This window comes from Hyphomicrobium sp., assembly GCF_003987855.1.
In the GTDB taxonomy this organism is placed as follows: Bacteria; Pseudomonadota; Alphaproteobacteria; order Rhizobiales; family Hyphomicrobiaceae; genus Hyphomicrobium_B.
In genome coordinates this window covers 834-43,976 of sequence record NZ_RXIZ01000018.1, presented here as the reverse complement: position 1 = coordinate 43,976, position 43,143 = coordinate 834, and the positions used below count along the sequence as shown (strand labels likewise).

Here is a 43,143-nt window from a genome sequence, read left to right as displayed (position 1 = left end):
CCGTCTGCGCAGCGTTGTCAGCGTTCTGCTTGATGTTGGCTGCCATCTCTTCCATCGAGGCCGAGGCCTCTTCGGCCGCCGAAGCCTGCTCGGTCGCACCCTGCGACACCTGCTCCGATGCCGACGAAAGCTGCTGGCTGCCAGATGACACGTTCTCAGAGGCAGCGATTGCATCAGTGACGACGCTGCGCAGGCGTTCCACCATGCGCTGAAGGGCAAGCCCAAGGATGTCCTTATCAGACAGCGGTTTGGGTTCGACTGTCAGATCGCCATTGGAGACCTTATCGGCAAGAAGCGCAGTTTCGCGCAGGTTTGCCGTCATGCGGTTCATCGCATCGATGAGATCTTTGATCTCGTCGTTCGTCGTAACGTCGACGTTCTGATCCAAGTCGCCGATCGACACGGCCTGCGCCAGGGCTACGCCCTTGGAGAGACCGCGAGAAACAATGACCGAGATCCAAATTGCGGCCCCAACAGATGTCAGCAGCAGGATCAACGTCGCAGCAGTCAGCAAATTGCGCGAAGTGACGTACTGGTCGTTCGTGCGCTCGTCGGTGTCTCTCATATTTTGAGCAGCAGCTGCGTCGACCTTATCGACGATATCGAACATAGCTGTGAGCTTTTTGCGACCTTCGCCCATAGATATGTTGCCGGCTTGAGCATTGGCCTCTGCAGTATTGAGCGATGCCAATCGCAATACTTCCTGATCTAAAGCGAAATATTCATCCATCGACTTCTGAAGGCCATCGATGAGCGATTTGACTGTACCGTCAGATACAGCAAGTATCTGCGGTATAAGGCCACGAACCTTCGCCGACGCTTCTTCAGCGCGCTTCTTGAATTCAGCAGTCAATTGCGCATCGTTCGTCAATGCAGCGTTCTTTTCGCTGCGCGCTACGACGTTCAAGGTATTTTGAAGATCGCTCAACAACTGCTGTTGTTTGACCGGCCCCGAGATCATGTCCGTGATCTGGCTGTTGAGCGAGCTGAGGTTGTAGATGGCGATGCCAGCCATCACTGCGGACAGCACGGTGAGGATAGAAAACGTCGACGCAAGCTTGGTCTTGATCGTGAATCGCATAGCAATGCCCTTTGAATGGAAACCTCACGGCTTCCCTGCGAATGTCATGAACGGATTGCGATAGCTTCACCGTTGCTATCGAACGGAACTCGTCATGAGTCTCGCCGGCGCATGATGCGCAGGGCATTCCAAAAAAGTGTCTTAAGCGACGGCCTTGAGCGTACCTCCCGTCGTGTGAGATCCAACAGCGAAGATGCTATGCAGATCGGGCAGCACAACGAACTCGCCGCCCCTCTTCACAAGACACTTCACGTATTCAGGCCGCCAACGCATACCGATGCTCGGCGGCGGCTCTTTCTTAGTAAGATCGAGCGTGGTCACCTCATTGACCTTATCCGTTCGCAGTCCGATGAACGTAAAGGTTCCATCGAGCTCTAATTCGATGACGACGATGCGGCTGTCGATCGTGGTCGGACCCACTTCCATTCCGAAAGCGAGATGCAGATTTGCAAGAGGAATAACCTTGCCACGGAAGTTGATAACGCCACCGACCAGAGCCGATGCGCCGGGCACTACCGTTATTGCCGTCATATCCATGATTTCACGAACGATGCTCGCTTCAAGCGCCAGCGTCTCGCCATGAAGATCGAATGTCAGAACTTCAAGCTCGTCAGACATGTCTCTTGCACCTGCGTCAGAGTTCACTGCTTCGCTCATCCTGCCTTGCGCAGCTGCGCCTCCTGATTTTGGCCCGTCTCAACAAGATGCGGAATGTCGAGGATGAGCGCTACAGCGCCATCGCCGAGGATCGTGGCGCCTGAGAACATCGCGACGTCCTCATGCAGCTTCGACATCGCCTTAATGACGGTCTGGTGATCGCCGATGATCTGATCGACGACGAGGCCGACACGTTCGGAGCCCGTCGACACAACCACGACCTTCTGATAGCGGTCAGGCTCAGTGCCCGTCTGGAAGAGCTCACGCAATCTGAGGAAGGGTACGAGTGAGTCACGAAGCGAGATGAAACTCCGGCCTCGCGACCGCATATCCTGCTCGACCGGGAGTTCCAGACACTCTTCGACAGCAGATAGAGGAATGACGTACCGGCCCTTGCCGACGCGCACAAGCAGACCATCAATGATCGCCAAGGTGAGAGGTATACGCAGAGAAACCTCAGAGCCGACGCCTGGCTTGCTCGTCAGGTCGATCGAACCACGCAAGGCTTCGACCGTACGCTTGACGACATCCATTCCCACGCCGCGCCCCGACAGGTTCGTAATGGTCTGAGCCGTGGAAAAACCTGGCTGGAAGATCAGCTGCAGAAGCTCTTGGTCGCTGAGCTGAGCGTTCGGCACGATGAGCCCTTGCGCCTCGGCTTTTGCGCGAACGCGGCCACGATCGATGCCTCGGCCGTCGTCCGTGATCGTTATCACCACTTCGCCGCCAGCATGCTGAGCAGCAAGTCGGACTTGGCCGGTTTCTGGCTTGCCCGCGGTCTTACGCTGATCCGGAGTCTCCAACCCGTGGTCGATCGAGTTCCGCACCAGATGCACGAGCGGGTCGGCAAGCCGCTCAATCACGGTTTTATCGACCTCTGTGGCCTCGCCCTCTGTCGTCAGCTCAATGCTCTTGCCGGTATCCCTCGCAAGGTCATGCACCAACCTACGGAAACGGCTGAACAGGGTCCCGACTGGAACCATACGCAGAACCATCATGGTGTTGCGCAATTCGTTCGAAAGCCGCTCGATATCTTCCGACACCGCTCTCAAGTTGAGGTCTGGACTTGCAGCTGCGATCTGGCTGAGTCGCGATTGTGCGATGACCAATTCGCCGACTCGATCCATCAATTCGTCAAGGCGCTCTGCCGGCACGCGTACACTCTCGCCGCCTTTCGGCAACGATCGGCTCTCCGCCTGGCGGGAAGCCGGCACGGGTGACGACACCTCTGCCGGCACATCAACAGCTGTCGAAGCTGCTGGTTCAATCGCCTTCGAGCCGGCTTGTTGAATCTCAAGCTTCATGTCATCGATGATGAACATGAAGACGTCTTCGATCTCAGTGCGCGGCCGATCGGAATGGAGCGTCACTCTCCACGAGACATAACATTCATTCGCGACGAGAGCATCAAGTGGTGGGACGTCCGAGACATCCGCGATGACGGTGCAGTCCCCCAGTTCTCGCATTTCTGCGAGAAGCGCCAGCGGATTGCATCCGTTGACAAGCGCGTTCGGGGGTAACGTAAAGAGAATGGTCCACTCAGTCTTATCCGCAGGTTCTGGGCCAGCAGATCCCGAAGCAATTGCCACTTCACGCTCGAGTCGCCCAAGCAAATCTTTTCCGACCGCGTCGTCACCCGCACCCCCGCCAAGCAGGGTGCGCATGTGGTCCTGCGCTGCCAGCACGACGGAAACGAGGTTCGGAGTGGCCACAACCTCTCCTTTTCGAACCTTGTCGAAAGCGGTTTCGCAATGATGCGTAAACGATGCCAGCGCATCGAAACCGAACATCGCTCCAGACCCTTTGAGCGTATGAAGGCTGCGGAAAACCTCATCCACAAGAGCCCGATCGCCGGGCTTACGCGAGAGATCCAACAAGCCTTGCTCAATACGCTCCAAGAGTTCCGCAGCTTCCACGCGGAATGTCTCGATTGCTTCTGTATTTCCCGTCATTGGCCCAGAACCTTCTTGACTATCTTAAGCAGATTGTCGGCCTGGAAAGGCTTCGTGAGCCAACCCGTTGCGCCGGCGGCTTTAGCGCGTTGCTTGAGGGCGGCATCAGATTCCGTGGTGAGAAAGATGATCGGTACGCCACCGTGCGCCGGAATTTTTCGCAGTTCTTCGATCATGGTAAGCCCGTCCATTACGGGCATGTTGAGATCGGTAATAATGAGATCGAACTTACCGGCGTTGGCTTTGCGAATTCCCTCAGCGCCGTCGCCCGCCTCAGTGACGGTATATCCGGCGCCCGTCAGCGCGACTTTGATTGCAACACGTATACTCGACGAATCGTCTACCGTTAGAATTGACCCAGCCATTTAGCGGCCCTCCAGCAACCAAAAACGCCGACCCTCATCCGATAGCCCAGCGATAAATCCTCCACGCTCCATCACATTCAATCCCCGACCCGATATCGGCGCCGAGAGCGAAAGATCGATCGATTCGCTCGTTGCATAAGCTTTTGCAGAAAGGATCAGCTGGATCCCCGCAACGTCTACGTCGGCCTCGTCATCAATCAAAAGGCGCAGGGCCCTGTTGTCCTTCAGGGCACGCCAGAGAACTTCCTTAGCCTCATTGATCGTTCGTATGGTCAAAAGACCCGAAAGATCCAAAGTGGAATCAGCGCTCTCGTTTTTATTTTGGCGCACGATTAAATGACCTCTTGCTGCGATGACCCGGAATCTGTGTGCATTTATGATATCGGTCCGAGTAATTAATTTGAGGATAATTGCACCGCGGATTTGTCTACAAACGAGACAAGATAACCTGATAGAAATCAGACTCAGGTAAGTATTATCTGCAATTACCAAAGGTAATCAGACGTAAAAAAATCCGCCGAGCGCGCCTATTGCAAGCTAAAAAACAAAGATCCCCCACGGGGTATTTAATGAATTTTAAAACCGACTCGCCGGCCATGCGATATGCAACAAAAAATGGGGCGCGGATCGTCATTATAATAATCTGAATATGTATCGCTTAACGTCCCCATATCCGACGATCGGCGGCCTGCATAAATGCATCGGACGCGCCCCGATTTAGCCGCTGAATTCTACGCCCAGGAGGACCGGATGAATTTTGACCCGCTAATTGGCGCAGGCGTGCTCGTCGCAACCGCTGCAACGGACGCGGCATATGTGAAGTTCACGGCTTCAGTTGTGAGCAGGCGTCCGCTATCAGCTGCCAATTGGAGCGGCATTTGGTACATGCTCTCCTCTTTTGCGGTGATAAGCTACACGAATAACTGGGTATACGTGGCATTCGCCATCGTAGGCTCCTGGATCGGAGCTTATGTGACGCTCAAATACTTTCACAAAGAACCTAGCCATCCGCCAGCGCCGTTAAAGCCAGAAGCTTGAGGATGCTCTCAAGAATCTTGTTATCCCGCCGGCGGGCCTAATTTCACGAGCCGCGCAATTGCCTGATCGGCATAAATCTCCAAATCCGGCAGCAAGACGACACTTTCCTGTTCGTTGGGATCGGTCCGAGCGATTATCGCAGAAATAGGCTTGTCGCTTATGTTGATAGGCAGATGCGGCACACCTGCTGGGATGTAAAATAAATCGCCGGATTTTGTGACGACGTGATGCTGAAGCTTGTCGCCGTAAAGCGCAATCGCCTCACCATCTAAAACGTAAATTGCGGTCTCGTGATTTTCATGCATATGGGCTTTGGCCCGCCCGCCCGGTGGGATGGTTAGAAGATGCATACAGATGCTTTTGGATCCGACCGTCTCCGCGGCTATCCCGCAGAAGTACGTCAAGCCCTGCTTACCATCGTATGTTTCGTCAGGCCGGATGAGCCGGCAAGTAAGCTCCGTTCTGTCCATTTGGCTCGCCACTCCTACGCCATCATCGATCGTGCTAATGTAAGCGGCTTCACCGCCTTTCGCCACCGGCCCAGCGAAACGCCATCGCCCAATCGAGATGAAAAAAGCTGTCGCAGATTGCGAGACTTGTCGCTATGCAGACCCCATGGGTTCCTACACAAACGAATTGGAAATTTTTCTCGTCGTGCCTCCTGGCCTTGAGGCCGCGCTCCAGAATGAGATCAGGGAGAAGGGTTTTAAGTCCCCTTCGATTCGCAAAGGGGGCGTAACGATCAAAGGCGGCTGGCCAGATGTCTGGCGCGCCAATCTGGAACTTCGCGGTCCCACGCGCGTCGTCGCGCGCATTACATCGTTCAGGGCATCACATCTGTCTGAACTCGACAAGCGCGCGCGCAAAGTGGGTTGGAACGCATTCCTGCGACGCGACGTACCCTTCCGAGTGGAAGCATCCTGTTCACATTCGAAAATCTATCATTCAGGCGCCGCCGAACAACGCATTCAAAGAGCAATCCAAGAAGAGCTTGGCGCTCGGTTTTATTCAAATGCTGACGTTTGCATTAGGGCTCGCATCGAGAACGACGTCTGCACAATCGCTGTCGATACCTCCGGTGATCTTCTTCACAAGCGTGGCCATAAGCAGGCAGTCAATAGAGCGCCGATGCGTGAAACCATGGCTTCTCTATTCCTACGCATGTGCGGCTATAGCGGCCACGAGTCGGTGCTGGATCCGATGTGCGGTTCCGGCACGTTCGTCATAGAGGCTGCGGAAATAGCGGCAGGTTTGCTGCCCGGCCGATCAAGGCACTTTGCATTCGAGCAACTAGCCACATTCGATCCAGTCGCGTGGCAGGCAATGCTGGCAACGGAGCCTAGTCGGGCGAATGTCCCTCGCTTCTACGGGAGCGACCGCGATGCAGGGGCAATTACAATGAGCCGAGCAAACGCGGAGCGCGCAGGCGTCGAACATTTGACTGAATTTCACGAGCTTTCGATTAAAGAGCTCAAAGCGCCGGACGGTCCTGCCGGCCTCGTCATCGCAAACCCGCCCTATGGAGATCGAATCGGCGATAAGAAACGTCTTGTCGCGCTCTATCGAAACTTTGGCGAAATCCTCATCACCAGGTTTCCAGGATGGCGGGTTGGTCTCATAACGAACGAACCGTCGCTGGCCTCGGCGACTGGACTTCCATTCGGAAAGCCCCAGGGACCAGTGGCGCACGGAGGTCTCCGCGTGAACCTCTATCTCACAGCTTCTCTAGGTGCCGAACGAAAGCAAACTTGACGGAAGACTTCTGCCGGCTCGCTAAAGACTTTCAAGCGGAACTAGCATCCTGAGCCGGATCCGCACGAAGCTGGTTCTCCTTCAAGATAAATCTTGTCCAACTCTTGCGTCATATCATCAAATGTACGTTGGGGCTTAATATTCCGCTGCAGCTGACGGAGTCGGTCTGGGCAGGCCACGAGTGCTCGAATGATTTGCGCAAGTTCTCGCGCATTACCTGGCTGAAATAGCAGTCCATCGATGTTGTGACGGACGCGTTCGGCAATACCGCCAAGACAGCTTCCAACCACAGGCACTCCCGCCGCCATCGCTTCGTAGACAGCCAAGGGGCCAGTCTCTAGCCAAATTGAAGGAACGATGCAGACGTCGTGCCGGCCTAACTCTTCTAGAATATCATCATTGCAAATCACGCGCGGCCGTTGGAGCCGAATGTCCCGATCGAACTGACGAAGCAATTTCACGCCATACGCTGTTTCCCATCCACTACCTAGAAACGAGACTTCCACAGGGACTGCGGGCGGCAGAATTCGAAACGCAGCCAGAATCGTTTCAATGCCTTTGACATCGATGCAGCGCCCCGCGAATACCAGTCGAAGCGGACGATCCTTGCTGAAGCTCTCAGGTAAGTCAGATCTCCCGACGGCAGCGGCCTGTGCGACCCCCATTTCCACAAGCGCCAACTTCGATGCTGGAACTCCATTTGTCCGAAGAACGTCAGCGATCCAGCGAGACTGAATGTGAAAAACGTCGATTAGGCTGACGGCGTGATGAAAGGAACGAATGAACTCATCGGTCATTGCGCGCGATGATACCAATCGACCAAATAACGAAGAATCAGCATGTGACCCCATTCTACTTGGATGACGGGCGAGAAATTCGGCGACAGGCCTAGGGATCCCCCGGTTAGCAAAGCGACAGCGCGTACAGCGCTCGAGTGAAAGACGGCCGTCGCATGGCGCTCGCCCGTTTTCCAGAAGACCTGTCTGTGGGCAGGAGATACCACCGGTATGATAAGTCACGACCGTACGCGCATTCACAGCCTTCGCCGCTTCTAGGTGCAACCTCCCCGCGGCCGGATTGAGCGTATGAAAATGCACGACTCGCGGACACAGTTCGCTGAACAATTCCGCGACTCCGGGTGCCTCGACCGGACAGCGGTTATAATATGCGCGTCGGTCAACTCCTCGAACTTCAGGAAGCACGCGCACTTCGAAATTCTCGCTGGATTTATCGTCATTTCCGACAGTCTGGCCACGCCCTTGACTGAGCACCACGATCGGCGTCCATCCGAGATCAGCCTGCCGACGCGCTAATCCCCGAATAAAGGTATTCGAGCCCCCGCCTCCTGAGATCGTCGAAGCGCCTACGAGATGCAGGCAGACTCGTCTCCGAAGGTCTCCCAAGCGGGCCTCAGCTGCATTCATTCAGTTAAGGGCTGCGAAACAACGGAACACTTGGCGGGCGAGGTCGGACCCATACGTTCTGTCCGGTGCTTCTGAATCCGCTGCACCGTATCGAAAATTCGCCGCTGATGCTCATTCATGGCAATAGAGAGCCGTAAGGCAGCCAGAACTGGCAGAAATGAATCGTGACGCAACCGCCAATGCAGTGCGTGCTTTAGAATTCGAATAGACCCGAGCACTGCACACCAACACGGATACTTCAGGGCCTCTGCTGTAGTTCGGTAGTGACCGACCACTTCAAACCCTGCTCCGAAGCTTCCGAAAAGCTTTTTTGCATAATCCGCGGTGAGGCGTTCCGGCGCAATATCATGCTTGAAATGCAGAGTGCTGCTGAAAAGGAGGCTGTATCCCGCGCAGGCGATACAAGCGGATATTTCTAGATCTTCCCCGGACGCGACGGTTAAACCTTTTCTGCCTGTAAGCGCTGGAAAGCCTGGTAACGAGAAAAGAAAACGCAGCGCGTCGCGGCGGACAATCATGCCCGCTCCCCATAACGCAGTGACATGGTGCTCCGTTACGTCGCCTGACGGCAGTTTCTCGATGCAGTCGAACGGCACTCCGACGGCGTAACCCCAGGAGAAGGTATAGAACCACGCCGGCAACCGTTCTGGATTGGTCGGTGTAGAGCAGCCGCCAGCAGCGCCGACACCTCCGTCCGCCATGATCCTGACGGCATTCACAAGGTAATCTTCGCTCAGCCAATTATCGTCATCGCAGAAAATGACGATGTCGTACGATGCGACCGCAGCTCCCTTTCTTCGAGCGTAGATAAGGCCTGCCTGCGGCTCACTTACGACCGAGAAGGCGAAATGGGAATTTCCAACGGCCAGCCATATCTGTTCGGAAATCTCGGCAGTGGCGTCGCTCGAGTTGTTATCAACCAGTATGATCTCAACTGGGAAATGTGCACGACACCGCGCTAGAGCTTGGAGCGTAGGCCGAACTCGTGCGGCACTGTTATGCGCGCAGATAACAACTGACACGCCAATTACTGACGCACCATATATTGAAGCTCGGTCCATCCTAAGTGCTGGCTGCACCCTGGGTAATGCGGCGCCTGATCGATCGACCAAAAAGGCGCATGTAATGATATGGACTGTAAACGCCTTCCGAAAGATTGAACTGCTTCCTAGCCAGCGGAGAGTCCGCAAAATCCATGTGTCGCGTCATCTCAGGATGAATCAGCGCCCGGATTCGCGGTTCTGTCCCTGCAAGCTCTGGATCTGAGTGTGCCGAGAACAGGTTTTGCCTGTACCAAGGCTCGATTTCGGAATCATCCCAGATATATTCACGTAGATCATCGTTACAGACGTAGCCTGCTGCGTTGAACAACCCCTGCCAATATGAAGGCCAGCGGCAGTTGACGTGGTGTTCGCCGTGCTGGCCGGGAGCCGCAGCCGAGAAGAAAACGAGGTTGCCGTGCAAACAAAGCGTCTCGATCAATGCTTCTGCCGAGCTTGAATCAAGATGTTCGGCGACTTCGAGACACAGAACCAGATCGAAGCGTCTCCCCAGAAATACTGTTTTTCTGAGATCAAAAATTCGGATGACGCTTGGGTCGATGTGAAGCTCAGACGCATCTACCGCGACTCCGTCGATGCCGGCGATATCTTCTATTCCCAATTCCCTGGCGGCGGCGAGCCAGGTCCCTCTGCCAGAGCCGACGTCCAGAAGACTGGCAATTTGCCTTCCCCTCAGCAGCTTTTCTAGTCCACTGCGCGCGCCGCGGAGCGAATGAATGTTCCGCTCACAGTGATACACAATCTCGGCCATAATGACTCAGGTGCCTCTAATTCGAAGATAGGGAACGGCACTACGGCCGTATCTCTCAATCGACTCCGCACGCTTATGGACCGCCAGATAATCATGCACAGCGCGCGTGCACCCGTCCCATGTTCCATAATCATCAATGATCACAACACCGCCGATTGCGACGCGCGGAAGCAACCCTTCGAGGCACGTCATCGTGGAGTCGTACCAATCCCCGTCGACACGAAGCAGCGCGAGTGCTCCCGTCTCGGACTTGGGAACAGTATCGTTGAACAATCCTCGATGTATCGTGCATGCGTGGCTAGTCTTTCCGACGAAAGCTATCGTTTTTCGAAACTCGTCTTCAGACGCTGTGCAGTTCTCGAAATAGGTTGGCCCACTTTTGTTGGCTTGCCAAAGTAAGGCAGCCTCGCCGTCAATCACTCTCGCTTCCGGCAAACCACTGAAGCTGTCAAAGAAATGATAGCAGCGGTCGCTACCCAAAATTTCCATCAATCCTGCAGCCATGCCGCCCCGCCAAGTCCCGCATTCCACCACTCCGTGACCTGAGAGAGCAGCTTTGCCAGCGACCAAAGAAGCTATGGCGAGATTGTCGAGGTAAGCTTGTCGAGACAGCATCGTGGATTGACGATACCGATCGTAGATGGCTTGCCACCGCGTGGCCTCAGCTCTGGTTTGAAGCGCGCGCCGAAGCCTTATCGCTGCACGAACACCGATTTAGCGATCACTCATTGATTTAGGCCGCTGAAACGGCTTCGCTTGGCATCACGCGCCAACTTGCTGGCCAGTCCAAATGTCCAAGAGCTGAAACAGGTGGACGCAGATGATCGCTTGCATCTTCGCCGAAGGCGATGCTCAAGACATCCAATTTTGAATCAAGGTCCTCGTGCCAGTCAGCCAGCCAAGCCGAGATGTGGTAGGTCCCTGCTGAAAGCGGCAATCCCTTGGCTTCGCATCGCAGACTACCCACGGAAAAGCCCTTCATAGAATGGTTGCTTGGATGAAATCTGCTATTTGATCCCCAGACCGGTTCGCCGGTATCCGCCCGCAAGACCACGCCTCGGACCGCAGTCTGTAGGGGTCTTGGTGAAACGAAACCAATCTCTATCACCAAAGAGCGATCGCAAAGCCCGTCGCGGTCGACGCGGACAAACGAAATTGACGGTCGCGAGTCGTTTGGAGCAAACGACACGGAATATTCCCCGGCATTCGAACTGATGTAACGTCGGATGACAGCATCGACCGGGGCATCAATAACAATTTCGCCTCCGGACATTAGCAGCGCCCGGTTACAAAGGCTTCGCACGGCCGCGAGATTATGACTGACAAAAAGAACGGTCCGCCCCTCACCCGCGACGTTCTTCATCTTGCCCAAGCACTTCTGCTGAAACTCCTTGTCCCCCACAGCCAAAACTTCATCGACGACCAGAATCTCCGGCTCAAGATGCGCCGCGACCGCAAACGCTAGCCGCACATACATTCCGCTGGAGTACCGTTTAACCGGCGTATCGAGAAACCTCTCGACCTCGGCGAACGAAACGATTTCATCGAACTTTCGTCGGATCTCCGCGTGCCTCATGCCGAGAATGGCACCGTTCAAATATATATTCTCCCGGCCTGTGAGTTCGGGATGAAACCCCGTACCAACCTCGAGCAGGCTAGCAATTCGGCCGCGAACAGAAACGCGTCCTTGCGTCGGGTCGGTTATGCGCGAGAGAACTTTAAGCAATGTCGACTTGCCAGCGCCGTTTCGCCCCACGATACCAACCACGTCACCGCGGGAAACCCGGAACGAAACATCTCTAAGGGCCCAGAACTCCTCGAACTCGGCGGAAGGTGCGCGAGACTTCCGCATAAGCGCGTCGATGCTCATGCGCAGGCCGCTCTTTGCGGCACTTGAAATGACGTCTCGCAAAGCCTTGTAGCGGTCTCGCCTTTGGCGCGCGATGGAATACCTCTTCGAGAGGCCTTCGACTCGAATGACGCTTGTGTCCATCGTGTACTGCTTGTGTTGCCTATATGATGTCGGCAAACGAACGCTCCGTGCGACGAAAATATCGAACGCCAACCCAGAGCAAGAATAGGGACGCCCCAGCACTCGCGAGCAAACCCCATACATCGAGCTCCGCGGTGCCAAGCAGACACCACCGAAATCCGTCGATGACACCAACGATTGGATTGAGGCTGTACAAAACACGAAGTTGGTCAGGGACGACGTCGCTTGAGAAACCAACTGGCGAGACGTAAAGGCCAAACTGAATGACGAACGGAATGATATATCGAACGTCGCGATACTTGACATTCAACGCCGTAATCAGGAGCGCAGGTCCAAGACTGGCTATCACGGCGAATAAAATGAAGACCGGGAGAAGCGCGACGTGCCAGCTAGGCGCATACTCATACCATGCGACGAGACCAAAGAAGATCAGCAAGTTTGCGCCGAAATCAACAAGGGCGACGACGCTCGCAGACACCGGAACGATAATCCGAGGGAAGTAGACCTTGCTGATCAGATTGGAATTACTCACGAGGCTATTGGATGCTTCGCTGAGGATGCTTGAGAAAAGGAACCATGGCAGCAAACCTGCGAAGACCAGGATTGGATATGGCGCGTTGCCCTCACTCGGCAGTTTCGCAAGTTTGCCGAACACAACGGTGAATACGACCATCGTCAATAGCGGCCTGATGATGGCCCAGGCTATTCCGATAAGAGTTTGTTTGTATCTCACGGCAACGTCGCGCCAAGCGAGAACGGCAAACAACTCCCGGTAATGCCAAAGGTCGATCCAATATCTCTGCTCCGGACCTCCGGCCTCGATGACAAGCAGACGGGATGATTGATCAGACGACAATGGAGAGTGCTGAAGCCCAAAAGCCCGCAATTGACGAGCGGCATGTTTGGCGAAGCTGTGCGATATCCAATCTACCGAACGCCGGGTGAATTGCTTCACCCAGCCACAGCCATAGGTTGCAACCGATGCAGCCATTCGCCGACATCGTCAACCTTTTTCTTCCCCGCTCTAGCGGAAATTGTGAGTTTACCCACACGCCTGCGCAGAACCGCTCGCTCGAGCCTTAACCAACCGCGCACCGATAGCTCGCCCGCGCATAGATCGCGATACATACTGTCAGCCTACGATCTATACGGGCATCGAATTGGGGACGCGGAATAATCAATCCTCAACTCTGATAGCTGAAACGAATGCACACCTCGATTGGTCAAGCTATGGCTGCCTTAGCCATTCAAATTGCCCTAAACTTTTTTGCCAATTGAGCGTTTCAGGATATGGACCGACAGTGATCCTGAGTAAGGAAAATCAAGACGTCCAAAAAAGAGGCCCACAAACGTGGCGAAAAAGACGTCGCGTTCGGAAGTCCGCCGCAGATGATCTGAGGCCTCTAGACCTCCCGGTTTTTCTCATCAGTCCAAATCAAGATTCAAATCTGCCTCTCGAATACCTCGAGGCGGATGCGGATCCAGTCGAACTGCAAGCCTCTTCTCTTCCGTACGCCAGCGGGAAGGTGCAATCGACTTACACCGCAGCGAAGAACTACCTCTCATCTATCCAGCAGCACACTCGGTCGCGACTTGATAAATTGGCCGACAAAAAGCGGCGCGACGAAATTGCAAGACTTGGCTTGGCAGCTCTGCTCATCCCGATTTTGATCCTGCTAATGCCTGCTCGCCTGCAACCGATCAGCGAAAAGACACCGACGTCCCAGCCTGCTCAACCGCACCCTGACTTCAACCTGGAGAACCGCCTGTCATTCGCCGAGCCTCTCCGTAACAAGCTTCTTGCCCAGGCAATAACCTCAAGCCTCAAGGAAGAACCGCCACAGAAGAAAACCGACGCGGGTCCAATGCTCGAAGGCATGGCTGAGCCAAGAGAAACCGAGGCGTTAGCAGCGGCTGCCGCTGTTAAGCTCGATGACCAAGAAAGCTGGGATCAAGTCAATTGGCGCTATCCGTTCGACAGCACGAACTATGTGCCGATACGCCTTCCCGCGACGGCTGCCGAGTCGTTTCGGGCCGAAGCCCAACTAACGATACTCAACGATCAGAACAACAAGATTGCTGAGGTCGACGCAGCTCCCGCGAAACCAGCGCCCATAAAAAAGCACGCCATTCAGAAGTACAAGAGAGCAATTGCTCAAAAGCGACGTAGCCAGCCTGCCAGCCAAATGACCGCCTCTGCTTCGCCTCCGCCTGCGGTACCTCAACAGCCCAACCTGCCGCCACCGCCGATATTATTCTTCCTTGGTGCTCCCCCGCCGACGAATGCGAACTCGCCCTGATCGCAAGCGTGTCCGCACTCGATGGCGATGAACTCAGCCTACCACCACCTCGCTGATCTGCATGACCGGCGTCAGATCGGTATAGTTCTTGATGTCCGCGAGTATCTCTTTGGCGTGAGGCCCGAAGCCCGCTTGAAAGGCTTCAATTGAATCAGAAAATATGTGGCACATGCCGATATAGGTTGGCTGCGTTCCCGGCGCGCCGCCGGCGAGACCCTTGTCCACCGTGTAGTATTTGCACGCGTCGCCCATCTTCGCTTTCACCATAGGCATATGCTGATCGCGATAATACGCATGATCAAAGCGCGCGTTTGGCGCGAACGGATACATGACGCTGACTTTAATCATTTTGAATTCCTCATCTGTCGGGATTTGAGCTTCTGTTGAACTGATTAGCGGCGGGACATTTCCCTGATCATAGAGAGCGACGACCAATGCCTCGTGGGAGCGTCTCTCTTGGCGGAATAGCCGCGCATTGCCTACTTGCCTATTCCCTTACGTTGTACCGATTTGAAACGCAGGTAGGAACACAATCGCCTTAGAGAAACCAGTGTTCCGGTATTTGCGCTCTCGGATGGCCGAACACGCCAGAAAAGTGCTGGCACGATAGCTGCAAGATGAGCGCAACCAAAGCATAGATCGGATTAGTCGTTTAGGTTTCTCTCGGTGGCTCCGTCCTTTTCAGCGTTAAGAGTGCCGAGCCGCAAAGCGGTTCGATGCTTCGCGCAGAAAAATCGGCCTCACAGATTTAACCAACTCTTAACGACGATATTGAATGCCGTTCCGGTCCGGCTTAGCTCGAACTCAAAGAGTATGCGCAGGAGGCCGGCGTGCAGTTTATTATCGATTGTTTCAAAGCTTTATGGCACTGCGTTGGAGATCCGGGCACTCCAAGCGGCCCCCATCCAGCGCCTGAAATCAACGCGGCCAGCAGCGTCGCCGTCGTTGCACTACTTCTTAGCGTCACGGCTGTCGTCTATAGGCAATGGCAACAGGGACAGCGCTAAGACACGGATATACGCTGCTGATGGGCTGAGGGGCCACGCAGCATGACATCCGCGACGAGATCACCTTCGCCTCAGCTTAGACTCGCGGCCTGCTGCTCTCTCGCCGTGGTTGAGCTTCTTGCGACGACCTTGTTCGCGCGCCTACCGGACGTGTGGAACATCTGGCCGGTCATTGGGGTCGCACATGCTGCTGTCAAAATCCTTGTGCTCTCGCTCGCGATCTTCGCGCTCATTAGTTGGCCGAAACGGGCAGAAATCATAAGCGCTTTCAATAACAGCACAGTCGACGCGCCTGTGCTGCCAACAGCCGCCGTAAGCATAGCGGCGGTGCTCTGCACGGCGCTCATCCGCTACTACATTGCCGAAGCTCCCCAAGACACTACGACATTGGCGAGCTACCTTTATGCTGCCACGCTCTCAACAGCAGTTGTGTCGTTGTTGCTAGTCGGCGCACCAATCTCGTTCTGGCGGATCATCGCACGCACATGCCGGCTTGAACTTGTTCTTTCGCTATTCTTCGGGCTGTTCGGACTCGTCGTAGGCGAGCTTCTGAAAAGGGCCGGCGGAAGCTTCTTCTCAGAAGAAAACTGGGCCGAACTCTCACATGCCACGCTGCAGCTTTCGTATTGGATCGCGAAATCCATCGACAGCGGCACCTTCATGGATCATGGCACGCGCATACTCGGCGCCGGTAACTTCAGCGTTCAGATCTTCGCTGCATGTTCCGGCTACGAGGGCATGATACTCATCGCCGTCTTTCTCGTCGGATACATCCTGTTGTTTCGCAAGGCGCTGCGGTTTCCCAATGTGCTGGTGCTTTTCCCGCTAGCGATGACCGCGATATGGATCCTGAATAGTTTCAGGATTGCATTTCTGATCCTCATCGGCGCCCATCTATCTCCTGAAATCGCACTTGGGGGGTTCCATTCCCAGTTCGGCTGGATCAGCTTTCTGCTCGTGGCGATCACCATAATGACGTTTGCCCAGCGATTGTCGTTCTTCGGCGCGACGGCAAACGCGCACGCGGCCGGAAATAGCGAAACAGCGCAGCTCAGCGTAGAGACGAACCCCGCTCTCGTCTATTTGGCGCCCTTCATCGCGTTGATGGCAGCACAGATCGCAACGCGAGTTGCAGCTCCGCAGGACTATCTCCTCTATCCGTTGAAGGTCGCCGCGGTTCTAGTCGTTCTAACCGTTATGCGCGGCGTCTACACGCGGTTCCTATCGGTGCCTGCGTTGAGTTCGATCATCCTCGGCGCTATTGCTGGTTTCATATGGGTGACGACTGATCCAACGGTCGGATCACAGTCCCCACTGTCTGCATCCCTCGGTGGTCTTGCTCCCACCGTTGTGGTTGCCTGGCTGATCGTTAGGGGCCTCGGCACCATCGTGACTGTGCCGATCGCGGAAGAACTTGCGTTTCGAGGCTTCCTCTACCGTTCGCTGATTGCATCGCGATTTGAAGAGGTCGACGCCCGAACGTTCCGGTTCTTAGCGCTGATAATATCTTCAGCGCTCTTCGGATTGATGCATGACAGATGGCTCGCGGCAACGCTTGCGGGCGCGCTCTATGCCCTCATCATGATCCGACGCGGCAAAATTGAAGATGCGATTGCCGCTCACATGACAACGAACGCGGTTATCTTTGCCTGGGCGATTGCTGCAGATCAATGGTCGCTTCTATAAGCCAGGCACGCAATCAGGCTTTGGCGAATATCATATCCAGCTGCATTTCGAAAAGCGCACCGATGTCCACCGGATTGGCCCGGTCGAGGAACTTGTTGATCACGATTCCCGCCCATATTGGGGCCAGCAAAAGATGCGGATTCTTATAGAGGCGGTCGTCGGATAACTCACCTGACTGCTTCGCCGCTAACGCCAATCTTTTCACCCTCTGCAACAATGGATCGAGCACATCGCGGCGATAAATCTCCACGAGTGCGGGAAAACGAGCACCTTCGGCAATCACCACACGCGCGATCTCCGCGCGGCTCTTCTTCTCGATCGCATGTATCGTGACGACGAGCGTTCGCCGCAAAAAGTCTTCGACCTTCTCCCCGGCCTTTCGCTTGGCATCATCGACGTCGAGATGCGCATTCACGATTTCCTGCTGCACGACCGCGGAGAAAAGAGCTTCCTTGGTAGTGAAATAGCGGTAGATCAAGCCCTTCGCCACGCCAGCCCGCTTGGCAACGGTTTCGATAGCTGTATTCGCGAAACCTCGTTCCAGAAACTCTGACAAGGCGGCATCAACGATTGCCTGCCGCGTCAAAGCTGTCTTTTCGGGGCTCGTTCCACGTCGGCGCACAACGGGCTTATCTCGGAGAGCCAACTTGGGTTTTCGATCCATTCGACTTTTCGCCGGCAACACCAACGTCAGCCCCTTCCGATTTTGAATATGACACATGCAGCGGGCGCAGCCTCACAAGACGCTGCGCTCTTGACAAAAATGACTTATAAGTCAGTTATACCTTTGAGAGGGGTCAATCAAGCTCGATTATCAGGGGCCGCGATTATCCGCTCGTAACCGGAAGTGCGATGAACCCGCCCACCCTTCAGCAATGGGTTTTCTCTTTGAAGACCCTCACCGCGGCGTTGCTGGCGTTATTCATCAGCCTGTGGATACCGCTACCCAACCCCTATTGGTCGGTGGCGACAGTCTACATAGCGTCCAATCCGCTCTCCGGTGCGACGCGCTCAAAAGCCATCTTTCGCGTCCTCGGTACGCTGCTCGGAGCTTCCGCCGCGGTCATCATCTTACCGAATTTGGCGAACGCTCCCGTGCTCTCGGTTATCGCCTTGGCATTATGGTCTTCGGCCTGCTTGTACTTGGCCATGCTCGATAGGACGCCGCGCAGTTACGTCTTCATGCTCGCGGGCTACACGGCCGCGCTGGTCGGCTTCCCAACGGTCAACGCCCCAAGCACCATCTTCGACGTCGCACTGGCCCGGACCGAGGAGATCATTGTGGGCATTCTCTGTGCAGCAGTCGTATCGAGTATCATCTTTCCCCGCTCGGTTGCGCCTGCGATCTATGACCGCCTGAAGGGATGGCTAGCTGACGCGGATACGAGCGCAGCTGACGCTCTTCGTATGAAGACTGGCGCCGATGCGGACACACACCGCCTCAAGCTGGCGGGAGACACCGGCGAGATCGAAAACTTGGCGACCCATCTCATTTATGATGCTGCCGGGCATCCGGAATTCATCCGTCGCATCCGCGAGGTTCATCCTCGGATGCTGATGTTGATACCCGTGCTGGATGCCATCTCCGATCGGCTATTGGCACTAAAGCAGATTGGAGAGCCATCAGCTAACACTCGTCACCTCGTGAACAGATTTGCGGAATGGTTCCAGCACCAAGAAAGCAAAGGTGCCAGAGGTCTTGATGAACTTCGGGGTGAAATCACAGCTGCCATCGATCTAAGACGCGCCCGGCAATCCTGGCTTGGGCTTGTCGAACTCAGTCTACTGATGCGGCTATCGGATCTAGCCGCAATATGCGCAGACTGTCTGGAAGTCGTACGGAGCGTTTACCTGGAAAGCGCTGCTCCGCTAAGACCGCTCACCTATACGCTCGCCGGCAGTGCAGCCTCCGTTCATCACCGGGATCACGGACTAGCCCTACTCTCCGCGGTCGTCAGCTTCGCGACGATTACAATCGCCTGCATGTTTTGGATCCAATCTTCGTGGCCCGAAGGCGGCGCCGCCGTGATGATGGCCGCAGTTTCGGGAAACCTCTTCTCCGCTCAAGATAACCCAGTTCCATCGATTGTTGTCTTCGCCAAATGGGCCGTCGTGGCCGTGTTCATTTCGGCGGCATATGTCTTCCTGATCCTTCCCAACGTGCACAACTTCGAAACCTTATCCATAGCGCTGACCCCCACTCTCATATTGTTCGGCTTGTGTATCTCAAAAGCTGAAACGCTTCTTGTTGGACTTTCACTCGCAATCAACTTTGCGGCGATGGTCGGGCTTCAACAGACGTTCAATGTTGACGCAGCATCCTTTCTCAACAACGCCATCGCGATGTCATGCGGCGTGATAGCTGCCGCTATTATCGCATCGTTACTGAGAGCACTCGGTGCCGAGTGGAGCATTCGACGGCTCGCAGATGCCAATAAAAGAACGTTAGGCGAGATTACCGACATCGAGAGCAAGCGTGACGACACCCGACTAACGGCCATCATGCTTGACCGCCTAATTCTTTTAGCACCTCGTGCGAAGGCTGCTGGACACAGAATTCCAGGACCCATCCGCGATCTTCGGCAGGGCTTTAATATCTTGGATCTTCGCCGCTCACGAGAAGGACTCTCATCTTATTCACGAAGGCGCGTTGACGGAGTATTGCAGCGACTGAAGCGCTGCTATCAGAACGGTTTTGACCCTCAAACGTCAGATCTCCTGTGCGCGGCGATAACTCGGGCTCTGATAGCCGTGAGCGGTGAGCGGAGTGACTCAGCCAATATGGCCTTGCTCGGCTTAGTTGGATTGCAGCGAAGCCTCTTTCCTGATCGGCAGCCAACCTGCTTTCCGATGTCTCCCGCTTATGTGGAGGCTGCCGAATGACCGATGAGGTTTGCGTCTTCGGGGTCTTTGTTCCCTCGATTCTGCCCTGTTCGATCATCGCCTACGTGGCAGTTGTCGTGATATCGCGAATGTTGAGGGCAATCGGCGCTTACCGGTATGTCTGGCATCGAGCACTTTTCAACCTTGCTCTTTTTGTTTGCTTCTTAGGAGCCAGCGTTTTTCTCTTTTCAAAGACACATCTATGAACAGCCAACTCCAAATCACGCTCCGCTACGCTGTGACCGTCACCCTTACCCTCGTCGCTGTGCTCATAGGTTGGCGACTGTGGGCTTACTACGAACTCGAGCCATGGACTCGCGATGGCCGCGTGCGTGCCGACATCGTGGAAATTGCCCCTGACGTTTCCGGATTAGTCAGCGAAGTCTACGCTCAAGACAACCAGATGGTACATAAAGGCGACGTCCTCTTTCGCATTGACCGCGAGCGATTTCTGTTAGCTTTGAGGCAAGCTGAGTCCGACGTGGAGGGCAAAACTGCTCTACTGGAAGCCGCGCGAAAGGACCTGGTCCGATACAAGACCATGACGTCAATCGCTGTCAGTGAACAAAAAATCGAGCAGGTAACGGCAACAGCGGCCCAAGCCCAGGCGGATCTTCATCGTGCCGAAGCTGATCGGGATATGGCAAAGTTAAACCTGGAACGCTCCGATGTTCGCGCCTCAGTCAACGGCGCGATTACGAACTTCGATTTGAGACCGGGCAATTATGTGACAGCTGGCAAAGGCGTAGCCGCGCTGATTGATAACGACTCCCTGCGCGTCGAGGGGTATTTCGAGGAAACCAAGCTGCCCTACATTGAGGTCGGCGACAAAGCGATTGTGCAGCTTATGGGAGAAGACCAGCAGCTCACGGGGCACGTCGAAAGCATTGCCCGCGGCATTGAAGACCGCGACCGCACCGCTGGCGCCAACCTGCTGGCGGATGTCAACCCCACATTCAGCTGGGTGCGTCTCGCGCAACGCATACCCGTAAGGATTGCTCTGGATTATGTTCCCAGCGGTGTGCGTCTTGTAACCGGGCGTACCTCAACCGTTATTATTGAGCCGAGCCCGAAGGCGTTACCCTCGATAGCCTCAATGACTTCGACCAAATAGCTCCTCGAGATAACTGTCGTCATTCTGCCTCCTGGCCCTCCGATACTTCTTCTTTCGCCAAGCGAGAGAGGATGCGAAACCAGATGACCGTTCGTGATCAACTTGCTCCAGATATCGTGGGCCTTCTTCGCCGAGCGATGCTTTCACGACGCCGGTTTATGACGACTTCGGCGGCGCTTACAGCAGGATATACCTTAGCCGCGGGGCCGGTGCGAGCCAACCCAATAGTAACCGACGCGGTAGGCCTCCATACCGGGACAGCAAAGATTTCTACGAATGAAGGGCAGATGCCCGCTTACTTCGCACGACCATCCAACGCGCAGAATCCGCCGGTTATCCTCGTTGCGATGGAGGTCTTCGGTCTACACGAGTACATCAAAGATGTTACTCGGCGCCTGGCAAAACTCGGCGCGTTTGCGATCGCTCCGGACTACTATTTCAAGAAAGGCGATTTGAGCAGGATTTCTGAGATACAGAAGTTGATGCCGCTCGTGAACGCAAAAACTGATGCTGAGCTGGTCGCTGATCTGGACGATTGTGTAGCATGGGCGAAAACCCAAGGCGGCGATGTCTCCCGGCTTGGCATCATAGGTTTTTGTCGGGGGGGTCGCGCAGTTTGGATCTATTGCGCCTCCAATCCTGATGTGAAGGCGGGAGTTGCATTCTACGGCTCGCTTGTTGATCCAGCCTCGCAAAAATCCGTATGGCCGAAAAGCCCTATCGAACTGGCTCCTGAAATGAAAGCTCCAGTCCTTGGTCTTTACGGTTCAGAGGATCAAGGCATTCCGCCGGCGCAAGTGGAAACAATGAGAGCGGCTCTCGCTGCGGCTGGAAAGACTGCAGAGTTCAAGATATATCCCGGCGCGCCCCACGGCTTTCATGCCGATTACCGGCCGAGTTACCACCCCGAAGCTGCCAACGATGCGTGGCAGCAAATGTCGGCGTGGCTCAGGCGCTGGTCAGTTTTGTCGTAAAGCGCCAAGCGTCGAAAGAATCAGCTTGCAGCTTCACGCTCGCAGTTGCCCAGCTGTTCGCGTGCCAGTTCGATACCGGCGAGATTGGCGAGATATTTGCGTCCATCAACATCGATCGATAGAATTTCGGGTTGAAGGGAGCGGATCAGATCCCAGGTCTTGCTGCTTTCTGGCTCGGTGCTTGCGAATGCGGGTCCCTGAGCGGTCACAGCGAGAGTTCCCACAGATTGGCCGTCAGTCGACCACACCATTTTCCCGCCGTTTACCGGCGGCTGCCCCTCATCAACAAGCGTAATCAACGTCACGTTTCCGCTCTTGACGATGGAGAGACCGAACGGATGGCCGTCCTTGAACGCTTTGCCCGTCGCGCAAACGCGCGCTCCATTTTCATGCTGCCTAAGCTCAGTAAGCCAGCCCTTTTCCGTGCGCCAAGACTTCACCACGCGGCTCGTATCAGCGTGAGCAAAGTTCGGTGACGATGCTGAAATCAATGCAGCCGTCAGCAATCCTGCGCGCCAGATGCTCATAATCTCTCCTTCGATAACTTATTGAGCCTACATCAGTGCAAGCGCCAGACCGCCCATTCGAATGCGGCGCACTATCTCTTTGAGAAATGAAGCTTCGGCTCCGGAAAAATGCGCAATTTTAGAAAGATTTGTGCGTGCAGACAGCCTCCCTGAAGATCTGACGCAATCTTCAACCTCCCTCACCCGAACGTTGACGTCGATCAATGTTCTTTTTGCGCCTGCGAAGTAAAGTTCCTCCTGAGGAATACGGGGAAGGGTCGGGTCGAATGGCGTCGTCTGTCGCCAAAACTGAAAATCACGCGCGCGTTCCGGCGACGCGGTCCATGGCGAGCCTGCACATTCCGTCGACCGGCGCCTTCCAGATTGCTGCCTCGCTGCTCTGGATACCGCAAGCCGCGTTTGTCGCGACCGCGATCGGCGACCTGACTGCTACGTCCCCGAATGATAGGTTGCTCTCGCTTGCATTCGGTATCCTAGTCCTTGGAGTTCTGAAGGCGGTCCTCGACGCGGTCGGCAGCCGTCGCGCGTTCTCTGTAGCGCGTGAAGTCACAACGGCTTTGAGACTCGACGCGGTCGAAGCTGTCGCGCGTCGATCCCCGCTTGATGCCAGCCGCGCGGAATCCGGCCGCCTCGCCAGTGTGCTCGGCGAACAAGCCGAAATGATCATCCCCTACCTTGCGCGCTTTAGAACGGCAAAAACGAAGGCAGTCATCGTACCGCTGGTAATCCTGCTCTTTATCTTTGCGCAATCGTGGGCGGCTGCGCTTGTTCTGCTCTTCGCGGCCCCATTGATTCCTGTGTTCATGATTCTCATTGGTTTAAACGCGAAAGCGGAGAGCGAAGCTCAGCTCTTGCAAACCGGCGATATGAACGCCTTTCTACTCGATCGCTTGCGCGGTATCAGGACCATTCGGACTCTCGATGCTGTCGATCAAACTGCGAAGAGACTTCGAGCCAATGCGGAAAGCCTGCGCCGTCGGACCATGAAGGTCCTTAGGATTGCTTTCCTGTCCTCCGCTGCTCTCGAGTTGTTCTCCGCGATTGGAGTGGCGATGGTTGCCGTCTACGTCGGCTTCCATCTACTCGGTCAGTTGAATTTCGGAACATGGAACCAACCCCTCGATCTAAGTCAGGGCCTCTTTATTCTGCTCCTTGCGCCGGCATTTTTTGAACCACTGCGAGAACTGTCCTCCTTTTGGCACGACCGGGCGTCAGGTGAAGCAGCCATCAAGGCGCTGCAAACATTGGCGGTGGAGGGCAGGGGCCTGGTTGGAGAGGCCAGGGACGGTCCAGAAAATTACCTAGTCACAATGTCCCCGCCTGTTCTGGTCAGCAACATCGCGTTCAGGCACTTCGGCGCAAAAGAAGATGTGCTGAGCAACTTTAGTTTGGCCGTAGGAGCCGGAGAGCACGTCGCGATCCTAGGACCCAGCGGCTCCGGAAAGTCGACACTTCTCGGTCTGCTCATTGGGCTCGCCGCTCCAACCTCCGGCTCGATTTCGATCGGAGGCCGCAAAATTTCTGCGGCAACAGCTTCGGCGCTGCGCCGAGAGATCGCCTGGATTGGTCAACGACCGCATATTTTTTCAGGAACCCTCGCAAGCAACGTTCGGCTTGGGCGGCAGATCCCTGGCGAGCGGGTCGCCCGTGCATTGGAATTCGCGCAACTCTCTCCTCTAGCAGAAAGACGTGGGCTCGACTCCATTGGAGAAGGCGGATTTGGGCTGTCGGGTGGCGAAACGCTACGCCTTGCCTTAGCGCGAATCGCAGCCGATCCTGCAGTTGGCTTAATCCTCGCCGATGAACCGACAGCACATTTGGATGCTGAAACCGCGCGCGAGACCACCGACAACCTTCTCGCCCTCGCCGAGGGCAGGACGCTCATCGTCGCGACCCACGACTTAACTCTGGCGCGGCGTATGGACCGGATCATTTGTATGTCGAACGTCTCCTTGGAGCGGGCGGCATGATCCGACTTTTCAAAGATCTGAAGCCTGTTCTCCTCGTCTTTTGGCAGGGTCCGCGTTGGCAGCTCGCTGGCGGAATTTGCTGCGCAATTATAACAGCACTCTGCGGTCTCGCTTTGCTCGGCTTGTCCGGCTGGTTCATCACCGCAACAGCGCTCGCAGGTATGAGCGCAGCGACGGCCATTGCATTCGATGTTTTTTCGCCGTCAGCTGGCATTCGGTTTTTTGCTCTAGCGCGCACGGCAGGACGCTATGGCGAAAGACTGATTACTCATGACGCGACCCTCGGCATTCTAGCCGATTTGCGCGAACGACTGTTTCGCCGTTCTGCCGCGATGCGTGAATCTGAAAAGCTCCGCAAGCGCCCTGCAACCTTGTTGTTCCGACTCACGCAAGACATCGACGCACTGGACTCCCTTTATCTGCGCATCATCGTACCTAGCACTGCGGCAATCGCATCTGCTCTGATCGCCGGTATCGCAATTGGTTCGATTGACGTCTCGGCTGGCATCGCTGTCGTCTTGATCCTCTTTATCGGAGGAATAGGCATTCCGCTCTTAGCCGCTCGGCGTGCTGTTCGCCCAGCGATAAGACGAAACCGCGCGCTCGAGACTTTACGCGCGCGTGTGATCGACTTGTCGTCCGGGCAAACCGAGCTTCTTATGGCGGGACGGCTGCCGGCTCAAATGTTGCTCATCAGCCAGGCGGATAGCGCGTTGTCGGCTGAGGACGATGATACCAACAAAATTGAGATTCTCGCCGGAGCCGCTCTCAATGTAGTCAACGCAGCTTTGATTGCGTCCGCAATCGTATTCACATCGTCATATGTGCGTGCGGGCATTATAGATGCACCCGTTGCCGCTCTTGTTGTCCTCGTAGTGATCGCAACCACGGATCCATTCTTGGCTTTGCGTCGAGGGGCAATCGAATTTGGGCGAACGATTATCGCGGCCCGACGCGTCGGCGGTCGATTGGAGACATTAGAACCACAGGCGCCAGACCTGCCATCGCCCGGAGTCGCCGTTATCATCAAAGACGTGACGTGCTGCTATCCAGGTGCACGTCATCCGTCTCTATCGAGACTTTCTCTGAGCATTGCTCAGGGCGACCGTGTTGCCTTAATCGGCCCGAGCGGCGCCGGGAAATCAACATTGCTGTCCCTCATTGCATCAGAAATTCCAGCGGCGAGTGGCAAGATCGCGAGCCTGCCGTCCACGCTTCTGACACAACGGACAGAACTATTTGCGGACACCCTTCGCGACAATCTCCTCCTCGCAAATGCCAAGGCCGACAGCGCTGATCTCGCGAACGCGATCGCATCGGCCGGCTTGGGCGATTGTCTGGCCCAGCTTCCACTCGGTCTCGATACCCGATTGGGTGAGGGCGGCTTGGGCCTATCCGGCGGAGAGGCACGCCGCCTCGCTCTTGCGCGTCTATTTCTGCGGGACACTCCGCTATGGCTGCTTGACGAACCCACCGAAGGTCTCGACGACGCAACAGCCCGTGATGTCATCGCCCGGCTAATGGTCAAGCTCCACGGACGAACACTTGTCTTAGCCACCCACATCCGCCGCGAGGCGGAGATGGCTGATCGCCTCGTCTGGGTCGATCAAGGTCAAATAATCGCGCAGGCCGCGCGAGGAGAATCGCAATTCGTCAGCCTGCTTGCTCGGCTGAGACAAGATTGAAGCAGATCTAGGTTGCTCAAAAAGCAACTTGGAAAGGAGGCCGACCGAAAGGCGGGAAAAGGCAAATGGAACTGGACATCGTGGCGCTATCGCGCCTGCAATTTGCAATCACTGCACTGTATCACTTCTTATTCGTACCCTTGACGCTAGGCCTCTCGATCATCGTCGCGATCATGGAGACGGTCTACGTCATGACTGGGCGTCCCATCTGGCGCCAAATGACCAAATTCTGGGGCACGCTCTTCGGTATCAACTTTGTTATCGGCGTCGCCACAGGCTTAGTGATGGAGTTTCAGTTCGGAATGAACTGGAGCTATTACAGCCTTTATGTCGGCGACATATTTGGCGCGCCATTGGCAATTGAAGGCTTGATGGCCTTCTTCCTGGAAGCGACTTTTGTCGGACTATTCTTCTTCGGCTGGGACCGGCTCTCGAGGGTAGGCCACCTTGTGACAACCTGGTGTGTCGCCATTGGATCGAACTTCTCAGCTCTTTGGATTCTGATCGCCAACGGCTGGATGCAAAATCCCGTTGGCTCGGCCTTCAACCCTCAGACCATGCGGATGGAAGTGACGGACTTTTTCGACGTCGTTTTCAATCCGGTGGCCCAGGCCAAATTCGTCCACACGGTGTCAGCCGGCTATGTCACGGCGTCTGTATTCGTGCTCGGCGTTTCCGCCTGGTATCTCTACCACAATCGCAACGTCGCGCTCGCCAAGCGGTCAATGACCGTCGCAGCATCCTTTGGCTTGGCATCCGCGTTATCGGTTGTCGTTCTTGGAGATGAAAGCGGCTACCTTTCGACCGAGCATCAGAAGATGAAGCTCGCGTCGATTGAAGCAATGTGGAAGACGGAACCGGCACCCGCGGCTTTCACACTCTTCGGCTTCCCCGACCAAAAGACCCGCGAAACGCATTACGCCGTCCGCGTGCCTTGGGTCATGGGTCTCATTGGCACCCGCTCTTTGACGACCGAAATACCGGGCATCGAGGAACTCGTCGCGCGAGCGAAGGATCGGATCCGAAACGGTATTGCTGCATACGACGCGGTACAGCAGATAAGGGCTACTAGTGATCCGTCCGCGGTTCCCCAATCAGCCCGCGACACGCTCGAGAAGAGCGGCAACGATCTCGGTTACGCTTTGCTTCTGAAGCGCTACGTCGATGATCCCCGCAAGGCAACGGACTCACAGATCGAACAGGCCGCTTGGGATACGGTCCCGAACGTACCATCGCTCTTCTGGTCCTTCCGCATTATGGTCGGTCTTGGCTTGTTCTTCATCGCCCTGATGGCTACGTTCTTCTATCTTTCGGCGCGCCATCGCCTCGACCAATATCCATGGCTCCTTCGAGTAGCCATGTTTGCCATTCCGCTTCCCTGGATCGCCGCCGAACTTGGCTGGGTCGTGGCGGAGTTTGGAAGGCAGCCGTGGATCATCGAAGGGATCTTACCGACGGCCGCCGCGGTATCGGGCCTCGGCGCGTTCACGGTTCTCACGACGCTCATCGGCTTCATTGTGATCTACTCGGTTCTCTTCGTCATCGAGATGGGATTGATGATCCACGCCATACGCGTCGGACCACAACCAGACGACCGACCCGATGCCATTCTCGTTTCCCCATCCCTCGTTGCTGCGGAGTAAGCAATGATACTTCATCAACTCATCGACTACGAAACCCTTCGCCTAATTTGGTGGCTGCTCCTCGGCGTTCTCTTGATTGGCTTTGCCGTCATGGATGGCTTTGATCTCGGCGCAGCGACCCTGCTGCCATTCGTGGCCAAGAATGATCTGGAACGCCGGGTCGTCATCAACAGCATCGGGCCCACCTGGGAAGGAAATCAGGTCTGGCTCATCCTGGGCGGTGGTGCAATTTTTGCTGCCTGGCCGCCGCTTTATGCTGTGTCTTTCTCGGGCTTCTATCTTGCGATGTTCGCGATTTTGTTCGCCTTGATCCTACGCCCTGTCGGCTTCAAGTATCGCTCAAAGCGCGACAGTCCGGCTTGGCGGTCGAGATGGGATTGGGCACTGTTCATCGGCGGCGCTGTTCCGGCACTGATTTTTGGAGTCGCAGTCGGAAATGTCCTTCGCGGCGTCCCGTTTCACTTCAACGGTGATCTGCGCATCTTCTATGATGGAACAACGCTCATAGAGTTGCTCAATCCATTTGCCCTGCTCTGTGGACTTGTATCGGTTGCGATGCTCGTCATGCATGGCGCCGCTTGGCTTTGTTTGAAAACAGCGGGTCCGGTTGCGGATCGCGCCCGCTTCTACGGAAGCGTCGCGGCGTTAGCAACCGCCCTGCTTTTCCTCGTTGGCGGCGTCGCCTTGTGGTTCGGCGTCGACGGCTATCGCATCACCAGCAGCATCAATCCCGCGGGTCCGTCAAATCCGTTGTCCAAGGTCGTCGTCGTGGCGTCCGGCGCGTGGTTTGACAATTACGGCAAGTACCCGCTGACGATCGCCGCACCTATTCTTGGCCTTCTCAGTGCATCCGCTGCTTTTGTCTTTATCAGCGGCCGTAGGGAAATCGCGGCGCTTCTCGCCTCATCGCTTTCGATCGCCGGCATTATCGCGACTGTCGGACTGGCGATGTTTCCGTTCATCCTCCCATCGTCAATTGATGCCAATTCCAGCCTTACTGTCTGGGACGCATCATCGAGCCACATGACCCTTTTCATCATGCTTGTCGCGGCAGTCATCTTTGTGCCGATCATCATCGCTTACACATCATGGGTCTATCGCGTGATGTGGGGCAAGGTCGACGAGAAGGCCGTTCAAGACGAGCAGGGTCACGCATATTGAGAATTGAAGAAAGGGAACATCGTCATGTGGTACTTCGCTTGGATGCTAGGGCTCCCCCTCGCCGCCGCGTTCGCAGTGCTGAACGCCATGTGGTTTGAACTCATGGAAGACGCAGCAGCGACTAAGTCAACGTCGGGCTCGGTCCTACCTTCGAAAGCGCGTTAGTTGAAAAAATTGATCGAAATTGCATAACTCAATTGAGCCGCCGTCAGCTCTGCCGGCGGCTCATCGAACGGAGCGGCCTTTTCGACCATGCCTATCGCCATGTTGTCGAGCAATGTGGTTCCGGATGATTGAGACAGCCTCAGGTAACGTAACGTCCCCGTCTCGGTAATTCCGAAGGAAACGACGACCGAGCCACGCAAGCCCTTGGGCATCGGCTTCGCTTTCATAAGCTTGGCCCGCACCTGCGCTCCATAGGTCAGCGCATTGCCACGACTCGCGGAAACACGGCCATTTGCCATCGCTGTGGAAGAATTGGAACGTGAGAGCGCGCTGCCCGCAACTTGCTGATGCGACTTCTTTTGAGGAGATTTCTTTTCCTTATCTATTTCCTTTTTCTTCTCCATTTTTGCAGGGGAATCCTTTCTTTCATCGATCGTGTCAGGCATCTCGGTCACTGGCACGTCGGTGATCGTATCAGCCTTCACCTCGCTCACCGCATCAGGCTCGCCGCCGCCGCGGACAATTGGCAGCGGTTCATCCGTCGGCGAGAGGCTCGCCGGCGTTACGTCCGCAACTTTGATAGGCTTCGGCGGCGGATCATCAGAAAGCGCCTCGTTCGCAGTTTCAGCCAGCTCCTGAGGCTTTGACTCGACCGCTTGAACGCTTCCTGCCTGCGAGGCCGCTGCTGCGGCAGCCGCAGTTTTGCTGCTCTCGTTCGCAATCGACTCAAGGACAACAGACTGCTCCATCGAAAGGCTGAAGGTGCCTGACTTCTCCGAGACGGTCCCAAACTGCTCCCCGGGATCGCCCATCAAAGCCGTAGCTAACCCGCCACCATGAGCCGTCGCCGATAAGAAAAGTGCGCAAACGAGCAACTTTCGTGACCCAATTTTCGGGGCACCGGTACTTTGACCAATCTTAAAGCGCTGCTCCCTCGCGTACCGCCCGGTGCTGAAAATTAATATGTTGTCGCCTGGGCTTGCATCGAGCGCCCCTTGGTCCGCACTCATTGAGGCTGACGCGTGAACTCGAATATGATTTTTCTCGATGAACATAACGGCGTCTGACCCGCTCGCCAATATCGACGTTACGCATCGGCGGGTTCACCGCCGATGCGACTTCTTCTGAGCCTGCTTAGAATTTCGCCTTCGTAGTAAGGAGGAACGTGCGCCCACGACCCGTGTCATCGGGAACGTTGCTGCCAGTTGGTGGCGAACTCAGTGCTGGGCTGTAAGCAACGTCTGTGAGATTGCTTACAGTAAGAGCCACATTGACATCATTGGTCAGCGCATAGCTCGAGAAAAGATCAAAGGTTGTGTATCCGTCGTAGAAGAGCGGATCTCCGGGGCCCGTATTCACGTCACCTCTTTGGCTCTTCGAAGTGATGTAGCTCCGCGCACCCAATGTTAGACGCTGATCGAAGAAGCGAAGCCCTGCGGTAATTGTAGCAAGATCACCTGGCAGATAGCTGTTCATGCCAAGCCCGTCCATTTGTGAGGGCAGCGTTGTGTGATTGTGGCTATAGCTCAAGCCTGCGAACACAAATCCAGCGTCGTATGTGCCTTGAAGCTCGACACCTTCAACCTTGGATATGCCAGTGTTGTTGATGAAGGTGCAGTACGGAACTCCGGTCGACGTACAGGCGGCGGTGATGTAGTCACTCACGTCCATACTGTAATAGTCGGCCTTGAAGCGAAACTCATCACCGCTCTTGAGCAAGTTGCCGTACCTCGAGTTAAACCCGAATTCCCACCCTTCCTGGCTTTCAGGTCGCAAAAAGGGGTTCGGCAAAAAGTTCGGCTCAAACACGCTTCCAGGGTGGCTGCCATCGAGCAGCGTCTGCCTCAAAGAGGGCGCGCTAAACGAATTCGACCATTTCACGTAGGGCTGGAACCATTCGGCGGGGTTCGCCTGCAAAGTGAGCGTTGGACTGAATCCGCCAAAACTGTTGTCAATTGCAAAGGGCCCAAGTTCTACACCGGGTGGCAAGGTGATCGGAACGAAGGGCGGGATATAAGGCGGGCGGTGAGGATCCACGACTCCGCGGCCGTTTAAATTGAAATCGTCGTAGCGCATGCCAACGATGAAGTCGAAAATGCTCTTAGAAAAGGTCGTCTCCGAGAAAGCGCCACGCGTTGTCGAATTCCCCGAGGGATTCACGCCGCCTCCTGTGCCGGGGTTCAGCTTGTTCGAAGCATCGACTTGGTCGTGAAAATACTCGTAACCATAGTTCGATTGGACGCGAATTCCGCCAAGATCGAAGAGAGACGTATTCTGGACCGTAAATCCTAATCCAAGATCATTGATCTCACGGCCACTGGCTGAGGAACCGCTTCCTATGCCCTCACCATACTTCATGGTGATGTCGCTGCCCGAAAAATCAGCCCGGAAATGAAGGAAATCGTTCCCGATCGGATCGTAGGCGTACTTGACCGTGTAGATTTTGGAATCCACGGTTTGATCGTACGAGTTCGCTGTGAAGTCGTTATTGTAGAGTACCGTCCCGAAAGACAACCTTTGCTCTGGATCGATTTGAATATGAACCTTGGCTAGACCGGAAATGAGATCCTGGCCCGTGTAGGGCACTCTCTGGCCGAGGCCATTATCATAGTCATCGATGTCATGCTTACTGATGGCGCCGATGACGCTGACTGCCCCGCTACGAATCGCACCCGCCCCCATTTCGGAGAAACCGACGCCGTTGCTGCCCCATGAGGAAAGCACAACCGCTCCTGAGTTGCGGCCGGGCTTCAAGACGTCATCGACGTCAAGTGTACGCATGTCGGCGGACCCCGCGATGGCGTTCGCGCCTCCCGCGGTCGAGACGGCGCCGCGCTGCACCTCGATGCTTGCAAGAAGCAATGGATCGACATAGGCAAAGCCCGACGCCGTGTGACCCGTAAATCCGAAATTCTGACGAACGCCATCGATCATCATGTTGACTTGGCCCGAACCTTCGAAGCCGCGAATATTCACGGCAATGCCAGGATTGTTCGGGTCATTTCCAGTCGACACCCCCGGCATCGAGCGCAACACGTCCTGCAAATTTGTCTGCCCGAACGTCTGAATTTCGCTCTGCCCAGCAACGCTGACGCCGGCGGGCGTATTATAAGGAGCGTCGATCGTTGTCGCCTGATCACCGCCCTCGCTGACGGTAGCAGGCGCAGCTGCTTGTGTTTCGCTCGATTGGCTAGGCTTCGGCTTAGATTTTGCCTTCGACGCGCTGGCTTTCTTCGCTTGCACGCCCTGAACGTCGATGCCCGGCAATTGCGTTTCCTGCCCGATTGCTGCTCCAGGTAATATTAGAGCTGCCGCCGATACCGAAAGCGCCAAGGCAACCTTGCCCAGTGCACGACCGCGCGGTTGGAGGCCGTCAGGCCTCACTTCAGAGAAAGCTCTCACGCCAATCACAGCCATACCTTCGTCCCCCGATATTCCATGTTGATACGGGGCTGGCTGGCTGAGCGCTTACGCGCACATTGGCGGGCTTGCCTCTCCGCTCGCGTATCCTCCGAAGGGATTTTGCGAGCGCGAAACCCGACGGATCGTCAGGCTGAGAAATACATATAAAAGCTTACGATAGAAGTCAACAATTGCGGTTGGACTGCCACGCGGAGATGCGTGCGGCCCCGGCACCACCTTAAGGTTGGAGTGGTGCAACAGGGCCGCAAGTTTGGAGCTATTGAATTTCTCAGCTCAGGCCGAGCTTGCCCCGAAGCGTCGAGAGATCAGTGGCAAGAGCATTGACCTTTGCGGCCAAGATTTTGCGGTCGGCTTCGGTGAGTTTGTCGTAGAGCTCGTAGCCATCAGCCGTCTTGTACTTTCCCAGCGTATCGTCGACCACTTTGAAATTCGCATCGACTTTCTTCACGAAGTCAGCGTTGTCTTTCGCGAGCAGCGGCTTCACAAGTTCGTAGATCTTCTGCGACCCATCAAAATTGGCTTTGAAGTCCCATAGATCGGTATGGCTATAGCGGTCCTCTTCGCCCGAAATCTTCGTCGCGGCCACCTCTTCCATCAGAGCGGAGGCGCCCCCGACAACAATTTCAGGTGGGAACGTCAAATTCTCAACACGGTGGTTCAAGTCCTTGACGTCCACGAGTAGCTTGTCCGCATAGGGCTCAAGGCCCTTAGTGCTATTTTCGCGCCACAAGCCGTATTCGATACGATGAAAGCCGGAGAATTTCGCATCCTTTTCTTTGCTTTCGAAATCGTCCGCGCGCGCGTCGATCGTATGATCGAGATCCGAGAATAGCTCAGCGATTGGTTCTACCGCTTCATAATTCATGCGGGTCGGAGCAAAGAGCGATTTCGCCTTCGCGAGATCACCAGCCTTGATCGCCTCGGCGAACTTGGTGGTATTTTCGAGGAGCTTCTCCGTATTGTCAGCCACATAGCTTTTATAAGCAGCCAGCGGCTCGACCAGTTTTGAATCCTCTTCGGCGTTTGCGGCTCCAGTGTAACTCAACGCGCTCGCCAGCGCCGTAACAGCCAGAACATACTGCCTCATATTGCGTCTCCATTCAGTTTCAGGAACGTGTAGGCGGACCCGCCGCCGCGGCCTCGACCAGCTTTCGGCCCAAATAGTCGCCAGCATCCCGCGCCCCTGGAAGAACGAAGAAGTAACCGCCACCGATAGGTTTGATGTATTCCTCTAACGGCTCACCATCGAGCCGCGTTTGCACCGTAATAAACCCCCTTTCCAGATCTGCTTGATAAGCGATGAAGAGCAGCCCTTGATCGAGCTGCCCATTCTTTGTGATCCCATTCGAATAGTTGAACGGGCGACGTAGAATGAGGTTCTTTTGAGTTTCAGGAGTCCGCGGATTGGCAAGCCTGATGTGCGCGTCAAGCCGGGTGCGCTTTCCATCAGGGTCCTTGCTGTAGTCTGGAACGTCTGTCTCCGCTGTTCCGCCCATCGGCGCGCCGGACATTTTCATCCGACCGACGATACGTTCTTGCTCGGCCAGTGGCGTCCGATCCCAACGCTCAACAAAATTGCGTATAATGCGGACAGCTTGGTAAGTGCCCCCGAACGCCCAGTCAGGCTCAGCGTGTGCTTCGCTCACCCAAACGATCTCGTTCATCAGAGCAGCGTTGCCCGAATGCGGGTTGGCGGATCCGTCTCGGAAACCTAAAAAGTTCCGCGCGCTTTCAACGGTCCCGTCAGGCTTGGGAAGGATGGTCGGAACTCTTCCTTCCTGCTTCCAGCGCGGCACCAAATATTCGGGCATGTTCTTGAGAATATCGCGAAGCGCATGGATGTTCGTATCCGCGGTATTGGCGCAAAACTGCAGAGAGATGTCGCCGTGGCAGAGGTCGGCGACAAGAGCATCGTTTCGAAATTGAGCCATGCGCTGCAGATGCCGCGGCTTCAAATGCTTAAGCCAGGGGCGGGTTTCAAAGAGAGAGTCGCCGAGACCCACTGTGATCGTGAGATTTTCAGGATGAATGACCGGACCCAAGATGCCCGAATCCGATGGTGGCAGTTTAGGGTCGAACGCGGGCGGTGTGCCACCCTGTGTCAGGAACACGATACGTTGGGTCAACAGCCTAAGCATTCTGTCGAAGTCCGCAGGCGTATCGGCTATGACGTCGAGTGAAACCAGCATTCCCGCAGCCGGGCGCGGCGTGACGATGCCGGCCTGGTGAATACCGTAGAATGGCACGCGTTGGTCGACATCTGCCTGATGACTCGCGGGTGCATCGGTTACCTGCGTATCGCCCATTGCTGACGCACGATCCGCAATGGCAACGCTGGTCAACGCGCTTCCCGCTGCGACTCCCATCCCGAGCAAGAGTTTGCGACGGTCGGTCTTTGGAAGATCCGTTTGCGCCGCTTCAATTGGTGGTTTACGTCCCATTGGCATCGATCCCAATCGCCGAAGGTACCGCATTGAGCGACTCGGCCAGAACTGCGAAAGCGCGAGCAAGTTGAGTACGGTCAGCCGACGCGCCCCCGGAACTTGTCGGCTGCCCGGCACTTGCCTTTTGTTTTGCGAGGATTGCCCTCACGTCACTGAGGGCCACATCAACCTTGCGGGCTAGTTCTTGGTTGACTGTGTTCAAGACCGGATCGAGCAACACTACGAGCTTGCCTAGGCCGTCGAGATTGGCGTCAAGCTCGGCCAGCCTCCTCTCATGGTCATCCGCATTCTCTTCGGGCAAACCATCGCGAGAGAGCAGAGATGAAAAGCGCGCGGCGCTGTCGGCCAGCACGTCGGAGGTCATTTTCATAGCCTTGAGACGTGTGTTTAAAGCCGTGAGATCGTCGACAAGGCCGTCGGCGATAGGAGAAAGACCCTCGAGACTTCTCCTTTCGAAAAGCCCACGCGCAATTCGGCCGTACCCAACGAATGCGGGATCGTCTTGTCCCTTTTCGAAGTAGCTCGGCGCCGGATCAATCTTGTTCTGCAGATCCGAAAAGCGATAAAGGATGGGCTCTATTCGATCGTAAGAAACTCGCCCATCGCGATAGAGCGCCCGAGACTTGTCTAGATCACCCGCCTTGATTGCCGCGGCGAGATCCTGGGCCGCCCGCAACGCAGAGCCGCTCTGACGATCAAGATAGAATTTATATTCCGACAGCGGCCCAAGAAAACTCCGTGTCGTAGCACGTGCGGGCTGAGCGTCGGCTTCTCGCGATGGTGCAACGACCAAGATGCCCCGCGGATTAGACAGAAGTCCGCAAGTAACTTCGTACGTCCCTGGGGCCAATCGAACTTTTAAAGTTTCCTTGATCGCCGGCGCGATGTTTTCACGCTCGGCCACCACCATGACCCCGTCGACAATCTCCCACTCCACTGGGCGGTCCGATTTATTCGTGATCTCGAATGTGCGATCGCCCGCCAAAACCGACATGGCATTGGGTTCGCAAGCTTTGGAGGTCACAGACACGGCGACGACATCGCTGGTGTCGCGATGCACACGTAGCGTTGCGAAATAGAAAGCGCAGGCACCAAAAATAACGAGGGTCGCCGCGGCGCCGACCCCGAGATACAGGAGGCGAGACGAAGGCGCAGTAGCTTTCGGTTTATCAGGCGCGGACATTCGAATTTTCTCCGCGCACCCTGAAGCCGCCGATAGAGCGGCTAGGACGAAGATAGAAATAAAGAACCGTCACGAGGAACCCGACGTAGACGATGACTTCGCCGACCGTCGGATTTTCCTGATAGCTGAATACGCCCGAGAGGATGGTGCCAAGAACGCTCGATATAGGCAGCACCGCGCTCACATTGTAGGCGTGCGCCTGCAGGCCATTCCAGAGGCCAGCCTCGTGCAACGCTCCGATAGACGCCGAAAGAATGCCGGCCGCTACAAAAATGATGAAGATCCCGGTCCACTGAAAGAACCGCCGAAGATCGAGCCGAACGCCACCTGCGTAGATCACGAGGCCGACAACGACGGCAGCGGCAATTCCAGCGACTGCGCCCATCGGGGCAGCTATCCCATCGCTTTGTTGAAAGATTGCCAAAAGGAAGAAGACAGATTCTAACCCCTCGCGAGCCACGGCGAAGAATACGAGGCCGATTAGCCCCCACGTGCCACCCATTGACGAAGTGAAGGCTGCATCGACAGAATGCCGCAGCTCCGATTTGATCGAGCGCGCGGCTCTGCGCATCCAAAAGACCATGGATACGAGCACTGCAACAGCGACGAAACCCACCAAAGCTTCGAATAATTCCTGCGCCTTCTGCGGGAACTCAGCGCTCGCAAACAGCAGCCCAGCGCCACTAAAGAGAGAGACTGCCACGGCGAGAAGTACGCCGATCCACACCGCCGGCATCCATTCCGAACGGCCCGTTTGCGAAAGATAGGTCGCAACGATACCGGTAATGAGCGCAGCTTCGATGCCTTCGCGAAGCATAATAAGGAATGGAGCGAGCAAGCTTAGGCCTTGGGTTTTGCCGAGTGAGAGACGACCGTTTGGAAACTATACTTCTGTAATCAAGTTTCCATACGTCGCAAATCCACGCAGACAAAATCAATTTTTGGCAAGGTTTGTAGTGCGCAAAGCGAGAGGCGTTTTCCGAACCAGAATCGCGCAACACCTTATAAGCGTTCTAACTTGCAATCGATTTCAGCGCCCACCGAATGCCGTTGGATGTTAGATCGACGACAGTGAGCGGGCTTACGTCGATGTTCCAAAACGAACCGGGTCCTGCCTGAATGGCGGCGAGAACTGCAACGCGGATTACTGCGGGATGCGTAACGGCGATCAAACGTCCGCGTCTCGTTGAAATCGTCTGCAACCAAGTCGAGACGCGCGAGAAGAGCGCTTCGATCGACTCTCCTCCGTGAGGAGCCGCGGAGCAATCAGATAACCAGGCCGCGAGCGCGTCGGGTTCGCAGGCTGCCACTCCGCTCAATGAGCATCCCGCCCAACGTCCTACGTCGAGATCGCGCAGAGCGGGTTCGACTACCCCCTCAAGACCTAGAAGCGCAGCGGTCTCGATTGCCCTTGTCTCTGGGCCTGTCAAAGTCGGCGATTGAAGGCGGAATTCTTCCCCTTTTTTGACCGCATCTCGTTTTCCGGCTTCGTCTAGCGTTTCGTCGAGCGGGAAAGCGGCAGCGCGGACGGCTGGCGTGGCGGCACAGGCCACAAAAGTTAGGCGCGGCGGCATCTTGGCAACTGCTCACATTGACAAACGCCCGAGCCGCCCTATGGTGAACCGTGCATCGTCGTGGGTAGGAAGCCGGTGAAAAACCGGCACGGTCGCGCCACTGTAATCGTGCGACGCCTAAAGCGTCCATCGAAAGTCAGACCCTCTTCACGATCACAGCACGCTTTGAAACGGGACGCGTAATCCCACGGAGGCTCTTCTCATGATTAATTCTTCGGTATTGCAAGGCTCCGCCCTGCCAGTCATTCCCTTGCGTCAGATCCTGCCCTGGGCTCTGTTCGGCGGTCTGCTGTTTCTTCTCGCCATGTACTTCATTGGTGTTGAGGAAGGCGCGATGGCAGTCTTCAATGGTTCCTACGTGCATGAGTTCGTGCATGACGGTCGCCATCTCCTCGGTTTTCCTTGCCATTAGGCGGAGCGGAGATTTCAAATCATGGGATCTTTGCTTCTGCGCGGCATGATTGCCGGGCTTATCGCAGGTATTTTGGCTTTCGGCTTCGCTAAGGTTTTCGGAGAACCACAAGTCGATCGCGCAATTGGCTTTGAGGAACAGGTCGCCAAAGCCAAAGGGGAGCCCGAAGAGCCAGAAATCGTCAGTCGTGATGTGCAGGCCAGCATTGGTCTGTTCACGGGCGTTGCCGTCGTTGGCACGGCGATGGGTGGGCTCTTCGCACTCGCTTTCGCATTTGTGAATGGCCGGGTTACGCATCTTTCGCCGCGAACGACGACGGTGATCATCGCGATACTGGGGTTCATTGCGATCTACCTCGTTCCGAACCTCAAATATCCAGCGAACCCACCGTCCGTTGGATCGCCTGACACGATCGGCTACCGAACCCAGTTGTACTTCGGCATGATCGTGTTCTCTCTCGCTGCCCTAGCGATTGCAATTAGCGCGGCGAGACAGTTCGCAACGAACTTGGGTGCTTGGAACGGCGCGTTTATCGGCATCGGTATCTATATCGTACTGACGTCTCTCGCCGGATACATGCTGCCGTCCATCAATGAGGTGCCTGAAGGTTTCCCCGCCGATCTACTTTGGAAATTCCGCGTCGCGTCCTTCGGTATTCAGACCATTCTATGGGCTGCGATGGGAATTATTTTTGGGATCCTTCTCGAACGCCTGAGCGCCAAGCCAGCGCGCTGAACCCCGGTAATAGGGATTTGCACCGGGCCACCTTTTGGCCCGGTCTTCGATCATCAAACGGATAATAAAGGACCGGTCGCAGGTGTCGCGTCACTCGCCTTGCATAGGTATTTGTAGGCTCGACGACGCCACAGGTTATTGCCTTGGTTGCGGCCGCACCGGCGCGGAAGTCGGCGAGTGGATGGCAATGAGCGAAAGCCAGCGCGATGCCGTTTGGGAGAAGTTGCCCGCACGGCTTAGCGCGCTTTCAGTCCGCGTACGCCTTCTTCCTTGGATACGAGACGAACTGGTCAACTGGGCCAGAGACACTCTCGTTGCCCGCCAAGGAGCGTGGACGGTTGGTGAGCCGGATATCACGAAATCCTTTGCTTGTTCGCACACATCGACAATGCACATTCGCGTTGATGCTGACGCGATAGTTGCCGAGTTCCCCAACGCCGCCTTCCGTCTTGCGATCAACGAAAAGGTCCGCGCTTTCTCGTTCAGCGACGGCGGACCCATTGTACTGGGACTTCCGCGCGGACGTGCGGCGCTCCCGCTTGCATCTACGATCCAACCGCTCGGCCCCGACGCAGAGGCTATCCGGCTCGCCGCTCGAAATGACGCAACCTTCGACATCGGCATGGGTCTGCGCTACACGCGCTGTTGTGTAAGGACAAATGATCCGGCGCTAAAAGGGGCGCTGGAAGCGTTGGCGAGCCAAGGGACTTCTGCTTTTACCCCGGCTATTCTGGACCAGATGACGGCGGCTGGCGCACATCTCGTCGTCGAGAGTGCGGCCGCACGCATCGAAATCTATGAAATGAATTGGATCACAGACCCGCCAAGTGCCGACCTGCAAAAGTCTCAGCCGGATGGGAATGCCAAGCTCGACCTACCAAGCTATGCCGTCCCCGTAGCCGCATTCCAACCTCTTTAAGCAGCGGACGGCCCGGCACAATTCGCGACGGCGATCCTCCTTGTCCCCAGATCTCCAGTATCCGCTAGAGTTGGTGAGTTGAGGGAGCGCCCGCGCCGTAGTAGTGACTTTTTTATTGGTCAACTTGAGACCTCGGTATTTACGGGAGAGGATCGATGCGCAGCTTTGGCCTTGGATTAATGTTCGCAGCCGCTGCTGGTTTCGGCTCCGCGCCCGCATCTGCGGATGATCACCTCCAATCCTCCTTCACCAACCTCATGGCGCGTGGGTTTCAGATCAGATCTGTGACGCTCATTCCGCTGGAAGTCGCAAAAAGGGTCACCGACAAGGTCCGGACGGACAATGTTATCGTAACCCTTCAAAAGGAAGAGACGGCAGCCGTCTGTTATGTCGCGTTTGCGAATTGGGCCTTTATGAACAAGGCATCGCTGGATTCGCCCACGCTCTGTGAAGTGCGCTCGTCGCTGGCTGCGGCCGAAGCAGCTCCTTCTGCTCCCCCCGCCCCGACCGCTGAGGCTCCGCCGGCGGCTGCTCCGCCAGCGCCGTCGCCGTCGTCTGAAACACCGCCGGCCGCTGGTAGTGCACCGGCAGCTCCCTCTTCAAACCCGTGATCTGCGGTCAGACCGTTGCAAGCTGATTGCTGCGCGCAACAGCCGCTTTGAGCCGTGGGATTGCAAAATCCAGGAACGCTCTGAGTTTTAGTGGCACCAATCCTTGCTGCTTGTAGACGAGGCTCGCAGGAACCGTGGCCGGCTCGAACGGCTGCAAGATGATAGTGAGCTTCCCGTCAGCTAAGGCCTTGGCGGCCTGATACGACAACACGCGCGTGACCCCCAGACCTGCAACGGCCGCATCAACGGCAGCTTCGGCGGTATTGACGACCAGACGCGAGTGAACGGCCACCTCCTGCTTGCCTCCCTTGCTTGTAAACGCCCAGACGCTCGAAGACATCAAGCCGACGAATGAAATGCAGTCGTGCGCGGCAAGATCGGCAGGGTTTAATGGGACGCCACGCCGCGCCAGATAGTCAGGGCTTGCGCAAACGATGCGTCCGATCGCGCCGATGCGCGTCGCTATAAGGTTGCTGTCGGGTAAGTCCCCTATCCGCAAGGCGAGATCGACGTGCTCGTCAAGAAGGTTGATGATGCCATCGGAAAGCGTGAGCTGCACGTCGATATCGGGATAGGCTTTGAGAAACTCTTCGATGATTGGCAGCAAGTGCCAGCGTCCGAAGACCACGGGCGCCGTAACGACAAGTTCGCCGCGCGGCGCCAGATATTCTCCAGAGGCTGCGCGCTCGGCTTCCAAAACGTCATCAAGAATTTTTCGGCATGCCGCCACATAAGATTGGCCAGCATCCGTCAATTCCAGTCGCCGGCTGCCGCGGCTCAAAAGCCGTGTATGCAGATGAGCCTCGAGATCTGAAACTTTTCTGCTCACTGTCGCGAGCGGCATTCCGAGCCTGCGAGCACCGGCGGACAAACTACCCGCGTCCGCAACGGCCAGGAGAACCGACATGGCCTCGAACCGGTCCATAGCCACTGTCCAAATTGGAATGCAATCATGTGTGCATTTTATCGGAGCGATGAAAAGGCCTCAGGCGTGTTCCACCTTGGAATTTATCCACACCGGACTCTGAACCTACCAAAGTGCTGCTCGCAGAAATCTCACGCCTGCGAGGACCATTAACCTAAATCCAAAGGAAACCGGGCCAAGCATTCCGGCGGCGAAATGGTATCTGCCTGCCTTAGTCTCACCACGGCGCATAGCCATACCGCTCAAGACAACCATCAACATCGTTGCGAGCAAACGTGGGCATACAATCGACAAACGCCAAAACAACCGCGCAGCTCTGCTTACTCATTGGAGCTTTCATGCTAGCGGGCTCGGCCATCGCCGCTGAGCATAGCGGCACGCAGGAGGAACAGCAGGCATGCACGCCGGATGTTTTCCGATTGTGCTCCGCTCAAATTCCGAACGAGGATCGCATTGTCGCGTGCTTGAACAAGCACATGGCAAAACTCAGCCCGGCCTGCCGCGAAGTGATGAGAGGCGACTCCGCGAAAACGAAATCGCGTGAGAAACGCTGAGTGTCCTTTGGACTATCTACGGGAGGTTAGACCGTGCGACGTCAGTTTGGATTGAGGCGCTTGGCGGCGATATCGGCTGCCGCTGCGGTGACGCTGCTGCACACCACCGCTTCTTTTGCCCATAGCGGAACTGCGGAGGAGCAATCCGCCTGTACGCCGGACGTTCTGAGCCTGTGCTTCTGGCAGATTCCAAACGAGGACAAAATCGTCGCTTGCCTCAACAAGAACGTCGATCGCCTCAGCCCGGAATGCCGGAAGGTGATCGCCGGGGACGACGACAGCAAGACAGCCAAGCGCTCGAAGAAATAGAAGAGGCGCTTGGTGAAGCGCCCCTTTGCTATCTTTAGCGGGCTCGTCCTCGTGCCGGTCGAGCGATATCGAGCTGCAACGCGCCGCACACCGTGTCGACGATACCCTGCGCCGCGAGCCCAGCGCGCTGATTCATGACCTCGGGTTTGTCCTGGTCTACAAACGTGTCAGGCATGACCTTCGTGCGGACCTTCAGGCCGCGATCAAGCAATCCGTTCTCGGCAAGGTAGTGCAAGACGTGGCTGCCGAAGCCACCAACGGAACCCTCCTCTACCGTGACTAGGACGTCGTGATTTTCAGCTAGCCGCCGCACGAGATCTGTATCGAGCGGCTTCATGAAGCGAGCATCTGCGACCGTGGCGGACAATCCCAATGCGGCGAGCTGCTCCGCCGCTTTCATGGCTTCTTGCAAGCGCGTTCCGAGCGACAAGATGGCTATGGTCGAACCTTCACGCATGATGCGGCCCTTGCCGATCTCCAGCGCGATGCCAACCTCCGGCAGAGCGGCCCCTGTACCCTCACCGCGGGGATATCGGAATGCACTCGGCCGATCGTCGATAGACGCAGCGGTAGCGACCATATGCTTGAGTTCAGCTTCATCCGCAGGCGCCATGATGACCATGTTGGGTAGGCACCCAAGGTACGCAAGATCGAATGAGCCAGCGTGCGTTGCGCCGTCCGCGCCGACGAAGCCAGCTCGGTCGATTGCAAAACGAACCGGCAAGCTTTGCAGCGCCACGTCGTGAACGACCTGGTCGTAGCCGCGCTGAAGGAAAGTCGAATAGAGTGCGCAGAAAGGCTTCATACCTTCGGTCGCAAGCCCGGCAGCGAAGGTCACCGCGTGCTGTTCGGCGATGCCGACATC

General features: G+C 56.0%; 42 protein-coding genes and 1 riboswitch. Of the genes, 18 read left to right on the top strand and 24 right to left on the bottom strand.

What is annotated here, in order from left to right; all coding sequences use genetic code 11:
- The 5 genes from EKK30_RS16655 to EKK30_RS16635 form a co-directional block, all read right to left on the bottom strand.
- On the bottom strand, positions 1-1,081 hold a 1,081-nt coding region (locus tag EKK30_RS16655; protein WP_290986706.1), incomplete at its 3' end, for an MCP four helix bundle domain-containing protein.
- A 141-nt stretch (positions 1,082-1,222) separates the two neighbouring features.
- Entirely contained in the window at positions 1,223-1,699 is a 477-nt protein-coding gene (locus EKK30_RS16650) for a chemotaxis protein CheW (protein ID WP_290986704.1), read from the bottom strand.
- 35 nt (positions 1,700-1,734) lie between these two features.
- The gene (locus tag EKK30_RS16645) at positions 1,735-3,690 is read right to left on the bottom strand and encodes a chemotaxis protein CheA (RefSeq protein ID WP_290986703.1); all 1,956 of its coding nucleotides are present in this window, start codon (positions 3,688-3,690) and stop codon (positions 1,735-1,737) included.
- Entirely contained in the window at positions 3,687-4,055 is a 369-nt protein-coding gene (locus EKK30_RS16640; protein WP_290986702.1) for a response regulator, read from the bottom strand. The genes EKK30_RS16645 and EKK30_RS16640 overlap by 4 nt, the downstream gene beginning before the upstream one ends.
- The gene (locus tag EKK30_RS16635) at positions 4,056-4,385 is read right to left on the bottom strand and encodes a hypothetical protein (RefSeq protein ID WP_290986701.1); all 330 of its coding nucleotides are present in this window, start codon (positions 4,383-4,385) and stop codon (positions 4,056-4,058) included.
- 420 nt (positions 4,386-4,805) lie between these two features.
- Between EKK30_RS16635 and EKK30_RS16630 the strand changes: the two genes are divergently transcribed.
- The gene (locus EKK30_RS16630; protein WP_290986699.1) at positions 4,806-5,093 is read left to right on the top strand and encodes a hypothetical protein; all 288 of its coding nucleotides are present in this window, start codon (positions 4,806-4,808) and stop codon (positions 5,091-5,093) included.
- A gap of 20 nt (positions 5,094-5,113) precedes the next feature.
- On the opposite strand, the gene EKK30_RS16625 is transcribed toward EKK30_RS16630, so the two are convergent.
- Positions 5,114-5,563, bottom strand: a complete 450-nt coding sequence (locus tag EKK30_RS16625) for a cupin domain-containing protein (RefSeq protein ID WP_290986698.1) — start codon at positions 5,561-5,563, stop codon at positions 5,114-5,116.
- Positions 5,564-5,708: 145 nt separating this feature from the next.
- Between EKK30_RS16625 and EKK30_RS16620 the strand changes: the two genes are divergently transcribed.
- Entirely contained in the window at positions 5,709-6,845 is a 1,137-nt protein-coding gene (locus EKK30_RS16620; RefSeq protein WP_290986697.1) for a class I SAM-dependent RNA methyltransferase, read from the top strand.
- 41 nt (positions 6,846-6,886) lie between these two features.
- Here EKK30_RS16620 and EKK30_RS16615 read toward each other — a convergent pair whose 3' ends face one another.
- From EKK30_RS16615 to EKK30_RS16590, 6 genes are all read right to left on the bottom strand, one after another.
- Positions 6,887-8,269 carry a glycosyltransferase gene (locus EKK30_RS16615; RefSeq protein WP_290986696.1) on the bottom strand — a complete coding sequence of 461 codons (1,383 nt, stop codon included), beginning with the start codon at positions 8,267-8,269 and terminating at the stop codon, positions 6,887-6,889.
- Positions 8,266-9,291, bottom strand: coding sequence for a glycosyltransferase (locus tag EKK30_RS16610; protein WP_290986695.1), 1,026 nt, complete (start codon positions 9,289-9,291; stop codon positions 8,266-8,268). Before EKK30_RS16610 ends, EKK30_RS16615 begins: the two co-directional genes overlap by 4 nt.
- A 40-nt stretch (positions 9,292-9,331) precedes the next feature.
- Positions 9,332-10,081, bottom strand: a complete 750-nt coding sequence (locus EKK30_RS16605) for a methyltransferase domain-containing protein (RefSeq protein ID WP_290986694.1) — start codon at positions 10,079-10,081, stop codon at positions 9,332-9,334.
- Positions 10,082-10,087: 6 nt separating this feature from the next.
- Positions 10,088-10,723: a TylF/MycF/NovP-related O-methyltransferase gene (locus tag EKK30_RS16600; protein ID WP_366927359.1), complete on the bottom strand. Its 636-nt coding sequence runs from the start codon at positions 10,721-10,723 to the stop codon at positions 10,088-10,090.
- Between the two features lie 91 nt (positions 10,724-10,814).
- Entirely contained in the window at positions 10,815-12,074 is a 1,260-nt protein-coding gene (locus tag EKK30_RS16595) for a polysaccharide ABC transporter ATP-binding protein (protein WP_366927357.1), read from the bottom strand.
- Between the two features lie 19 nt (positions 12,075-12,093).
- Positions 12,094-13,065: an ABC transporter permease gene (locus EKK30_RS16590; RefSeq protein ID WP_290986691.1), complete on the bottom strand. Its 972-nt coding sequence runs from the start codon at positions 13,063-13,065 to the stop codon at positions 12,094-12,096.
- A 610-nt stretch (positions 13,066-13,675) separates the two neighbouring features.
- Here EKK30_RS16590 and EKK30_RS16585 point away from each other — a divergent pair.
- The gene (locus EKK30_RS16585) at positions 13,676-14,374 is read left to right on the top strand and encodes a hypothetical protein (RefSeq protein ID WP_290986690.1); all 699 of its coding nucleotides are present in this window, start codon (positions 13,676-13,678) and stop codon (positions 14,372-14,374) included.
- A 33-nt stretch (positions 14,375-14,407) separates the two neighbouring features.
- Here EKK30_RS16585 and EKK30_RS16580 read toward each other — a convergent pair whose 3' ends face one another.
- Positions 14,408-14,722, bottom strand: coding sequence for an EthD family reductase (locus tag EKK30_RS16580; protein ID WP_290986689.1), 315 nt, complete (start codon positions 14,720-14,722; stop codon positions 14,408-14,410).
- Positions 14,723-15,423: 701 nt separating this feature from the next.
- On the opposite strand from EKK30_RS16580, the gene xrtE reads away from it, so the two are divergent.
- Complete coding sequence (gene xrtE / locus EKK30_RS16575) at positions 15,424-17,067, top strand: exosortase E/protease, VPEID-CTERM system (protein ID WP_290986688.1); 1,644 nt, start codon at positions 15,424-15,426, stop codon at positions 17,065-17,067.
- A 13-nt stretch (positions 17,068-17,080) separates the two neighbouring features.
- Here the strand turns inward: xrtE and EKK30_RS16570 are convergent, their stop codons facing one another.
- The gene (locus EKK30_RS16570) at positions 17,081-17,731 is read right to left on the bottom strand and encodes a TetR/AcrR family transcriptional regulator (protein WP_290986687.1); all 651 of its coding nucleotides are present in this window, start codon (positions 17,729-17,731) and stop codon (positions 17,081-17,083) included.
- Between the two features lie 188 nt (positions 17,732-17,919).
- Between EKK30_RS16570 and EKK30_RS16565 the strand changes: the two genes are divergently transcribed.
- The 4 genes from EKK30_RS16565 (at position 17,920) to EKK30_RS16550 (ending at position 22,038) form a co-directional block, all read left to right on the top strand.
- Positions 17,920-19,950 (top strand): FUSC family protein, encoded by a 2,031-nt coding sequence (locus EKK30_RS16565; RefSeq protein ID WP_290986686.1) that lies wholly within the window; start codon positions 17,920-17,922, stop codon positions 19,948-19,950.
- Positions 19,947-20,156 (top strand): DUF1656 domain-containing protein, encoded by a 210-nt coding sequence (locus EKK30_RS16560; RefSeq protein ID WP_290986685.1) that lies wholly within the window; start codon positions 19,947-19,949, stop codon positions 20,154-20,156. The genes EKK30_RS16565 and EKK30_RS16560 overlap by 4 nt, the downstream gene beginning before the upstream one ends.
- On the top strand, positions 20,153-21,064 hold the full coding sequence (locus EKK30_RS16555; RefSeq protein WP_290986684.1) for an HlyD family secretion protein: 912 nt from the start codon (positions 20,153-20,155) through the stop codon (positions 21,062-21,064). The genes EKK30_RS16560 and EKK30_RS16555 overlap by 4 nt, the downstream gene beginning before the upstream one ends.
- An 83-nt stretch (positions 21,065-21,147) precedes the next feature.
- Positions 21,148-22,038 carry a dienelactone hydrolase family protein gene (locus EKK30_RS16550; protein ID WP_290986683.1) on the top strand — a complete coding sequence of 297 codons (891 nt, stop codon included), beginning with the start codon at positions 21,148-21,150 and terminating at the stop codon, positions 22,036-22,038.
- Positions 22,039-22,058: 20 nt separating this feature from the next.
- On the opposite strand, the gene EKK30_RS16545 is transcribed toward EKK30_RS16550, so the two are convergent.
- Entirely contained in the window at positions 22,059-22,565 is a 507-nt protein-coding gene (locus tag EKK30_RS16545) for a hypothetical protein (protein ID WP_290986682.1), read from the bottom strand.
- A 266-nt stretch (positions 22,566-22,831) separates the two neighbouring features.
- Between EKK30_RS16545 and cydD the strand changes: the two genes are divergently transcribed.
- The 5 genes from cydD to cydX all read left to right on the top strand — a co-directional run bounded on the left by cydD (position 22,832) and on the right by cydX (position 29,189).
- A complete protein-coding gene (cydD, locus tag EKK30_RS16540; RefSeq protein ID WP_290986681.1) occupies positions 22,832-24,535 on the top strand; it encodes a thiol reductant ABC exporter subunit CydD in 1,704 nt (567 codons plus the stop codon).
- On the top strand, positions 24,532-26,220 hold the full coding sequence (gene cydC / locus EKK30_RS16535) for a thiol reductant ABC exporter subunit CydC (RefSeq protein WP_290986680.1): 1,689 nt from the start codon (positions 24,532-24,534) through the stop codon (positions 26,218-26,220). Before cydD ends, cydC begins: the two co-directional genes overlap by 4 nt.
- A 65-nt stretch (positions 26,221-26,285) precedes the next feature.
- Positions 26,286-27,863, top strand: a complete 1,578-nt coding sequence (locus EKK30_RS16530) for a cytochrome ubiquinol oxidase subunit I (RefSeq protein ID WP_290986679.1) — start codon at positions 26,286-26,288, stop codon at positions 27,861-27,863.
- A gap of 3 nt (positions 27,864-27,866) precedes the next feature.
- On the top strand, positions 27,867-29,024 hold the full coding sequence (gene cydB / locus EKK30_RS16525; protein ID WP_290986678.1) for a cytochrome d ubiquinol oxidase subunit II: 1,158 nt from the start codon (positions 27,867-27,869) through the stop codon (positions 29,022-29,024).
- A gap of 24 nt (positions 29,025-29,048) precedes the next feature.
- On the top strand, positions 29,049-29,189 hold the full coding sequence (gene cydX, locus EKK30_RS16520; RefSeq protein ID WP_290986676.1) for a cytochrome bd-I oxidase subunit CydX: 141 nt from the start codon (positions 29,049-29,051) through the stop codon (positions 29,187-29,189).
- Here the strand turns inward: cydX and EKK30_RS16515 are convergent.
- From EKK30_RS16515 to EKK30_RS16485, 7 genes are all read right to left on the bottom strand, one after another.
- Complete coding sequence (locus tag EKK30_RS16515) at positions 29,186-30,001, bottom strand: TonB family protein (RefSeq protein ID WP_290986675.1); 816 nt, start codon at positions 29,999-30,001, stop codon at positions 29,186-29,188. The genes cydX and EKK30_RS16515 overlap by 4 nt on opposite strands.
- 322 nt (positions 30,002-30,323) lie before the next feature.
- Entirely contained in the window at positions 30,324-32,606 is a 2,283-nt protein-coding gene (locus EKK30_RS16510; protein WP_290986674.1) for a TonB-dependent receptor, read from the bottom strand.
- A gap of 274 nt (positions 32,607-32,880) precedes the next feature.
- Entirely contained in the window at positions 32,881-33,699 is an 819-nt protein-coding gene (gene efeO, locus EKK30_RS16505) for an iron uptake system protein EfeO (RefSeq protein ID WP_290986673.1), read from the bottom strand.
- A gap of 19 nt (positions 33,700-33,718) precedes the next feature.
- Positions 33,719-35,053: an iron uptake transporter deferrochelatase/peroxidase subunit gene (gene efeB, locus EKK30_RS16500; RefSeq protein ID WP_290986672.1), complete on the bottom strand. Its 1,335-nt coding sequence runs from the start codon at positions 35,051-35,053 to the stop codon at positions 33,719-33,721.
- The gene (efeO, locus tag EKK30_RS16495; RefSeq protein ID WP_290986670.1) at positions 35,043-36,239 is read right to left on the bottom strand and encodes an iron uptake system protein EfeO; all 1,197 of its coding nucleotides are present in this window, start codon (positions 36,237-36,239) and stop codon (positions 35,043-35,045) included. Before efeO (EKK30_RS16495) ends, efeB begins: the two co-directional genes overlap by 11 nt.
- Complete coding sequence (gene efeU, locus EKK30_RS16490; RefSeq protein WP_290986669.1) at positions 36,226-37,077, bottom strand: iron uptake transporter permease EfeU; 852 nt, start codon at positions 37,075-37,077, stop codon at positions 36,226-36,228. The genes efeO (EKK30_RS16495) and efeU overlap by 14 nt, the downstream gene beginning before the upstream one ends.
- Before the next feature lie 175 nt (positions 37,078-37,252).
- The gene (locus EKK30_RS16485; protein ID WP_290986668.1) at positions 37,253-37,813 is read right to left on the bottom strand and encodes a histidine phosphatase family protein; all 561 of its coding nucleotides are present in this window, start codon (positions 37,811-37,813) and stop codon (positions 37,253-37,255) included.
- Positions 37,814-37,880: 67 nt separating this feature from the next.
- Positions 37,881-37,955: riboswitch (cobalamin riboswitch) on the top strand.
- Between the two features lie 60 nt (positions 37,956-38,015).
- Between EKK30_RS16485 and EKK30_RS16480 the strand changes: the two genes are divergently transcribed.
- The 4 genes from EKK30_RS16480 to EKK30_RS16465 all read left to right on the top strand — a co-directional run bounded on the left by EKK30_RS16480 (position 38,016) and on the right by EKK30_RS16465 (position 40,490).
- A complete protein-coding gene (locus tag EKK30_RS16480) occupies positions 38,016-38,225 on the top strand; it encodes a CbtB-domain containing protein (RefSeq protein ID WP_290986666.1) in 210 nt (69 codons plus the stop codon).
- Positions 38,226-38,246: 21 nt separating this feature from the next.
- On the top strand, positions 38,247-38,960 hold the full coding sequence (locus tag EKK30_RS16475) for a CbtA family protein (RefSeq protein WP_290986665.1): 714 nt from the start codon (positions 38,247-38,249) through the stop codon (positions 38,958-38,960).
- Positions 38,961-39,042: 82 nt separating this feature from the next.
- A complete protein-coding gene (locus EKK30_RS16470; RefSeq protein WP_290986664.1) occupies positions 39,043-39,879 on the top strand; it encodes a DUF1289 domain-containing protein in 837 nt (278 codons plus the stop codon).
- Positions 39,880-40,034: 155 nt separating this feature from the next.
- Positions 40,035-40,490, top strand: coding sequence for a hypothetical protein (locus EKK30_RS16465; RefSeq protein ID WP_290986663.1), 456 nt, complete (start codon positions 40,035-40,037; stop codon positions 40,488-40,490).
- Between the two features lie 7 nt (positions 40,491-40,497).
- Here EKK30_RS16465 and EKK30_RS16460 read toward each other — a convergent pair whose 3' ends face one another.
- Positions 40,498-41,415, bottom strand: a complete 918-nt coding sequence (locus tag EKK30_RS16460) for a LysR family transcriptional regulator (protein WP_290986662.1) — start codon at positions 41,413-41,415, stop codon at positions 40,498-40,500.
- 587 nt (positions 41,416-42,002) lie between these two features.
- Here EKK30_RS16460 and EKK30_RS16455 point away from each other — a divergent pair.
- Complete coding sequence (locus EKK30_RS16455; RefSeq protein ID WP_290986660.1) at positions 42,003-42,278, top strand: hypothetical protein; 276 nt, start codon at positions 42,003-42,005, stop codon at positions 42,276-42,278.
- A 34-nt stretch (positions 42,279-42,312) separates the two neighbouring features.
- Here the strand turns inward: EKK30_RS16455 and EKK30_RS16450 are convergent.
- Positions 42,313-43,143 (bottom strand): transketolase C-terminal domain-containing protein (locus tag EKK30_RS16450; RefSeq protein WP_290986659.1); only part of this gene is annotated, 831 nt, incomplete at its 5' end.

What these genes read in the sequence shown, in the direction of transcription:
- EKK30_RS16650 (WP_290986704.1), bottom strand. Translation starts at nt 1,699, where the DNA reads ATGTCTGACGAGCTTGAAGTTCTGACATTCGATCTTCATGGCGAGACG.
- EKK30_RS16645 (WP_290986703.1), bottom strand. Translation starts at nt 3,690, where the DNA reads ATGACGGGAAATACAGAAGCAATCGAGACATTCCGCGTGGAAGCTGCG.
- EKK30_RS16640 (WP_290986702.1), bottom strand. Translation starts at nt 4,055, where the DNA reads ATGGCTGGGTCAATTCTAACGGTAGACGATTCGTCGAGTATACGTGTT.
- EKK30_RS16630 (WP_290986699.1), top strand. Translation starts at nt 4,806, where the DNA reads ATGAATTTTGACCCGCTAATTGGCGCAGGCGTGCTCGTCGCAACCGCT.
- EKK30_RS16625 (WP_290986698.1), bottom strand. Translation starts at nt 5,563, where the DNA reads ATGGACAGAACGGAGCTTACTTGCCGGCTCATCCGGCCTGACGAAACA.
- EKK30_RS16620 (WP_290986697.1), top strand. Translation starts at nt 5,709, where the DNA reads ATGGGTTCCTACACAAACGAATTGGAAATTTTTCTCGTCGTGCCTCCT.
- EKK30_RS16615 (WP_290986696.1), bottom strand. Translation starts at nt 8,269, where the DNA reads ATGAATGCAGCTGAGGCCCGCTTGGGAGACCTTCGGAGACGAGTCTGC.
- EKK30_RS16605 (WP_290986694.1), bottom strand. Translation starts at nt 10,081, where the DNA reads ATGGCCGAGATTGTGTATCACTGTGAGCGGAACATTCATTCGCTCCGC.
- EKK30_RS16595 (WP_366927357.1), bottom strand. Translation starts at nt 12,074, where the DNA reads ATGGACACAAGCGTCATTCGAGTCGAAGGCCTCTCGAAGAGGTATTCC.
- EKK30_RS16590 (WP_290986691.1), bottom strand. Translation starts at nt 13,065, where the DNA reads ATGGCTGCATCGGTTGCAACCTATGGCTGTGGCTGGGTGAAGCAATTC.
- EKK30_RS16580 (WP_290986689.1), bottom strand. Translation starts at nt 14,722, where the DNA reads ATGATTAAAGTCAGCGTCATGTATCCGTTCGCGCCAAACGCGCGCTTT.
- xrtE (WP_290986688.1), top strand. Translation starts at nt 15,424, where the DNA reads ATGACATCCGCGACGAGATCACCTTCGCCTCAGCTTAGACTCGCGGCC.
- EKK30_RS16570 (WP_290986687.1), bottom strand. Translation starts at nt 17,731, where the DNA reads ATGGATCGAAAACCCAAGTTGGCTCTCCGAGATAAGCCCGTTGTGCGC.
- EKK30_RS16565 (WP_290986686.1), top strand. Translation starts at nt 17,920, where the DNA reads ATGAACCCGCCCACCCTTCAGCAATGGGTTTTCTCTTTGAAGACCCTC.
- EKK30_RS16560 (WP_290986685.1), top strand. Translation starts at nt 19,947, where the DNA reads ATGACCGATGAGGTTTGCGTCTTCGGGGTCTTTGTTCCCTCGATTCTG.
- EKK30_RS16555 (WP_290986684.1), top strand. Translation starts at nt 20,153, where the DNA reads ATGAACAGCCAACTCCAAATCACGCTCCGCTACGCTGTGACCGTCACC.
- EKK30_RS16550 (WP_290986683.1), top strand. Translation starts at nt 21,148, where the DNA reads ATGACCGTTCGTGATCAACTTGCTCCAGATATCGTGGGCCTTCTTCGC.
- EKK30_RS16545 (WP_290986682.1), bottom strand. Translation starts at nt 22,565, where the DNA reads ATGAGCATCTGGCGCGCAGGATTGCTGACGGCTGCATTGATTTCAGCA.
- cydD (WP_290986681.1), top strand. Translation starts at nt 22,832, where the DNA reads ATGGCGTCGTCTGTCGCCAAAACTGAAAATCACGCGCGCGTTCCGGCG.
- cydC (WP_290986680.1), top strand. Translation starts at nt 24,532, where the DNA reads ATGATCCGACTTTTCAAAGATCTGAAGCCTGTTCTCCTCGTCTTTTGG.
- EKK30_RS16530 (WP_290986679.1), top strand. Translation starts at nt 26,286, where the DNA reads ATGGAACTGGACATCGTGGCGCTATCGCGCCTGCAATTTGCAATCACT.
- cydB (WP_290986678.1), top strand. Translation starts at nt 27,867, where the DNA reads ATGATACTTCATCAACTCATCGACTACGAAACCCTTCGCCTAATTTGG.
- cydX (WP_290986676.1), top strand. Translation starts at nt 29,049, where the DNA reads ATGTGGTACTTCGCTTGGATGCTAGGGCTCCCCCTCGCCGCCGCGTTC.
- EKK30_RS16515 (WP_290986675.1), bottom strand. Translation starts at nt 30,001, where the DNA reads ATGGGCGATCCCGGGGAGCAGTTTGGGACCGTCTCGGAGAAGTCAGGC.
- EKK30_RS16510 (WP_290986674.1), bottom strand. Translation starts at nt 32,606, where the DNA reads ATGGCTGTGATTGGCGTGAGAGCTTTCTCTGAAGTGAGGCCTGACGGC.
- efeO (WP_290986673.1), bottom strand. Translation starts at nt 33,699, where the DNA reads ATGAGGCAGTATGTTCTGGCTGTTACGGCGCTGGCGAGCGCGTTGAGT.
- efeB (WP_290986672.1), bottom strand. Translation starts at nt 35,053, where the DNA reads ATGGGACGTAAACCACCAATTGAAGCGGCGCAAACGGATCTTCCAAAG.
- efeO (WP_290986670.1), bottom strand. Translation starts at nt 36,239, where the DNA reads ATGTCCGCGCCTGATAAACCGAAAGCTACTGCGCCTTCGTCTCGCCTC.
- EKK30_RS16485 (WP_290986668.1), bottom strand. Translation starts at nt 37,813, where the DNA reads ATGCCGCCGCGCCTAACTTTTGTGGCCTGTGCCGCCACGCCAGCCGTC.
- EKK30_RS16480 (WP_290986666.1), top strand. Translation starts at nt 38,016, where the DNA reads ATGATTAATTCTTCGGTATTGCAAGGCTCCGCCCTGCCAGTCATTCCC.
- EKK30_RS16475 (WP_290986665.1), top strand. Translation starts at nt 38,247, where the DNA reads ATGGGATCTTTGCTTCTGCGCGGCATGATTGCCGGGCTTATCGCAGGT.
- EKK30_RS16465 (WP_290986663.1), top strand. Translation starts at nt 40,035, where the DNA reads ATGCGCAGCTTTGGCCTTGGATTAATGTTCGCAGCCGCTGCTGGTTTC.
- EKK30_RS16460 (WP_290986662.1), bottom strand. Translation starts at nt 41,415, where the DNA reads ATGGACCGGTTCGAGGCCATGTCGGTTCTCCTGGCCGTTGCGGACGCG.